The 57671-nt window shown below is 55.1% G+C and carries 59 protein-coding genes (2 of these 59 running past the window's edge); 3 read left to right on the forward strand and 56 right to left on the reverse strand.

Going from position 1 to position 57671, the window contains the following annotated elements:
* The 3 genes in view from FYJ78_RS01120 to FYJ78_RS01130 are tightly spaced (at most 49 nt apart) and all read right to left on the reverse strand, a layout consistent with a single transcriptional unit that may run on beyond the window.
* Positions 1 to 601, reverse strand: partial view of a LysR family transcriptional regulator gene (locus FYJ78_RS01120; protein WP_154619549.1) — the 5' portion only. Its footprint begins 305 nt before the window's first position; the window shows 601 of its 906 coding nt (coding positions 1–601); its start codon is at positions 599 to 601; its stop codon lies beyond the left edge, outside the window.
* Positions 602 to 628: 27 nt separating this feature from the next.
* A complete protein-coding gene (locus FYJ78_RS01125) occupies positions 629 to 1189 on the reverse strand; it encodes an HD domain-containing protein (protein ID WP_154619550.1) in 561 nt (186 codons plus the stop codon).
* A gap of 49 nt (positions 1190 to 1238) precedes the next feature.
* Positions 1239 to 1670 carry a PaaI family thioesterase gene (locus tag FYJ78_RS01130; RefSeq protein ID WP_154619644.1) on the reverse strand — a complete coding sequence of 144 codons (432 nt, stop codon included), beginning with the start codon at positions 1668 to 1670 and terminating at the stop codon, positions 1239 to 1241.
* 170 nt (positions 1671 to 1840) lie between these two features.
* Here FYJ78_RS01130 and FYJ78_RS01135 point away from each other — a divergent pair, with 170 nt between their 5' ends.
* Positions 1841 to 2302, forward strand: coding sequence for a nitrous oxide-stimulated promoter family protein (locus FYJ78_RS01135; protein WP_154619551.1), 462 nt, complete (start codon positions 1841 to 1843; stop codon positions 2300 to 2302).
* A gap of 61 nt (positions 2303 to 2363) precedes the next feature.
* Here the strand turns inward: FYJ78_RS01135 and FYJ78_RS01140 are convergent, their stop codons facing one another.
* From FYJ78_RS01140 to FYJ78_RS01150, 3 genes are read right to left on the reverse strand one after another with little or no spacing between them, the layout of a single operon-like run.
* Entirely contained in the window at positions 2364 to 3539 is a 1176-nt protein-coding gene (locus FYJ78_RS01140; protein WP_154619552.1) for an FtsW/RodA/SpoVE family cell cycle protein, read from the reverse strand.
* A 12-nt stretch (positions 3540 to 3551) separates the two neighbouring features.
* Positions 3552 to 4202 carry a tRNA (guanosine(46)-N7)-methyltransferase TrmB gene (gene trmB / locus FYJ78_RS01145; protein ID WP_328597599.1) on the reverse strand — a complete coding sequence of 217 codons (651 nt, stop codon included), beginning with the start codon at positions 4200 to 4202 and terminating at the stop codon, positions 3552 to 3554.
* A gap of 12 nt (positions 4203 to 4214) precedes the next feature.
* Positions 4215 to 6128, reverse strand: a complete 1914-nt coding sequence (locus tag FYJ78_RS01150) for a sigma 54-interacting transcriptional regulator (protein WP_154619553.1) — start codon at positions 6126 to 6128, stop codon at positions 4215 to 4217.
* A gap of 285 nt (positions 6129 to 6413) precedes the next feature.
* Between FYJ78_RS01150 and FYJ78_RS01155 the strand changes: the two genes are divergently transcribed.
* Positions 6414 to 6746 carry a hypothetical protein gene (locus FYJ78_RS01155; protein ID WP_154619554.1) on the forward strand — a complete coding sequence of 111 codons (333 nt, stop codon included), beginning with the start codon at positions 6414 to 6416 and terminating at the stop codon, positions 6744 to 6746.
* Between the two features lie 125 nt (positions 6747 to 6871).
* Here FYJ78_RS01155 and FYJ78_RS01160 read toward each other — a convergent pair whose 3' ends face one another.
* From FYJ78_RS01160 to FYJ78_RS01390, 47 genes are all read right to left on the reverse strand, one after another.
* Positions 6872 to 7156 (reverse strand): glutaredoxin family protein, encoded by a 285-nt coding sequence (locus tag FYJ78_RS01160; RefSeq protein WP_154619555.1) that lies wholly within the window; start codon positions 7154 to 7156, stop codon positions 6872 to 6874.
* Between the two features lie 10 nt (positions 7157 to 7166).
* Positions 7167 to 7370 carry a DUF2905 domain-containing protein gene (locus FYJ78_RS01165; RefSeq protein WP_154619556.1) on the reverse strand — a complete coding sequence of 68 codons (204 nt, stop codon included), beginning with the start codon at positions 7368 to 7370 and terminating at the stop codon, positions 7167 to 7169.
* A 151-nt stretch (positions 7371 to 7521) separates the two neighbouring features.
* Positions 7522 to 7956, reverse strand: a complete 435-nt coding sequence (atpC, locus tag FYJ78_RS01170) for an ATP synthase F1 subunit epsilon (RefSeq protein ID WP_154619557.1) — start codon at positions 7954 to 7956, stop codon at positions 7522 to 7524.
* Between the two features lie 3 nt (positions 7957 to 7959).
* On the reverse strand, positions 7960 to 9372 hold the full coding sequence (gene atpD, locus FYJ78_RS01175) for a F0F1 ATP synthase subunit beta (RefSeq protein ID WP_154619558.1): 1413 nt from the start codon (positions 9370 to 9372) through the stop codon (positions 7960 to 7962).
* Between the two features lie 23 nt (positions 9373 to 9395).
* Positions 9396 to 10250 (reverse strand): ATP synthase F1 subunit gamma, encoded by an 855-nt coding sequence (gene atpG / locus FYJ78_RS01180; protein ID WP_154619559.1) that lies wholly within the window; start codon positions 10248 to 10250, stop codon positions 9396 to 9398.
* Between the two features lie 19 nt (positions 10251 to 10269).
* Positions 10270 to 11787 carry a F0F1 ATP synthase subunit alpha gene (gene atpA / locus FYJ78_RS01185; RefSeq protein WP_154619560.1) on the reverse strand — a complete coding sequence of 506 codons (1518 nt, stop codon included), beginning with the start codon at positions 11785 to 11787 and terminating at the stop codon, positions 10270 to 10272.
* A gap of 24 nt (positions 11788 to 11811) precedes the next feature.
* A complete protein-coding gene (gene atpH / locus FYJ78_RS01190) occupies positions 11812 to 12354 on the reverse strand; it encodes an ATP synthase F1 subunit delta (RefSeq protein WP_154619561.1) in 543 nt (180 codons plus the stop codon).
* A complete protein-coding gene (gene atpF / locus FYJ78_RS01195) occupies positions 12348 to 12851 on the reverse strand; it encodes a F0F1 ATP synthase subunit B (protein WP_154619562.1) in 504 nt (167 codons plus the stop codon). Before atpF ends, atpH begins: the two co-directional genes overlap by 7 nt.
* A gap of 41 nt (positions 12852 to 12892) precedes the next feature.
* Entirely contained in the window at positions 12893 to 13144 is a 252-nt protein-coding gene (atpE, locus tag FYJ78_RS01200) for a F0F1 ATP synthase subunit C (RefSeq protein ID WP_154619563.1), read from the reverse strand.
* Positions 13145 to 13201: 57 nt separating this feature from the next.
* A complete protein-coding gene (gene atpB, locus FYJ78_RS01205; protein WP_154619564.1) occupies positions 13202 to 13879 on the reverse strand; it encodes a F0F1 ATP synthase subunit A in 678 nt (225 codons plus the stop codon).
* A 45-nt stretch (positions 13880 to 13924) separates the two neighbouring features.
* Positions 13925 to 14305 carry a hypothetical protein gene (locus tag FYJ78_RS01210; protein WP_154619565.1) on the reverse strand — a complete coding sequence of 127 codons (381 nt, stop codon included), beginning with the start codon at positions 14303 to 14305 and terminating at the stop codon, positions 13925 to 13927.
* A gap of 350 nt (positions 14306 to 14655) precedes the next feature.
* Positions 14656 to 14898 (reverse strand): AtpZ/AtpI family protein, encoded by a 243-nt coding sequence (locus FYJ78_RS01215; protein WP_154619566.1) that lies wholly within the window; start codon positions 14896 to 14898, stop codon positions 14656 to 14658.
* A 122-nt stretch (positions 14899 to 15020) separates the two neighbouring features.
* On the reverse strand, positions 15021 to 16184 hold the full coding sequence (gene wecB / locus FYJ78_RS01220; protein ID WP_154619567.1) for a non-hydrolyzing UDP-N-acetylglucosamine 2-epimerase: 1164 nt from the start codon (positions 16182 to 16184) through the stop codon (positions 15021 to 15023).
* Between the two features lie 80 nt (positions 16185 to 16264).
* Positions 16265 to 17317: an MraY family glycosyltransferase gene (locus tag FYJ78_RS01225; protein WP_154619568.1), complete on the reverse strand. Its 1053-nt coding sequence runs from the start codon at positions 17315 to 17317 to the stop codon at positions 16265 to 16267.
* Between the two features lie 108 nt (positions 17318 to 17425).
* Complete coding sequence (locus FYJ78_RS01230; RefSeq protein ID WP_154619569.1) at positions 17426 to 17890, reverse strand: deoxycytidylate deaminase; 465 nt, start codon at positions 17888 to 17890, stop codon at positions 17426 to 17428.
* Positions 17880 to 18296: a RuvC family protein gene (locus tag FYJ78_RS01235; RefSeq protein WP_154619570.1), complete on the reverse strand. Its 417-nt coding sequence runs from the start codon at positions 18294 to 18296 to the stop codon at positions 17880 to 17882. Before FYJ78_RS01235 ends, FYJ78_RS01230 begins: the two co-directional genes overlap by 11 nt.
* 77 nt (positions 18297 to 18373) lie before the next feature.
* Positions 18374 to 19618, reverse strand: coding sequence for a DUF3084 domain-containing protein (locus FYJ78_RS01240; RefSeq protein ID WP_154619571.1), 1245 nt, complete (start codon positions 19616 to 19618; stop codon positions 18374 to 18376).
* A 41-nt stretch (positions 19619 to 19659) separates the two neighbouring features.
* The gene (gene lptG, locus FYJ78_RS01245; protein WP_154619572.1) at positions 19660 to 20760 is read right to left on the reverse strand and encodes an LPS export ABC transporter permease LptG; all 1101 of its coding nucleotides are present in this window, start codon (positions 20758 to 20760) and stop codon (positions 19660 to 19662) included.
* Between the two features lie 13 nt (positions 20761 to 20773).
* The gene (lptB, locus tag FYJ78_RS01250) at positions 20774 to 21493 is read right to left on the reverse strand and encodes an LPS export ABC transporter ATP-binding protein (protein ID WP_154619573.1); all 720 of its coding nucleotides are present in this window, start codon (positions 21491 to 21493) and stop codon (positions 20774 to 20776) included.
* A gap of 39 nt (positions 21494 to 21532) precedes the next feature.
* On the reverse strand, positions 21533 to 22219 hold the full coding sequence (locus FYJ78_RS01255) for an LptA/OstA family protein (protein ID WP_154619574.1): 687 nt from the start codon (positions 22217 to 22219) through the stop codon (positions 21533 to 21535).
* Positions 22216 to 22767, reverse strand: a complete 552-nt coding sequence (gene lptC, locus FYJ78_RS01260) for an LPS export ABC transporter periplasmic protein LptC (protein ID WP_154619575.1) — start codon at positions 22765 to 22767, stop codon at positions 22216 to 22218. The genes FYJ78_RS01255 and lptC overlap by 4 nt, the downstream gene beginning before the upstream one ends.
* Positions 22767 to 23678, reverse strand: coding sequence for a lysophospholipid acyltransferase family protein (locus FYJ78_RS01265; protein WP_154619576.1), 912 nt, complete (start codon positions 23676 to 23678; stop codon positions 22767 to 22769). The genes lptC and FYJ78_RS01265 overlap by 1 nt, the downstream gene beginning before the upstream one ends.
* Before the next feature lie 89 nt (positions 23679 to 23767).
* Positions 23768 to 24328: a KdsC family phosphatase gene (locus tag FYJ78_RS01270; protein WP_154619577.1), complete on the reverse strand. Its 561-nt coding sequence runs from the start codon at positions 24326 to 24328 to the stop codon at positions 23768 to 23770.
* 1 nt (position 24329) lies between these two features.
* On the reverse strand, positions 24330 to 25304 hold the full coding sequence (locus tag FYJ78_RS01275) for a KpsF/GutQ family sugar-phosphate isomerase (RefSeq protein WP_328597600.1): 975 nt from the start codon (positions 25302 to 25304) through the stop codon (positions 24330 to 24332).
* A 42-nt stretch (positions 25305 to 25346) separates the two neighbouring features.
* Positions 25347 to 26174, reverse strand: a complete 828-nt coding sequence (kdsA, locus tag FYJ78_RS01280; RefSeq protein WP_154619579.1) for a 3-deoxy-8-phosphooctulonate synthase — start codon at positions 26172 to 26174, stop codon at positions 25347 to 25349.
* Positions 26175 to 26214: 40 nt separating this feature from the next.
* A complete protein-coding gene (gene kdsB / locus FYJ78_RS01285; protein ID WP_154619580.1) occupies positions 26215 to 26940 on the reverse strand; it encodes a 3-deoxy-manno-octulosonate cytidylyltransferase in 726 nt (241 codons plus the stop codon).
* 35 nt (positions 26941 to 26975) lie between these two features.
* Positions 26976 to 29483 (reverse strand): tetraacyldisaccharide 4'-kinase, encoded by a 2508-nt coding sequence (gene lpxK, locus FYJ78_RS01290; RefSeq protein WP_154619581.1) that lies wholly within the window; start codon positions 29481 to 29483, stop codon positions 26976 to 26978.
* A gap of 18 nt (positions 29484 to 29501) precedes the next feature.
* Positions 29502 to 31238: a lipid A export permease/ATP-binding protein MsbA gene (gene msbA, locus FYJ78_RS01295; RefSeq protein ID WP_154619582.1), complete on the reverse strand. Its 1737-nt coding sequence runs from the start codon at positions 31236 to 31238 to the stop codon at positions 29502 to 29504.
* 13 nt (positions 31239 to 31251) lie between these two features.
* On the reverse strand, positions 31252 to 32400 hold the full coding sequence (lpxB, locus tag FYJ78_RS01300; RefSeq protein ID WP_154619583.1) for a lipid-A-disaccharide synthase: 1149 nt from the start codon (positions 32398 to 32400) through the stop codon (positions 31252 to 31254).
* Positions 32401 to 32527: 127 nt separating this feature from the next.
* Entirely contained in the window at positions 32528 to 33331 is an 804-nt protein-coding gene (locus FYJ78_RS01305; RefSeq protein WP_154619584.1) for an LpxI family protein, read from the reverse strand.
* A gap of 17 nt (positions 33332 to 33348) precedes the next feature.
* Entirely contained in the window at positions 33349 to 34161 is an 813-nt protein-coding gene (gene lpxA, locus FYJ78_RS01310) for an acyl-ACP--UDP-N-acetylglucosamine O-acyltransferase (RefSeq protein WP_154619585.1), read from the reverse strand.
* Between the two features lie 201 nt (positions 34162 to 34362).
* The gene (gene fabZ / locus FYJ78_RS01315) at positions 34363 to 34803 is read right to left on the reverse strand and encodes a 3-hydroxyacyl-ACP dehydratase FabZ (protein WP_154619586.1); all 441 of its coding nucleotides are present in this window, start codon (positions 34801 to 34803) and stop codon (positions 34363 to 34365) included.
* Between the two features lie 48 nt (positions 34804 to 34851).
* The gene (gene lpxC, locus FYJ78_RS01320; protein WP_154619587.1) at positions 34852 to 35682 is read right to left on the reverse strand and encodes a UDP-3-O-acyl-N-acetylglucosamine deacetylase; all 831 of its coding nucleotides are present in this window, start codon (positions 35680 to 35682) and stop codon (positions 34852 to 34854) included.
* Positions 35683 to 35764: 82 nt separating this feature from the next.
* Positions 35765 to 36631, reverse strand: coding sequence for a lysophospholipid acyltransferase family protein (locus FYJ78_RS01325; RefSeq protein WP_154619588.1), 867 nt, complete (start codon positions 36629 to 36631; stop codon positions 35765 to 35767).
* A gap of 88 nt (positions 36632 to 36719) precedes the next feature.
* Entirely contained in the window at positions 36720 to 37745 is a 1026-nt protein-coding gene (lpxD, locus tag FYJ78_RS01330; protein ID WP_154619589.1) for a UDP-3-O-(3-hydroxymyristoyl)glucosamine N-acyltransferase, read from the reverse strand.
* 17 nt (positions 37746 to 37762) lie between these two features.
* Complete coding sequence (locus FYJ78_RS01335; protein WP_154619590.1) at positions 37763 to 38212, reverse strand: OmpH family outer membrane protein; 450 nt, start codon at positions 38210 to 38212, stop codon at positions 37763 to 37765.
* A 30-nt stretch (positions 38213 to 38242) separates the two neighbouring features.
* Positions 38243 to 39385 (reverse strand): hypothetical protein, encoded by a 1143-nt coding sequence (locus FYJ78_RS01340; RefSeq protein ID WP_154619591.1) that lies wholly within the window; start codon positions 39383 to 39385, stop codon positions 38243 to 38245.
* A 196-nt stretch (positions 39386 to 39581) separates the two neighbouring features.
* Entirely contained in the window at positions 39582 to 40046 is a 465-nt protein-coding gene (locus FYJ78_RS01345; RefSeq protein WP_154619592.1) for an OmpH/Skp family outer membrane protein, read from the reverse strand.
* A gap of 150 nt (positions 40047 to 40196) precedes the next feature.
* Positions 40197 to 41486, reverse strand: coding sequence for an acylphosphatase (locus FYJ78_RS01350; RefSeq protein ID WP_195847820.1), 1290 nt, complete (start codon positions 41484 to 41486; stop codon positions 40197 to 40199).
* A 25-nt stretch (positions 41487 to 41511) separates the two neighbouring features.
* On the reverse strand, positions 41512 to 43464 hold the full coding sequence (locus FYJ78_RS01355) for a BamA/OMP85 family outer membrane protein (RefSeq protein ID WP_408014404.1): 1953 nt from the start codon (positions 43462 to 43464) through the stop codon (positions 41512 to 41514).
* Between the two features lie 35 nt (positions 43465 to 43499).
* Entirely contained in the window at positions 43500 to 44057 is a 558-nt protein-coding gene (locus FYJ78_RS01360; RefSeq protein WP_154619593.1) for a preprotein translocase subunit SecG, read from the reverse strand.
* A 178-nt stretch (positions 44058 to 44235) separates the two neighbouring features.
* The gene (locus FYJ78_RS01365; protein WP_154619647.1) at positions 44236 to 44868 is read right to left on the reverse strand and encodes a sigma-70 family RNA polymerase sigma factor; all 633 of its coding nucleotides are present in this window, start codon (positions 44866 to 44868) and stop codon (positions 44236 to 44238) included.
* Positions 44869 to 44896: 28 nt separating this feature from the next.
* Positions 44897 to 49237 (reverse strand): translocation/assembly module TamB domain-containing protein, encoded by a 4341-nt coding sequence (locus tag FYJ78_RS01370; RefSeq protein ID WP_154619594.1) that lies wholly within the window; start codon positions 49235 to 49237, stop codon positions 44897 to 44899.
* 131 nt (positions 49238 to 49368) lie between these two features.
* Positions 49369 to 51021, reverse strand: a complete 1653-nt coding sequence (locus tag FYJ78_RS01375; RefSeq protein ID WP_154619595.1) for a TolC family protein — start codon at positions 51019 to 51021, stop codon at positions 49369 to 49371.
* Positions 51022 to 51112: 91 nt separating this feature from the next.
* A complete protein-coding gene (locus tag FYJ78_RS01380) occupies positions 51113 to 52399 on the reverse strand; it encodes an MlaD family protein (protein WP_154619596.1) in 1287 nt (428 codons plus the stop codon).
* On the reverse strand, positions 52396 to 53145 hold the full coding sequence (locus FYJ78_RS01385) for an ABC transporter ATP-binding protein (protein ID WP_154619597.1): 750 nt from the start codon (positions 53143 to 53145) through the stop codon (positions 52396 to 52398). The genes FYJ78_RS01380 and FYJ78_RS01385 overlap by 4 nt, the downstream gene beginning before the upstream one ends.
* Before the next feature lie 49 nt (positions 53146 to 53194).
* Positions 53195 to 53965, reverse strand: a complete 771-nt coding sequence (locus tag FYJ78_RS01390) for an MlaE family ABC transporter permease (RefSeq protein ID WP_408014405.1) — start codon at positions 53963 to 53965, stop codon at positions 53195 to 53197.
* Between the two features lie 167 nt (positions 53966 to 54132).
* Between FYJ78_RS01390 and rnhA the strand changes: the two genes are divergently transcribed.
* Positions 54133 to 54831, forward strand: coding sequence for a ribonuclease HI (rnhA, locus tag FYJ78_RS01395; RefSeq protein ID WP_154619598.1), 699 nt, complete (start codon positions 54133 to 54135; stop codon positions 54829 to 54831).
* Between the two features lie 21 nt (positions 54832 to 54852).
* Here rnhA and FYJ78_RS01400 read toward each other — a convergent pair whose 3' ends face one another.
* The 3 genes from FYJ78_RS01400 to FYJ78_RS01410 form a co-directional block, all read right to left on the reverse strand.
* A complete protein-coding gene (locus tag FYJ78_RS01400) occupies positions 54853 to 55404 on the reverse strand; it encodes a UbiX family flavin prenyltransferase (protein ID WP_154619599.1) in 552 nt (183 codons plus the stop codon).
* Between the two features lie 60 nt (positions 55405 to 55464).
* Entirely contained in the window at positions 55465 to 56745 is a 1281-nt protein-coding gene (gene serS, locus FYJ78_RS01405; protein WP_328597601.1) for a serine--tRNA ligase, read from the reverse strand.
* Positions 56746 to 56874: 129 nt separating this feature from the next.
* On the reverse strand, positions 56875 to 57671 hold the 3' portion of the coding sequence (locus FYJ78_RS01410; protein WP_154619601.1) for a hypothetical protein. The gene runs 4 nt beyond the window's last position; the window shows 797 of its 801 coding nt (coding positions 5–801); its start codon lies off the right edge, out of view; the stop codon is at positions 56875 to 56877.

Below are 57671 nucleotides of genomic sequence, written 5' to 3' on the forward strand. Positions count from 1 at the left end.
ACGGCTGACCATGCATCCGGGCAAAGGAGAGCCGCGGGAACGGCCGGGTCAGGCGAGGCCGGAGGTCCCGGACAAAGGGATGCTCCTGCGGCAAAGCAAGCATCACCCGCTCCGACAAAAGCGGAATACGGGCAAAGCCCTGATCGGGCAGCGGGTCATACAGCAGCGCAAAATCAACCCGCCCGCTGAGCACATCTTCCTGAAGCTCGCTGACACTGTGCTCCCGGACCTGCAGGCTGATGCCGGGATAACGGTTATGAAATTTGATCAGCGGCTGAGCCAGATAGCAAGAAGAACGCGTTCTCGAACTGCCGATACAAAGGCTTCCTGTGCGCAACTCGGTCAGATCCGCGGTTTCCCGGACCAAATCCCGCTTCATGCGTTGAATCTCCCGCGCCTTGGTCACATAGATCTCTCCGGCCGGGGTAAGCTGCAGCGGAATCTGGCTCCGGTCAAACAGAAGCGCCCCCAGTTCTCCCTCGATTTTCTTAATGCACTGCGACAGGGACGGCTGGGAAACGAACAAATGCTTAGCTGCTGCGGAAAAGGTTCCGTCTTCCGCAACCTGCAATACGCTTCTCCATTCATGCTCATCGATCATCGCTCTGTCCCTGTCCTTTCCGTCCGGTTAAAAACCCAATTCTTCCTTATGCGCCGTCATACCGTCAATACAGCACTGCATGACCTCGCCCGGTTCCATTCCCAGCATAGCAAAGCCACGTTGGATGATATCCCGGCTGCATTTTGCCGCAAACCGTTTGTCCTTGAACTTCTTTTTCAGGGATTTCAGCGCCATGCCGTCCATCTTTTCCGGCCGCATGAGCGCATATGCCTGTACGATTCCCGTCAGCTCATCCACGGTAAACAGGCTCTTTTCCATATCCGTCTCCGGTTCGGCTTCATCGGTCGTAATCCCCCAGCCATGCGAGAGGATCGCCCGGATGTCTTCCTCGTCGATTCCTTCCGGCTCCAAAAGCTCCCGCACATGATGACAATGTTCATCCGGATATTTTTCATAATCCACATCGTGAAGATAACCGACAGCTTCCCAGTGCTCCTTATCCGCTCCGAAATGATCGGCCATCGCTCCCATCGCCGCACTGACGGCTGCCGCATGAAGAAACAGATGCGGCTCCGTGGTATGCTTCGCCAGAATTTCTTTCGCCCGCTTCAATGTCAATGTACTCATCACAAGTCCTCCTTGTACCAATAATGTAAACCTGTAACGTTTCTATTCATTATACGCAGGAATCCGGATCATCGTCAACCAAAGGACCCAATACATAGAACGTTCCATGTGCCTTGGCAAAGATCTTGCCCGCATCGTCTTTCAGCTCGCTTTCGAGTGCCATGGTATGACGCCCGTCGTGCAGGACGCGCCCCGTCGCAAGAATCCGGGTCGTAAGCGGCACCGAATGCATGAAATCCATGGACAGACTGAGCGTGACCACCCGTTTATTGCGCGCCAGAGCCGCCGCGCCCATGGCCGTATCAGCCAATGTCATGAGCACGCCGCCATGGACAATCCCGTACAAATTCGTATGCTCCTCCTCTGCCGTCAGCTCCAGACGCACCTGCCCGTCTCCATCCGGTATGACCTGGGCATGAAGATATTCCAAAAACGGATTTTTGTGATAAAATTCCACGATATGACGCTGCCATTCCGTCATTTCCTTCACGATAAGCCGCCTCCCCACTGCTCACTGCCGCGCCCGCCTGTGAAAATCCCCTTTCGTGCGCAGCCCGCGGCAGAGAGCCGGGTATTGCTTTTATCCCGAAATACCTTTACAATAAAGACTGACACGATGTTTAAATAAACCAAAACAAAGGGTGATTGAATATGAGTATGTTTTCCCGTTTCTTGCCGAAGAGAAAACCGGTAGAAATAAAAAACAACATCCCGAAGGAAAAAGCCAATATCCGCAAAACCTTCGGCCTGTACTGCCACAGCCATCACAACACGTCAGGCGACAAGCTCTGCCCGAAATGCACAGCTCTTCTGGCCACGGTCATGACGCGGATGAACCGCTGTCCGTACGGCATCACAAAACCGATCTGCGACCGCTGCGACCGTACAGTTCAATGCTTCGGCCCGCATCAGGCCAGAGACTTCCTGCACATCATGAGCTCCGCGCAAAAGCGCATGTTCCTGCGCCACCCCATGATGGCCTTTAAACACAAACTCGCCAGCATGGGCGTCGATTATGCCAAGTATCAGCAGGCAAAGAAAATCGACGACAAGGTAAAGGCCAGAGAGGAAACCGCAAAAAAGCGCGCAAAGGACCGAAAAGCAAAAAAATGAGTGTCCGCCATTTGGCGAACAGCAAAACAGCCTTTCCAAAGAAGGGCTGTTTTTTTCTTGTTCACTTCACCAGCCGAAGCGCCGGTCGCTGCGCCGAAGGGCCATGCGGCTTCTCCGCGGCATCCTCCGGCGTCCTCTGCGCACGGCCATGATCGCAGATATTGATCAGCATGCCCATAGCCATCATGCTGACAATCAGCGAGGATCCGCCATAGCTGATAAAAGGAAGCGGTACGCCGACCACCGCAAACAGGCCGCCGACCATGGCCATATTCACCAGCGCCTGCCCCATGATGAGGAGCATGATGCCCAGCGCCAGCATCTGCCCGAACTCATCCTCCGCCCGGTTCGCCACGCGCACGCAGAAAAGAATCAGCAGTCCGATCAGCAAAAAGACCATCAGCGCGCCGATATACCCATGCTCCTGACAAAAAATCGCAAAGGCAAAATCCGTATGGGCCTCCGGCAAATAGGAATATTTGCTGACGCCATCACCGAGTCCCATGCCCCAAAAGCCGCCGGAGCCGATGGTGGAAAGGGACTGCACCGTCTGATAGCCGAACTTCTGGGCATCCGACCAAGGATCAAACATCGTCCGGATCCGCTGCAGCCGGTACGGCTGGAACAAGATCATCCCAACCAGCAATACCGGAGCGCCGGCCAGTAGCATCTTCCACTGCCAGCTTTTCAGACCGGCTACCATTGCCATGGCCACCGGCACGCCAATGATGATACAGGCCGTCCCCATATCCGGCTCCAGTTCAGTCAGGACCGCCATGATGAAGATACAGAAAAACTGCGCGTTGAAAATCGTAGCCGGCTGACCGTGCTTGACGCGCACAGACAGCACAGCTGCCGCCAGCATCAGGCTGAGCAGCTTGGCAAATTCCGCCGGCTGAAAACCGAAGCCGCCGATGGAAAGCCAGCGCCGGGCCCCGTTGATGGACGTCCCGATGACCAGAACAAGGGCCAGCGCGGCGAACATGCCAAGCAGGAGCCAGGGCATGACGATGCGCCAGCGCCGGTAATTGATATGGCGGCAGCCCACAAAAGCCGCCACCCCGACCACCAGCCAGATCAGATGGCGCGTCAGAAAGTAATAGGGATTTTCATAATCGATCGTCGCCAGCACATAGCTGGAACTGAATACATTGATGGTCCCCAATACGACCAGAATCGCCATGATGACCATGATCGGCTCTGCATCATTATTCCACAGGGTTTTCCGAATCCGCATGGTGTCGCCCCCTTATGGAAAGATTACCTCACAGCGGTTGATCTTTTCGCCAAAGCCGCTGAACTTCCGCTCGTATTCCGTCATGATGTTTTCCGGCCGGTTTTCCGCATGCAGATCAAAGGACACATCCTGTACCGTCAGGCCGGCTTCCCGAAACTGCTCCAGCGAAAAGTCGAAAAGCGGCCGGTTGTCTGTCTTAAAATGCAGTTCTCCGGGCTTTTTCAAAAGCACACGATATTTTTCCAAAAAACCCGTATGGGTCAGCCTGCGCTTGGCATGGCGTTTTTTCGGCCAGGGATCGCAAAAATTGATATAGAACCGGTCAACCTCTTCCGGGGCGAAAATCGTTTCAATATGATGAATGTCAAAGACGAGAAGCCGGACATTCTGCAGTTCCCGCGCGGCGACCTTCTGCGCCGCTGCATAGAGCACATCCTGCTGCGCCTCAATGCCAATGAAGTTGATCTCCGGATGACGCTGCGCCAGCTCGCTGATAAAATCGCCCTTCCCCGTGCCGAGCTCCACATGAAGCGGGGCCTGCCGGCCAAACTGATCCGCCCATTTTCCCCGCTGCTCCTCGCCGGCCGCCCGGTCACGGCTGAATACGAACGCATCGAATTCATGAATCGCTTCATCCACCCAGGGTTTTCTTCTTAAACGCACAATGAATCTCCTTTATTTTTTCTCCAGACCATATTTTTTCAGATAGCGGTACAAGGTCACGCGGCTGACATTCAGAAGATTGGCCAGACGACTGACATTTCCGCCCGCTGCCTGCCATGCCTTAACAAATACATCCTTGTCCTCTTTCCATTTGTTATCCGGCTTCACATCTCCCATCAGACTGATGTCCTTGGGGCCGATGTCCTTGCCCGGCGTATTGAAGAACGCGTATTCCAGCACGCTCTGAAGCTGTTTGATATTCCCCGGCCAGTCATATTCCCTGAGCACCTTTTCCGTCTCAGGAAGAATGCGCTTCGGCTCCATCTGATGCTGCTCGGCCAATTCTCTGATGATGTGATCGGCCAGCTTCGGAATATCCTCCCGGCGGCTGCGCAATGCCGGGACACGCACGACGCTTTTGCTGACAATCTCATACAGCTCGCGCGCGAACAGTCCCCGCTCCGTCAGACGCTTGAGGTCGCTGTCGCAGGCCGCAATGATGCGCACATTGATCGGACGCTCGACCGTCTCACCGATGCGATGGGACTTGCCCTCCTTCAGCGCCTGAGCCAGCTCCACGGCGATATTTTTCGGCATCTTTTCAATTTCATCCAGAAACAAGGTGCCGCCGGAGGCCAGCTCCAGACGCCCCTGATGGCTCACCTCCGGATTCAGCATAACGCCGAAAAGCTCCTGTTCCAAAAGCTCCGGCGTAGCGTCCCCGCACCGCAGGGTAATCAGCGGGCCTGCAGCACGCGGGCTGGCCTGATGGATCCCATGTGCCATGCGCTGCTTCCCGGTCCCCGCTTCGCCCTGAATCAGAATATGATGCTGATTCTTGGCCACACGAGCCGCCTTATTGCGGACGCTCAAAAACGTCGTCCCCTCACCGACCATCGAATTCAGGCTGTACTTGGCTGTATAACCGGCCGCATGAGCCACCAGAGTGCGCAGATCTTCAATAGGCATGGAAACGACGACTACGCTTTGTACGGCCTGATCTTCGTCGCGTTCCAATGGCACCACCGTCGTAATGTCCTCGTACGTCTTGGCCGGAGTAATCCATGTCACTTCCTTATTGTACGAGGGAATCCCCCGGAACCCCTTATAGATCGGCGTATGCTGATAATTCATGATAACGTCGTTGAGATTCGAGGTCGGCCGTCCTTCTTTTTTCCCGGCGCCGATTCCTTCCAGCCGCGTATGCCCGAGCTGATTGGCATAGGCCACCTCGCCGCCCGGCATGACATGATAAACGGCAAAAGGCGTCGCATCGAGAATGGCTTCCTCCGCCTTGATGCGCACGGACTCCGTGAGATGCTGCTCCAGAGCAGTCTTCATTGTCAGCAGCAGGGAAATCACCGCATCCTGCGGCATGGCCACCTGCTCCATGGACACCAGCGTAATGATGTAGTGGAATTCACCGTTCACCCTGACCGGTGCGGAGCAGGCATCGCCAAGCTGGCATTCGCGGACCCACATCTCCGGTCCGAACATCCAGAACGGCGTCTGATGCTCACAGGCGACGCTGATGCTCGAAGTCCCCACCTGTTCGATACCCACGCGGGCTCCCTCGATCTCGCCCGGCGTCATCTGATAAAACGGCAGGGAATAACTCTTTAACACCACACAATCCGCATCGATAAGCAGCAGGCTCAGATTGTATTCCTGAAAGAATTCCTTGATTCCCTCGCTGAGCTGACTCAGATACTGAATGGCATCCATATGCTTGGACTGCAGCGCCTGAAATTCATCCTTCGGCAGTTTATGACGAATATCCATAGTTTCCCGGCCAATTCCCAGCTCCTGACTTTTCTGCCAGGATTCCGCTACCCATGGATGAACATTCGGATCCAATATCCCTTCTTCTGTAAATTTTTGATAATATGCTTCGAGTTTGCTTCTGCTGCGATGCTCTCTGATCATCCTTTATCCTCCTGTCCCTGCGATTCATAACTCCATGCCGGATCAGCATATCCGGCCGATCGCCCGATATATTCTCATACTTTCCATTTTAACAATCCTTTTCTCTTCCTGCAATTACTTTTGTCCTATTTTGTTTACAAAATCGACAAATTCCGCCAAAATCGAGCAAAAAAAGTTTCATTTCTGTTGTCTTAGCGACCATATTCTGCTTTTTTTGGACTTTCGGCAGATAGGCATGATATAATATGATCGAGATATGATGAAGAGAAAGGAAGATGGACCTTCATGGCAAAGCAGTATAAAAAATTACAGAAAAAAATCTACCCAGAAAAAAAAGATCCGCATGATAAAGAAAAGGAAAAGATTGGCAAGGATTACCTGCTCATCGCAGTCTGCTGCTTTACCTTTGTCGTCACGATCTTTGGCTGGCCGCATTTTGACGATCTCAACCGGGCCATGTATATTCTGCTGACGCTTTCTCTCGGTCTGACTTATGCTTACCGCCACGCCAGACTTTCCGATAATGCCCGCATCTATGTAAACCGGGCCAGTCTCTGCAGCATGGGGCTGGCGATCGGGCTGTTCTGTCTTTCCCTGTTCAAAACCTTCGCCGGCTGAACGAAGCCGGCCCCGCCCATACCCTTTCATCTGCAAAGGCGGTCCGCTGACCAAAAAGTCAACGGACCGCCTTTGTTCATCAAAAGAATGTTTTCCTGCCAACAGGCCGTTTGGTTGTGCTTCCTTTATTCCAATGCCGACGAAAAGACTTTATCGACGGCGTTTTTAATGGTTTCGTAATCCTGTCCGGGCTGTGCCTCATAGCATTTCTTTCCATCCACAAACAGACTCGGCACATAATAATAATCCGCCGCGTAGCGCCCGGCAAGCTCCGGCTGTTCGTTTTCATCAATCACTTCGAGTTCCAAATGATGATAAGCAGGCTTCTCTTCCTTCAGCGCGTCAATCGCCCGAAATGCGTTCCGGCAATATGGACAGCCCTCCATCTTGATCAATGTAACTTTCTTCATTGTTTTCCTCCTAACGATGAAAAACATTCAGCAGAGCGCTTAGTACGATGCTGACCACAACGCAGGTCACCACCGGAAAGTAGAAACTTCCGCGCTCACCTGTGATGTGAATATCTCCCGGCAGATGGCCGAGCGGCAGAAATTTCCCGCCCAACTCTGTCAGCAGTCCGGCAATGACGAGCAGGATTCCTGCGCCAATCAAAAACTTTCCCATCGCACGCCTCCCAGGGCAACAGCCCGCGCACAATCCAAGGACCAATCCATCGAACAAGGCTACCCCAAAAGGCGGTCCGCTTACTCGAACAGTCAGCGAACCGCCTTTGCAGGAAGGAGCAGTTTTTTCACTGCTCCGCTTTTCCAGAGTATTAATCCTGTATATCCGTCTGCGTGGCACGCAGACGCGCCATAGCGCGCTGCATGGCGAGCTGCGCCCGCTCCACGTCGATGTCCCTGGATTCCGGCACACCCTGATGGAACGCCGCCAGACGTTCCTTCGCACGCGCCATGGCCCGCTTAGCCCGATTGATGTCAATATCAATCGGCTGCTCAGCAGCCGTAGCCAAAACCGTGATCTTTTCCGGCGTGACTTCCATAAATCCGCCAGCCACGGCAATAAGCTGTTCATCGCGATCCGCACCGAGGCGCACGCGCATGGCATGCGGGATCAGGCCGGTCACCAGCGGCGCATGATGCGGCAGAATACCGAGCTCACCGCCCGTCGAGCGGACAATGAGCATGCTGATATCTGCAGAATAGACCAACCGGTCCGGAGAGACAATCTCTAGCTTAATCGTCGCCATCGATTATTCCTCCTCTTTAAGTTTCTTTGCCTTCTCCACAGCTTCGTCAATTGTTCCGACCATATAGAACGCATTTTCCGGCAGATCGTCGTATTTGCCTTCAAGGATTTCCTTGAAGCCGCGAACCGTTTCTTTCAGCGGTACATATTTGCCCGGCGATCCCGTAAACACCTCAGCCACAAAGAACGGCTGGGAAAGGAAACGCTGAATCTTGCGGGCGCGCGATACGGTGAGCTTATCTTCATCGGAAAGTTCTTCCATACCGAGAATGGCGATGATATCCTGCAGGTCTTTGTACTTCTGCAGAACAGCCTGTACGCCACGGGCTACTTTATAATGCTCCTCGCCCAGTACCTCTGGGTTCAGGATACGGCTCGTGGAATCCAGCGGGTCAACGGCCGGATAAATACCAAGCTCTGCGATCTGACGGGAAAGAACCGTCGTCGCATCCAGATGGGTAAACGTCCCGGCCGGAGCAGGGTCTGTAAGGTCGTCGGCCGGCACATAGACGGCCTGAACCGACGTAATGGAACCGTTCTTCGTAGACGTGATGCGCTCCTGCAGAGCACCGATATCCGTGGAGAGCGTCGGCTGATAACCAACGGCCGACGGCATACGTCCCAGCAGAGCCGAAACCTCGGAACCCGCCTGAATGAAACGGAAAATATTATCGATGAACAGCAGCACGTCCTGATGCTGAACATCACGGAAATATTCCGCCATCGTCAGACCGGTCAGCGCAACGCGCATACGTGCTCCCGGCGGCTCGTTCATCTGGCCGTAGACGAGGGCCGTCTTATCGATGACGCCGGATTCCTTCATTTCGCCCCAAAGGTCGTTTCCTTCACGCGTGCGTTCACCGACGCCGGCGAATACGGAATAACCGCCGTGCTCGGTCGCGATGTTATGAATCAGCTCCATGATCAGGACCGTTTTGCCGACACCGGCGCCGCCGAACAAACCGGTCTTGCCGCCCTTGGAATACGGCGCGATCAGATCGACGACCTTGATGCCCGTCTCAAGAATCTGAGCTGACGTCTCCTGCTCCTCAAATTTCGGCGCCGGGCGATGAATCGGCCAGGCCTCCTTGTTGCCGACCGGAGTCGGATCGTGGTCAACCGTCTGTCCGAGAACATTGAAAATACGTCCCAGAACTTCGTTGCCGACCGGTACGGTAATCGGCGCACCAGTATCAACCGCCTCCATACCGCGGGTCAGTCCATCCGTAGAGCTCATGGCGATGCAGCGGGTCACGCTGTCCCCAAGATGCTGCATGACTTCGACGACCAGATCGATGTCGATGTCGCCGGCTTTGCCCTTGATGGTAACTGCATTGAGAATTTCCGGCAGTTCCCCGGCTGGAAATTCAATATCTACGACAGGTCCGATAACCTGTACGACTTTACCTTTTACCAATGGTAAACCTCCTTACGATGCTCTTATTTCAGAGCCTCGGCGCCACCAACGATCTCCGTGATCTCGTTGGTAATGCCGGCCTGACGTACCTTGTTGTAGTAGAGGTCCAGCTTGCCCATGAGTTCCTCCGCATTATCCGTCGCGTTGCTCATCGCGTTCATGCGGGAGCTCAGTTCGCTTGCCGCAGACTGAAGCAGCGCGGCATACACCGTCGTGTACAGATACTGCGGGAGCAGCGCGCTGAGTACTGATGCCGCATCCGGCTCATAGATGTACTCGGCGTGAACCTCTCCGGAAGCTGCCGCATCCGCCTGAAATGGCAGCAGCTGTACAACCTGAGGCTCGCAGCTGATAGCGGAGATGAACTTCGTATAAACCATCTGCACTTCCCGAATCTCACCGGTCTTGAAACGCGTGATCAGATCGCGCGCAATCTGCCGGGCATGTTCAAACACGGGACGCTCACTGATGCCGATATAGCTCTGCTCAATGGCATAGCCGCGATTTTTGAAGTGAACCACGCCTTTGCGACCAACGATGAGCATGCGGACATCCTCCTTCGTTCCGGCCAGCGCCTCAGCAGCCTTGCAGGCATTACTGGAATAGGCTCCGGCCAGTCCCTTGTCCGCCGTGACCAGCAGGATGAGCTTCTTTCCGTCCGGGTGCTTCTCAAGCAGCGGATGGGAAAAATCCGACCCTGCACTGGCAGCGATCTCCTGAACGACCTGCATGACCTTATCGGCATAAGGGCGGTTGGCAATCGCGGCCTCCTTCGCATGGCGCAGCCGTGACGTCGCAACCATATTCATGGCGCTCGTGATCTGCTTGGTACTCTTTACGCTCCTAATGCGATGGCGGATATCCTGTAAACTAGCCAAAAAGAATCACCTCGCTGCCTTACGCCATTTTATAGGTTACGGTTTCCTTAAACTCCTCAATCGCCTGACGAAGCTCTGCTTCCAGCGCATCATCCAGTTTCTTCTGGTCGATGATCTTCCGGCCGATCTCCGGATGCTGCGTATGCATGAACTTCAGGAAGTCCGTCTGGAATTCGACGACACGCTCGACCGGAATATCCGTCAGGAATCCTTTGACCGCCGTATAAATGACCATGACCTGATCCTGAACCAGAAGCGGACTGTACTGCGCCTGTTTCAGCGTCTCGACCATACGCGCGCCGCGGTCCAGCTGGGCCTTTGTCGCCTTATCGAGATCCGACGCAAACTGGGAGAATGCCGCCAGTTCGCGATACTGAGCCAGATCCAGACGCATGGTGCCTGCTACCTGCTTCATCGCCTTAATCTGAGCGGAGCCGCCGACACGGGACACGGAAAGGCCCACGTTGATTGCCGGGCGGATACCGGAGTTGAACGCATCCGTTTCCAGCATGATCTGACCGTCCGTGATGGAAATGACGTTCGTCGGAATATAAGCGGAAAGGTCGCCGGCCTGCGTCTCGATGATCGGCAGCGCCGTGATGGAACCACCGCCAAGATCGTTGCTGAGCTTGGCCGCACGCTCTAAGAGACGGGAATGCAGATAGAATACATCGCCCGGATATGCCTCACGTCCTGGCGGTCTTCTGAGCAGAAGGGACATGGCGCGATAAGCTGCCGCATGCTTCGTGAGGTCATCATACACACAAAGGCATGCCTTGCCCTGATACATAAAGTGTTCGGCCATTGCTACACCGGCATACGGCGCCAGATACTGCAGCGGCGCGCTGTCCGCGGCAGTTGCTGCCACGACGATCGTATACTTCATCGCCCCGGCCTTTTCCAGCGTCTTGACCACACGGGCTACCGTTGAAGCCTTCTGACCGATCGCGACATAGACGCAGATGCAGTCCTGATCGTGCTGATTGAGGATCGTATCGATGGCAATCGCGGTCTTGCCGATGCCGCGGTCGCCGATGATGAGCTCACGCTGTCCGCGGCCAATCGGAACCAATGCGTCAATGGCCTTGATGCCTGTCTGCAGCGGTTCTTTAACCGGCTGGCGGTCAGCAATGCCCGGCGCATGGAACTCGACAGGGCGCGTCTTCTCAGCGCGAATCTCACCCTTGCCGTCGATAGGACGCCCGATCGCATCGACAACACGGCCGATCATCGCTTCACCGACCGGAACCTGCATGATTTTGCCCGTGCGCTTTACCTGCGATCCCTCTTTGATTTCCGTCTCACCGCCGAGCAGAACGGCGCCGACGTTGTCCTGCTCAAGGTTCAGGACCAGACCATAAATATCGTTGCCGAAATCGAGCAGCTCGCCCGCCATCGCCTTTTCAAGGCCATGGATATGAGCGATGCCGTCGCCGATCTCGATAACTGTTCCAACATCATCCACATTAAGGTCTATGTTATAGTTCTTAATCTGGTCTTTGATGATGGCTGTTATTTCTTCCGGATTCATTTTCATAACTTCGCTGTCACCCCAGTTTCATCACTTATTCGCCAGTAATTCTTTTTTCAGTGTCTCAAGGCGGCCGGCAACACTGCCGTCAATCCGGCGGTCGCCAATTTTCACGACCACGCCGCCAATGAGATCTTCATCCTCATGAAGCCTGAGCTGCACCTGTTTGCCCGTAAGCTGGGCAAGCTTGGCACGGATTGCCTCCTGCTGCCCGTCATCAGCCGGTGCTGCTGTCGTCACATCGGCGATCAGGATCCCTCTGGCCTCATTGGACAGCCTGCCATATTCTGCCTCAATGGCAGGAAGCAGGCCAAACCGCCGCTTGTCCACCAGCAGAAGCAGGAAGTGATACACATGCGGGGAAAGTTCTCCTTCAAACAGCTTCCCGATGAGCTCTTTTCTGGCTTTTGTCTCGACCTGCGGATTGGACAGAAAAGCAGAAGCAGCCGGCACCGATTCAATACCCGTGCAGACCTCCGCCAGCTCTCTTCCATACTCCACAAGCTTATCCTCTTCCCGGGCAATTTCAAAAATCGCCTGGGCATACTTGCGTGCAAGCTGTACATTTAGCATGGCAGATCACCAATCTTGTCTTTGTCCAGCTTATCGACGAATTCGCCGACCAGCTGCTCGTTCTCAGCCTTGTCCATATTCTTGGCGATGATTTTGCCCGCGGCCGCCATGGACAGCGCCACGACTTCCGCGCGAAGCTGCTCTGCCGCACGTTCGCGGTCGCGCTGAATCTCCGCAGCAGCAGCCTTTTTCATCTGCTCAATCTCGCGTTTTGCCTCGGCCCGTTTTTCCTCACGCTCCTCGCTGGCGCGCTTTTCCGCATTGCGGACGATCGTCTCCGCCTTGGCATTGGCAGCGGCCAGCTTGGCCTTATATTCAGCCAGCATCTTATCGGCTTCCACGGCATCGGCATCAGCCTTGTCGAGACTCTCCTGAATCCTGTCCTCGCGGGCCTTGAGCATGCGGACAACCGGCTTATAAGCCACAGCGCGCAAAATGACAACCAGAATAAGGAAGTTGAGGATCTGCGCGAAGAATGTCGCGTTTAACTCTATCAATTACTATGCCCCCTTTACTCGTGATGCATCAAACAAAAAGATTATTTGATGAGCGGGTTGGCATAGAGCATGATCAGGGCAACGACCGTCGCAATGATGGCCATGGACTCGATGAGGCCGACAGAAATCAGCGTATTCGTAAACAGCTTGCTCTGAGCTTCCGGCTGACGCGTAATTCCCTCGATAAAGCGGCTTGTTACCAGACCATCGCCCAGTCCTGCACCGATTGCGGCAAAACCCATGCAGAGACCTGCACCGATCAGAGCTGCTGCTACCATAATTGCGTTTTCCATGAAAAAATCCTCCTTAAAAATACATAAACATCAAGAACAGCTTCGTCCTTCCGGACCTTATGATTCTTCACTATCTTCCTTGACTGCACCGGCAAAATACGCCATGGACAGCATCGTGAAGATAAATGCCTGCACCCCGCCGATAAAAATACTGAACGCCAGCCAGATGACAGACGGTATCGGCATCCAGATCGGCATGAGCTTCAACAGGATGATGATCAAAATCTCTCCTGCAAGAATATTGCCGAACAGACGGAATGACAAGGTGATTGGCTTGGCAATCTCCTCAATGGCATTAATGATGACAAACACCGGAGTCGGCTTGAAGAAGTGCGCCAGATAATGCGCCCCCTTCATGTACAGGCCCAGCGAATGAACCATCACAATGACCAGCAGGGCTAAGCCCAGTGTGGTGTTCAAGTCGTTCGTCGGCGACGACAACGTCGGGATCAGTCCCAGCCAGTTCGATACCAGCAGGAACAGGAACAAGGAGATAATAAACGGTGCGAGAAAGCTCCCGCGTTTTCCCATTGTTCCAGCGATCTGCGCGTTCAGCCCGGTAACAATCATTTCCAGCACATTCTGCCAGCCGGACGGCACCATTTTCAAGTTGCGCGTTGCCAGGAATGCGATAAGAATAACGATTGCCATGGTGAGCCATGTCATGCACAGCGTCTCCCAGTTGAAGGTCAAGCCGGCAAACTGCACTACTTCGCGAACACCGATTTCATGCATAACCTCTACCTCCCTACCAGGGTTCGGGGATTCCCCCGCCCATGATTATTTTTTATCAGATCGTATGTTGGCCGCTATAAGGTGAACCAGTGCCAATCCATACCCCAGAAGAAGCCCCAGCGCAGTCACGGCAAAGACACGCACCGAAATCCGGGCTGCCGCGCCAAGGACTACGAAGATCGTCGTCAGACGCAGCATCAGCCCCCAGAGCATCTGCTTTTTGGCGCTGGCCGCATCCAGACCGGCGCTTCTCCAGGTACGGTAAGCAATCGTCCATATACATACCCCGGCCGCAAGATAGCCGGCCAGCAGCGCACCGATGAGCCGACCCTCGCCCTGCATCAACAGAACGCCTCCGATCACCGCTGTGCAAACCGCCAGACTTGCCGACAGCCGCTTGACATACCCTGATAAAACTTCCTTCATATTCCTCCTCCGACGGCAGGCAGATTCCTGTCCATCGTCTTCGTTGAATACCGGCAGCGGCGAAACAGAAACGCTCCCCCTGTATCAGGAGCCGTCGCTTCCATCTGCGCCTGAATTTTTATTTCGACATAAAACCGCAAATCCCTTTCAGGAAACTGCTGCCCTATGTAAAAATACCATTTATTTCCTGTATTTTACGATATAAATAAAAGTTATTTATATTATCATAAATATACAGAATTGATTTATCATAATTGGTCGCAAAGATTATTATATGCGATTGATTGACAGATAGCAAGGTTTTTCCAACAAAATTTAAGATACCGACAATTCAATCTTTCTTTCCGTTCTCAAAGCAAATTTCCCTGCTTCAGCTGCCGGTACATCGTATATATAGCTCCGGGAAATCCTACGATAATTCCGAGTAATTTCCCCGTGTATCCCAGCGCGAAGCAGGTATCGGCCAAATTGCCGAGAAATACGCAGATCCCGACAAAAACAACCAGGTAGATTCCCATTCCCCCGAGCAGGGAAAATGCCTTGAGCGCCATGCGCAGTCCTTCGTATCTGGAATCGTCATTCCGGTCAGACATATCCTTTTCTCCCTTCCGGTCATGCAGCAGAATAAAGTAAAACTTATCCAGACCCTTAGCATCGGATAAAGATCAAGCCTCCCCCGCAGGGAAGGCTTTTTGCATGATCTCTTATATCCTTTTCACTTGCCCATAAATACGTCTGGACGGTCTCCGGCCAGACCATAATGATAGAGAATGGCCTGAATGATCCGTCGGGAAGCCTGTCCATCTCCATATGGATTGACAGACTCCGCCATGCGGCCGTATTCTTCTTTATCCGTCAGAAGGCGGCGCGCTTCCTTGTAGACGCGCTCGCGGTCCGTGCCGATCAGCTTGACCGTGCCGGCCTCGACGGCCTCCGGACGCTCCGTCGTATCGCGCAGCACCAGTACAGGCTTGCCAAGTGCCGGAGCCTCCTCCTGCACTCCGCCCGAATCTGTCAGGATAAGGCAGGCACGATGCATGAGATTGGCAAACGGCTCATAATCCAGCGGATCAATCAAATGGACTTTGCTCAGGCCGCCGAGTTCTTCATTGACGACCTCACGCACCTTCGGATTCTTATGAACGGGAAATACGATCTCTACATCGTCGAATTCCTCAGTCAGCTGACGCAGCGCCTTGTAGACATGGCGCATCGGCTCGCCGAGGTTCTCGCGGCGGTGCGTCGTGACCAGAACAATGCGCTTATGCGCGAAATCGATCTGCCGAAGCATCTCATCGTCAAAGCGAAAATCATCGCGAACCGTATGATGCAGCGCGTCGATCACCGTGTTGCCCGTGACAAAGATGCGTTCTGCCGGAACGGATTCCGCCAGCAGATTACGCTCCGAGGTCTCTGTCGGCGCAAAATCGAGATCGGCAATGCAGCCGGTAAGCTTGCGGTTCATTTCTTCCGGGAACGGCGAATATTTATTGTGCGTACGAAGCCCTGCTTCCACATGACCGACCGGTATCTGGTGATAATAAGCAGCCAGCGCGCCGGCAAAGGTCGTCGTCGTATCGCCATGGACAAGAACCAGATCCGGCTTTTCTTCCGTCAGCACCTTATCCAGTCCCATCATCGCCTTGGAGGTAATATCAAACAAGGTCTGCCCCTGCGCCATAATATCCAGATCATGATCCGGTTTGATGGCAAAAAGATTCAGCACCTGATCCAGCATTTCGCGGTGCTGGGCAGTCACGGCTACGACCGGCGTAATCGTATCCGGATGCTTTTGAAGCTCCAGCACGATCGGAGCCATCTTAATTGCCTCCGGTCTGGTTCCAAAGACGGTCATCACCTTGATTTTCTTCTTGTCCATTCGAAATCCCCTTTCTATAAGCAAAGGCAGGCCTGCGCCTGCCTCCACGGTCTGATTGGTTCTCTTTCCGTCAGCCAGAGTCAGTGCTGATGAGCGGAATGATTCATATGAAAAATACCGATCTTTTTCGCACCGAACAGAACAGCCGCCACCACCACACAGACGATGAGAATGGCAAACTGGCTGCTGACCTCCGTAAGCGCAACGGCGCTCAGGCCAAGCAGCGCACTGATCACATACATGAGCAGAACCGCCTGACGCTGACTAAAGCCCAAATCCAAAAGGCGATGATGCAGATGTCCCTTATCCGGCTTGAAAATCGGCACGCCGCCGCGATAACGGCGCACAATGGCGAACGTCGTGTCCAGAATCGGAAGTCCCAGCGCCAGAATGGGGACAATGAGCGCAATCGTGGCCGCGCTCTTCACCGCGCCGATCACCGAAATGCCGGCCAGCATATACCCGAGGAACATGCTGCCGGAATCCCCCATAAAGATCCGGGCCGGATTGAAGTTATAGTACAAAAAGCCAAACGCCGCCCCGGCCAGCGCTGCAGTCAGCACGGCCACCAGCAGAATGCCCTGCTGCAGCGCGACCAGAAAGATCGTGATGGAAGCAATCGTTGAAACCCCTGCGGCCAGACCATCCAGCCCGTCAATCAGATTGACGGTATTGGTCAGACCGACAATCCAGAAGATCGTGACAGGGATCGCCAGCCATTCCGTATAAATGTAATCGCCAAACGGATCCGTAATGAAATCGATGCGCACATCAAAGGCAATGACCAGAACGGCCGCAGCAAGGATCTGCCCGACCAGCTTTACCTTGGCTGGCAGGTTCTTGTAATCGTCGATTACGCCGACCAGCACAATCAAGGAACCGCCGACCATCAGGCCGATCAATTCTGTCCTGACCTCCGCAGTTACCTCGACAAAGGACAGAACGCTGAATATCGCAGCCATGAAAGCCGCATAGATTCCAATCCCGCCGATACGGGGAATCGGCTTTTTATGAACTTTTCTCGCATCGGGGGCATCCATCGCTCCCGTCCTGGCCGCCAGGAAAATCACGCCTGGCGTAATGAGCAGCGCTACTCCTGCAGCAATGACAAACGCCAACATATAATCCGGCATACAAGTCGCACCTCTTTTTCCAATCGCTTGTTGTATTCATGTTTCCATAGCAAGCCTATTTTACCGCACCGCCCAACCGGTGTCAATGAAAATCACGGGACGAAGCGCTTAGTCGTGAATTTCGTCCGGACGACAGGAAACAATCTGTCCATCTGTATCGTAATAGACGACACGGTCCAGCTTGGCATTCCGCAGCATCCGGCGGCAGAGCAGGCATGGCTTGCCCGAAGCGAGTGTCCCGTCGGCGTTCACGCCGACAATATAGATGGTCGCCCCCTCCATTGCCGCCGGATCCGCATTGATGATGGCATTCTGTTCAGCATGAACGGCCACACAGAGCTCGTAATTTTGTCCTTTCGGCACATGAAGCCGCTCTCTCTCACAAACGCCCGTATCGATGCAGTTCGCCTCTCCGCGCGGCGCTCCGTTGTACCCGGTGCTGATGATAATCCGATCTTTGACGATGATCGCTCCATAGCGGCGGCGCAGACAGGTCGCTCTCCGGCCGACCGACCGGGCAATATCCAGAAAATACTCCGTCCAGTCCGGACGATTCTGCTTTTCACCGTTCATTCTTTTCATCCTCCCTGTCTTGCAAATAACGACGCCCCAGTATCACGGCAACCAGATCATCCACCGGCTCCGGCGGAACTTGCAGGGACAGCGGCAGCAAGCGCCGCCATCCCTTCGGCGGATTCGCCTTCCAGTATTCCCCGCGGGCCATCTCCGTCGTCCGGTATTCATCCACCACGCGGATGTCGAGAGACGGCAGCGCCTGCTTCAGGCGCTGCCGGGCCTGGCCGCTTGTCGTGCCGTTTCCTTCGACCAGACAGGAAAATCCGTATGCCTTATACCATCCGGCGACCTCCTGTTCCAGCCGCGCAGTTTCAATAACCTGCCGGATCAAGACCTTTCCGGTTTCATCCAGCACGGCCAGTCCGCATTTATCCCTGCCGGGATCCAGCGCTGCTATATTCATAAAGACCTCCCGTTATCCGAATCGAGCCGGGCAGATGCCCGGCTCGATTCGTTTCCCTCCAGCTGCTCTCATTCCCGTCAATGTACGGCATTATCCGTCTGCCGCTCCATTTTCAGGATCAGACGAAGCGGTCCCATCGCATCCGTATCTCCATTCGCATAAGCAGACAGAACCACCGGCCCGCGGATACCGCGCAGCGAGTTGACCAGTTCATAAAACTGCGCTCCGGCTATAACGCCGACAGAACCGCGGAGCGGATCCGGAAGGATGCCCTTTGTCGTCGCGGACAGATTGACATCCTTAAGGAAGTTCATGACCGTCTGCTCCGCTTCGCCGTCCGTGCCATCCGTCAGCGTATACGGCCGGGCAATGATGAATTCCTTATTCTTATAGATGATGCTGTTTTTGTAAAGTTCCAGAGACGTGCGTACCGCCTCGCCGCGGATCAGATTGCCTGCCGCCACGATGCGCACCACCATATCCTGCGGACTTTCCGCGATGGTCTTGACAGCCGCTTCATATTCCGGCTGATAGATCCAAATATCCTGATCGGACGTATCCCGTCCCAGGCGTGTGGAAACATTGCGGTTGGCCAGCTGAGCCAGAGACTGAAGATCCTGCGCCACCGCCGCCTGCGGCCGGTTGCCGCGGACCACGCCGCTGGCGATAACCTCTCCGGCCTGAAATACGATATCTCCCTCGCGCATGCTGATCAGTCCGTCGCGCAGATCCTGTGCACGTTTTTCCAGACTCTTATTGTCCCGGGTCAGCCTTGCATTATGACCGGACAATTCCTCGTTGGCACTGGCCAGAACCTGATTCCGGCCGCCGAGGCTGACATTCTCTGCAGAAAGCAGGTCATTGCGCGCCAGAAGGTCCTGTTTGGCGGCCTCCAGCTGGCGATTTCCCTCCTGCAGCCGGGACGATTCCGCTTCCAGCTCCGCCCGCTGGTCTTTCAGCTTTTCCACGTCCGTTTTGGAAGCGCTGAGCGCCTCATTGGTGCGCTCCTGCTCGTCCTGTGCCGCTTCCAGATCCGACTGGGCCTGAAGCAGGCTGGACTGCGTCGCCTGCATGGTGCGATTCAGCCGTTCCATGCCAAACAGCGCCGTGCGCACGTTCTCCGAAGCCGCCGCCATAACGCCGAACGTCAATGTCGTAATACAGACTCCTGTAAATATGGTAATGACAATGGAGGTATGACGCGGCCTCAGGCCGAAAATCGACAGCCTCTTTTTACCGATCTTCGTGCCCAGACGATCGCCGATAAACGCAATGGCGCCGCCGGTGATAATCAGTACGACAATCAAAAGGACTCCGTACATGTTTCATCATTCCACCTTTCTGTCCATCGGATAAGCCGGCATCAGCGCGATGCGCGGCGGATAAGGAAAAAACCGGCAATGAGGCCGACGATGTTCGGAAGCCAGACAGCAAGCATCGGCGTCAGGATCCCGCCGCGGGCCAAAGCATTTCCCATCGTCATCAGCGCGTAATAGAAAAAGATAATGATGACACTCATGGCAAATCCGGCCGACGAACTATTGCGCGTCGGCTGCAGCCCAAGAGGCACGCCGATCAAGGCAAAGATCAGGCTGGCCATCGGCACGGTAATGCGCTGATAATATTCTGCTTCCAGCTTGTTTGTATTGGCGTACTGCGTTTTCATAATGGCAATCTGCGCCTTGAGTTCCTTCATCGTCAGTTCCTCCGGATCCTTTTGCTCCCGGACGATCTGCTTCGGATTGGCCCGGATCGGAAGAACCTGCGTACTGAAACGCATGGTATGCTCGCTCTTTCCCTCCTCGCTAGCAATATCATAGAGCATCCCATTATGCATCGTCCACTCGTTGCCGCTCCATTCCGCATACTCCGCATTTTCCACATGGCGGACCTGACCGTCGTCATCAAAATCCTGCAGCGTGATTCCTTGCAGCGTCTGCGTATCAGCATCGTACAGCCGCGCATAGACCAGTCGCTGAATCTGTCCTTTTTCAATATCCTTCAAGATGATATGTTCCTGCGACTTCATGCCATTGTTCCCCTGTATCTCATAGTACAGGACATTACGGTAAGCCGTATTGGCCCACGGCACAACATACTCGTTAAACGCGATCGCACAGAGACTCACGATCAGTCCCATGATAATGGCCGGTGCCGCGATCCGTCCGAAGCTGATGCCGCAGGACTTCATGGCTGTGATCTCGCTTGAGCTGGAAAGGCGGCCGAAGGTCAGCAGACTGGCCAGCAGCATGGACATCGGGAACGTCCACATGATAACACTCGGCAGCCCGAAAATAAATATTTTAACCACCGCCTGCAGCGATGCACCGTAATCCGTAATATACTTCGCAATCTTGAACAGCGTACCGGAGCCGATGAATACCGCGGAAAACGCGCAGATGCCGAAAAGAAAGGTCAGCAGGACCTCCCGGAAGATATACTTGTCTAAAATTCTCAAATGCATGACTACGCTCCAATCACAGGGTAAAGTTTTCGCCCAGATAGAACTTACGGGCCACCGGACTGTTGGCAATGGTCTGGCTGTCGCCTTCCAACAGGATCCGCCCCTCGCTCAGAATGTACGCCCGGTCAACAATCTGCAGGGTTTCCCGTACATTGTGATCGGTGATCAGGATGCCCATGCCCCGCTGGCGAAGATACTGGATGATTTCCTGTATGTCTGCCACGGCCAGAGGGTCCACGCCGGCAAACGGCTCGTCCAGCAGGATAAACTGAGGTTCAAGCGCCAGACAGCGCGCAATCTCCACCCGGCGGCGTTCGCCGCCGGAAAGCTCCGTTCCCTTCCGGTCACGGACATGTCCGATGTGGAACTCTTCGATCAGCTCTTCATACTTATCCTTCTGTTCCGCCTTGGAGAGACTGGTCGTCTCAAGGATGGCCATGATATTTTCACGCACGGTAAGCTTGCGGAAAATGGAAGCCTCCTGCGTCAGATAGCTGATGCCCAGCGCCGCACGGCGGTACATGGGCTGGCCGGTGATATTGATATCCGATAAAAACACCTCGCCGGATGTAGGCTGCTCCAGCCCGACGATCATATAGAACGTCGTCGTTTTCCCCGCGCCGTTCGGGCCGAGAAGCCCGACAATCTCTCCCTTGCTGACCCTCAGGGACACGCGGTCTACGGCCGACCTCTCCTTGAATTTTTTTACCAGATTCTTCGCTTCGATATGCAAAGCTTATACCCTCCAACTTTCGGATTCACACTTATTCGTTTATTTTACTCCGGCCTGCCCATCCTTCGCAAGATAAATCGTCAAACGGTTGCTTTTCATCGTATTGTTGTCCTGAAGCGCCCAGGCGCTGCCCGTGACCACGACCTGACCCTGATCCCGGCCATAATAGTCCATCCGGTCTCCGCCCGCTTCCAGATTGCGCGGCGGACTGATCACATGCGCATTGCCTGTGCCGACATAATGCGCATCATCAAGCCATCCCTCCAGACGATTTGCCGTAAAGGTGCCGTCCGCACTCGTCAGCGTTCCTCCGGCCGGCATGACCAGATACTTCCCCTGATTCGGATAATAGTCGGCCTGCTCCCCGGAAAAATGATGTTCTCCCTGCGATCCCTGAACATTGCCCGATGCCGACAGGTGTTCCTCGCCGTCGAGGACAATGCGGTCACAGGTCAGACGCGCATCATCGCGTACAGCAATGACATTTCCCTCCACAATGCCCTGTTTCGTCTTCGCATTGTAGGATGCCTTCACACCGGAAACCCTGGAAGCTCCCTGTTTCATCAAAACATCGCCGGAAGCCGACACCAGACCTGTACTCATATCATACTCCACGGTATCCGCATCCAGCTCCGCCGGTTCGCCCGCGGCATTCAGACTGCTCATCGGCAGCACGACGCTTACCGCCAGAGCCAGCAGCATCTGTTTCATTCTGCCTGTATTCATTTGCTTTCTCCTCCTTTGACCAGATGGGCCCGGCCGATAATCCGGATCTTATTAAATCCGTCCGTGCTTTCAATGCGTTCGCCGGAGGCCTTCATATCCTCCTTGCTGACAGACGCGTCACCCACTGCCGCCAGCATCTCATCCGCCGAAACCCATTGCAGTTCCCGGCTGCTCAGTATGGCGCCGTCGCTCGTGCTGATCGCCACATTCCCCGAAAGGGAGATGTCCTTTGTCTCGTTTTCATAACGGCCATGATCCGCATGAACTTCCACCACACGGCCATCCTGCATATAAAAATGCCCGGTCAGATTCTCCAGCCGGACATCCTTCGTATGGACATCCATCTCGATATGTTCAGCCGTAAGATCCCAGATCTTTCGCCCGTCTTTTTCCTCACTGATCGTATTGCCCTCATACGTCATAAGATTCGAATCAGCAGTCTGCTCCGGCAGCTGCGGTTTTTGCGGCACCGTCATAACAGCCCAGACGACCAGCGCGGCAAACGCGGCCAATGCCAGTCCGGTCAGAAGCTTTTTCTTTCTGTCCATCATTCAACCTCCTGCGCGCGGACGGTATGGTGTTTTCCGGCTTTCTGCATATCCGGTGTCGTATTCCAGCGCTTCTGAAACCAAAGCCACTGCGTCGGATTTTCCCTGACAATCGTTTCCACGACCTTCGTCATTCGCGCGGTAAAGTCGAACAGATCGCGGTCTGTATCACCGGTATCCTCATAGCGCATCACCTCGCCGATTACGACCTTATGCCGTCCATTCGGCTGACGCAGGATAAACGCTGGAACCACCGGAGAATTAAACTTATGCGCGAAAACCGCGGGGCCCATCGGCGTCGAGGCGATCCGTCCCAAAAACGGCAAAAAAGCACCGCCCGGTCCTGCGTCCTGATCGGCTAAAAACCCTAAAATCTTGCCCTTTTTCAAAGCGCGGGCCGCAGCCAGCAGTTCGCTCGTCCCGCGGGAAAAAATCTCTACATGAATCGTCTTGCGCAGATCGTTGAGTGCATTCGTATACTGCATATTCGGCTGCGGCTTGGCAATAGCCGTAACAGGAAGGCCATTCAGGGTGAACGCTGCGGAAAGCCACTCCCAGGTACCGATATGACCGGTCAGAATGACGACACCATGCCGTTCATCCAGCGCTTTTTTCAGGCGGTCCAGATGATCAATCTCGATATACTGCCGGAAGTTCTGCTCATTGAGATGCGGCATATAGAGGATCTCCAACACATTTCGTGCCAGGTTGATAAACGATTTTCGCACCGTCCTGCGTGCTTCCCGCTCCGGAATCTGAAGGGCGGGCATCATCTGTTCCACCGCTCTTTCCCGTTCTTTCCGGATGAGCAGATAATAGAGATTGCCCAGCACCCAGCCGACAGCCATAAGCAGACGGTACGGCATATGACAAACCACCCGGCTCATGAACATAACGAATTTATAATGCATGGATATTCCTCCAAATGGATATTCCCTCAAATCTTACACAGCGATCCTGTCCGGCAGATATGCCCCCGCTGACCTGCCGGGAAAGCCGGTTACTGCGCCAGCCCATCGAAACGGGCGGGACGATAAAAATCATCGAGCAGCGCCTGCCATTTCCCCTGCGCCTTCAGGATAAATTCCAACAGCTCGCGGACAGCGCCGCGCCCGCCCGGCTGACCGGAAATGAGCAGCGCCTCCTGCTTCACTTCCAAGGCGGCATCAGCAACCGCCATCGGGAGCCCGGTCTGCATCATGATCGGCAGATCGATAAGATCATCCCCGACATAACCGATTTGCTCATCGGACAAGCCGAGTTTGTCCTTAATCGCTTCATAGGCCTTCCGCTTATCCGGATTGCCCTGAAATACTTCCGAGATATGCAGCTCTTTCGCGCGGATAGCGACCTGTTCCGACGATCGTCCCGTGATGACCGCTGTTTTGAGTCCCGCCTTATGCGCGAGAGTAATGCCCTGCCCGTCCCGGCAGAAAAAGGGCTTAAACAGCTCGCCGGACGGCCCGATGCAAATGGAGCCGTCCGTGAGGACTCCGTCCACATCAAAGATCACCAGCTGTATTTTTTTCGCACATGCAAGTGCCTTTGCTTTCTGTTCCATCTCAGACCACTCCCTGTCTCAGCAGATCCGTCAGGTGGACAATGCCTACCGGATTGCGATCCGCATCGATAACCGGCAGAACGGTGACCGGACGAGGCTTGTGTTTTTCCATAACGGAAAGCGCAGCCGCCGCCAGCTCGTCCTTTCCAATCGTCAGAGGCTTATCAAACATGATGTTCCTGACCGCCTCATCGAGGAATTTATAATCCTTGGCCAGCGCGCGGCGAATGATGCCATCGGTGATCAGACCGACAAACCGGCCGTTTTCATCGACCACCGAGGCTGCGCCGAGGCCCTTGTCGGTCATGATGAACAGCGCGTCCTTGGCGGTCTTGTCCTGCCGCACAATCGGGTTATCCTCTCCGGTATGCATGACATTGGACACTTTCAGCAGGAGACGGCGGCCCAGCGCGCCGCCCGGATGGAACAGCGCAAAATCCTGACTGGTGAAATTGCGGACCGACATCAGGGCCACGGCCATCGCATCCCCCATAGCCAGCGTGGCCGTCGTGCTGGCCGTCGGCGCCAGCCCCAGCGGACAAGCCTCTTTTTCCACCCCGATATCGATGAAGTAATCGCTGTTTTTCCCGAGCTGCGATTCACGGCGGCCGCTCATCGCGATAATCTTTGCGCCGATGCGGCGGATAATCGGCAAAATGTTTACGATTTCCGAGGATTCTCCGCTGTTCGAAATGGCAATGACCACATCATTTTCCGTCACCATGCCGAGATCTCCGTGAAACGCCTCGGCCGGGTGCATAAAGAAGGAAGGCGTGCCTGTGCTTGCCAGCGTTGCCGCAATCTTGCGCCCGATATGGCCGGATTTGCCCATTCCCGTCACGACGACGCGTGCCGTGCAGTCCAGGATGCACTGCACAGCAGCCTCAAATTCGTCATCGATACGGCTCTTCAGTTTTTGTACTGCCTCCGCTTCGATTTCCAGTGTCTCGATCGCGGATTCTTTGATTTTGTCCACGTTTCTTTCCCCTTGTTTCATCTATAAGCTTCTTTACGAAATTCACGCATTTTTCTTCCGGACGATCTCATGAATGGCGACCGCATCCCGCAGCAAATCCTCCAGCTTATCCAAGTAGACCATGTTCGCCCCGTCGGAAAGAGCCTCCTCCGGATTGTCATGGACTTCCAGAAACAGCGCATCCACACCGGCACCGACTGCGGCACGCACCAGATATTCCACATATTCACGGTTTCCGGCCGAGGTCGCCCCATTGCCGCCGGGCAGCTGTACGCTGTGCGTACCGTCCATGACGACCGGATAGCCAAAGGAACGCATAATCGGCAAAGAACGCATATCCACCACTAGATTATGATAGCCGAACGACGCGCCCCGCTCTGTAAGCATCATCTGCTCGCAGCCGCTCTCGTGCAATTTGTCCACCACATTGCGCATATCCTCCGGAGCGAGGAACTGTCCCTTTTTGACATTGACCACGCGGCCCGTGCGGGCTGCCGCATGCAGGAGATCCGTCTGCCGGCACAAAAAGGCGGGAATCTGCAGAATATCCGCCACTTTGGCCGCCGGTTCCGCCTGATACGTTTCATGAATATCCGTCACAACCGGCACCTGCAGTTCTTCCTTGATCTTCCGCAGCATTTCCAACCCCTTTTCCAGCCCCGGCCCGCGGAAGCTGTGAAAGGAGGAACGATTGGCCTTATCAAACGATGCCTTGAACACGTAGTTCACGTCCAGACGGCGGCAGATTTCCTTGACCGTACGCCCGATCAGCAGGCAGCGGTCCAAACTTTCCAGCACGCATGGCCCGGCCAAGAGGGTCAGCTTTTCTCCGCCGCCGATCTCGAAGTTTCCGACTTTTACCTTATTCATTCTCGTCTCTCCTTTGCCTGAATCTTACACGAACCCATTCTCACAGCTGACGGTAGATCGCATTTACCTTTTCCAGATCTTCAGCCGTATCTACTCCGACAAACTGCGCCTCAGTCTCCACTACCTTGATCCGGTACCCGTTTTCCAAAGCCCGCAGCTGCTCCAGCGATTCCGCGTTTTCCAGCGGCGTCGGCGCCATCGCCGCATAACGGAGCAGAAAATCGCGCCGATACGCATAAATGCCGATGTGTTTGTATACCGGACAGCCTGCATGACGCGGATAAGGCAGCAGAGAGCGGGAAAAATACAGAGCATATCCGTCTTTATTCGTCACTACCTTGACATTGTTCGGATTGCGCTGCTCTTCCTCATCCGTGATCTTCGTCATGACCGTCGCCATGGGAAGATCCGGCTCCTCCTCAAACACATCCACCAAGCGGTCGATCAGAGACGGCTCGATCAGCGGCTCATCTCCCTGCACATTAACGATGAGATCTGCCTCCGGATGGGCGGACGCCACCTCGGCCAGACGGTCTGTACCGGTCGGATGATCCTTCCGGGTCATCATCGCCCGGCCGCCATGCTCCTGCACAGCATTCAGAATACGCACATCGTCCGTGGCGACCAGCGTATCGGATACTTTTCCGGCCTGAGCGGCCCGATCATAGACCCGGCAGACCATTGGCTTGCCGGCGATATCCTTGAGCGGCTTTCCCGGAAGCCTTGTCGATGCATACCGTGCCGGAATGACACATAATACGTTCATGGAACCATTCATCCTTTCCTTAAGTCCAAAGGGAACTATTCCTTCTGCCGACAGCTGCGCGGGCCGAGACGCTCCGCCAGCCGCTGCTGCAGCAATGTGCGGAATTCCCGCTCGCCCTGTTGGAAATTCACCTCGACGCAGATGACATAGACCGGTATATCGTAGCCGGCATGGATGACCTCGGCAGGAATCTTGACCGCGTCTTTTTCCGTGATCACGATGGCTTCCGCCCCCATGGCCTCCGCCTGATGCAGAATATCGACCATTTCCTGCATATTGTAATCATGGTGATCCGGATAGCGCAGGCTCTCAAGAATAACAGCACCGAGATCAGAAAGAGTCTGTTCAAACGAGGCCGGATTTCCGATAGCCGAAACAGCCATGATCTTCCGTCCCTTCATCCGGCCGATATCGATGCCATCTCCGGCTATATCCGCATACCAATCCGCCAGCGGGATGAAGCAGCGCGGCTGATGAATGCTTTCCACGATCTGTGCCTGTGCATTGTATTTATGAACGGTTTCGCGTATGTACTCACAGGACCCTTCCGCCGCCTGATCCACCTTGGTCATCAGGCATACATCGGCGCGGCTGATATGGGAAATCGGCTCCCGCAGCGTACCGCGAGGCAGGATGTAGCCGTTGCCGAATACATTAACCGCATCCACGAGCAGAATATCCATATCGCGTTCCAGCTGCCAGTGCTGATAACCATCGTCAAGGATAGCCACCTCGGCGCCAAAATGATCGATCGCATACTGTCCGGTCACAGCCCGCTCTGCACCGATGAGCACCGGAACCTCCGGCAGATGCTTGGCCAGCATAAACGCCTCGTCGCCGGCCTGGGCAGAACTCATGTGAAGCCGATGTCCATCCGAAACAATGCCGATCTTCCCGTGCCATTTGGCGCGGTAACCGCGGTTCAATATGACGACCCGATAGCCCATATCGCGGATATCACTCGCAAGGCGCTGGGCCGTCGGCGTCTTTCCCGTTCCGCCTACCGTCACATTGCCGAGACTGATCACATAACAGGACAGCTTCCGATGCTTGAAAAGACCGATCCGGTAACCGGCCAGCTTGAGGTTGACCAGCTGTGCATAGATCTTCGAAAACACATAGAGAATCGCCATGATGATATGCAGACAGATTCCATCCACCTGTTTACTGTGAACGAGTTCGATGAAATAGGTCTGGAAATTATCGATCTTCTGCGTCGCACGAGCCCGCTGGCGGTTTTCCGGACAGCTTTCGTACGCATCCAGCATCTCGCGGAGAATGACCGCCGATTTGCGCGACGCTCCTTTGTTTTCCGCCACGATAGCCAGCGTCTCAGCCTCCATGCGATGACGATGCTCCGGATCGTCGAACAGGCGGACCACTTCCCGGACCAGCTCCTTCTCATTCCGAACCGTGATGCAGGCGTCGCGGTTGCGGAACAGCGCATGTGTATCCTTGAAGTTAAACATATAATGACCGACCAGAATCGCCTTGCCATGGGCGGCCGGCTCCAGAATATTATGCCCGCCGTGCGGAATCAGGCTGCCGCCGACATAGACGACGTCGCCGACGCTGTAAACCCGCCCCAGTTCGCCGATGGTATCGAGAATGACAATATCTTCGCCCTGAGACGCATGGCTCTGCAGCGCCGTGCGCGTCGTGACGGTGAATCCGGCCCGCCGGCAAAGATGCAGCACCTCCTGCGTGCGCAGCAGTTCACGCGGCGCAATGACCAGTCTGGCATGCGGGTGCTTCTCCCGCACAGCCCGAAAGGCATGGAGCACAAACTCTTCCTCTCCGCGGTGCGTGGAACCGGCCAGAAAAATGCCGTCATTTTCCTGCAGCCCCATCTCCTCGATGATCTTCTGCTTCTCGTCCGGGCTCACATCCGTATACGTCTGGTCAAATTTCGTATTTCCCGTCACCGTGACCAGTTCCGGCGGAGCGCCGAGGCGCATGATATAATCCGCATCGATCTGCGACTGCATGGCAAATCGCGTCACCGTTCCAATCATATCGCGAAGCAGGCTGTGCAGATGGCGATACTGCTTGACACTCCTATCGCTGATTCGTCCGTTGACCATCATGACCGGAATATGAAGCTGGCGCGCCGTCTTCAGGAAATTCGGCCAAAGCTCCGTTTCAACGGGCAGAAAAACCCTCGGATGAATGCGCCGCAGCACATGACCGGCCAGAAACGGAAGGTCCAACGGAAAATAGATAATGGAATCCGCATCTTTTATAATGCGGTTTGCCATCTCATAGCCGCTGGTCGTCACAACAGAGACCAGAATCGGCGTCTTGGGAAACTCCTTGCGGAACTCCCGGATCAGCGGACTTGTCGCCACAATCTCCCCGACCGATGCCGCATGAACCCAGATGCAGTGTTTTTTTTCGACGCGGTCCAGTGTATGAGCCGGGAAAAAACCCAAACTTTGCCGGATCCGTTCCACAAAGCCCTTTTCACGGACCGAGCGGACCATGAATACCGGTATGATCAGGACGACGACCAGTATTGCCGCTATATTGTAAAGGATTTGCATTGCTCTGTCCTTTCCCTCTTACTCGTTGACGTTCTTCTTGTTGAACTGGATATTATACAAATAGCTGTACAGGCCGTCCTGTCCGAGCAGTTCTTCATGAGTGCCGTGTTCTTTCACCTGCCCGTTGTCAATGACATAAATCTGATCCGCCTGAAAGATCGTAGAAAGCCGATGCGCAATCACAAACGAGGTGCGGCCGACCATCAGACGGTCCAATGCCGCCTGAACGATTTTTTCGCTCTCCGTATCCAGAGCTGATGTCGCTTCATCAAGAATGAGCACGCGCGGATTCTTCAGGATAGCCCGGGCGATAGCCATGCGCTGCCGCTGGCCGCCGGACAAATTCATGCCCCTCTCGCCGATCGCGGTATCGTATCCCTGAGGAAGCTCGCGGATAAAGCTGTCCGCGTTGGCCGCTTTGGCCGCTTCCTCCACTTCCTCATCGGTAGCATCCAGACGCCCATAACGGATATTCTCCCGCACGGTCGTCGAAAACAGCATGGTTTCCTGCGGGACAATGCCGATCTGCTCGCGCAGAGAATCTACCGTAACATCGCGGATATCGTGTCCGTCTATCGAGATCGATCCCGAAGTAACCTCATAAAACCGCGGGATCAGATTGGCAATGGTCGATTTTCCGGCGCCGCTCGGCCCGACAAAGGCGATCATCTGCCCGGGACGGGCTTCCAGCGTGACATCGCTGAGCGCCGGTACGCCTTTCTTATACTCAAAGGAAACATGATCCAGCCTGACACGGCCGGTGATTTCCGGCAAGCGGACCGCATCCGGCTTGTCATGAATCGGCTCCTCCAGATCAATGACGGCAAAGACCCGGTCAACTGCGGCCATAGCCCGCTGGAGATTGCCATAGACGCGCGACAGACGCTTGACCGGATTGGCCAGATTCACCGCATAGGTCAGAAATGCCACCAGCGCGCCTGCCGTCATCTGGTCATTGAGCACTTCATACCCGCCGAACCAGACGATAAACGTAACGGAAATGGCCGCCAGAAGCTCCACCGTCGGAGTGAGCAGGCTGGTCAGCTGGACATTCTTCATCGCCGCCTGAAAGTTCAGTTCGTTCTGCCGCACAAAACGCTGAATTTCATAATTTTCACGTACAAAAGATTTAACGACACGGATGGCTGAAATGCTTTCCTGAAGCAGTGACGTTATATCTGCCATGCGCTCCTGAATGACCGTGCCATTCCGCTTGATCTTGCTCCCGAAGATCTTCATGGCCTGTCCGACCACAGGGATGACCACCAAAGTAAGCAGCGAAAGTTTCCAGTCCAGATACACCATAAGGACCAGCGAGCCAATCAGAATCGACCCCTCTGTGACCATCTCGATCAGCTGGTCAACCAGCGCCGACTGGATAGCCGCCACATCATTGGTAATATAGCTCATCGTCTCGCCGGTCTGATGCTTGTCAAAGTACGCCATCGGCATGCGCTGAAATTTGCGAAACATGACCTCTCTGACATCAATGATGACTTTCTGTCCGATATACGAGACCAGATACGACTGCCCGTAGAAGAAGATCCCGCGGATTAAGAAAACCACGACGATGCCGATACAGATCATATTGAGCATCATCATATCTTTGTCCGCCAGAACCTTGTCGATCATGTCCTTGATGATCCATGGCAGATACAGGTTGCATCCAGCCGCTACGACGATGCAGACAATGGCCAGAAACAGCTGCCTAAGATAAGGCCGCATATACTGGAGCAGCCGTTTATAATTCTTCATACTTTTCCCCCGATCATTGATTCCCTGCGGAAAGGCGGCGCGCAGCGGCAAGGATCTTTTCTGCCACGCGGCCGGAGGCCCCCGGCGGGCCAAGGCGCTCGCAGGCCTGCCTGAGCTTCGCCGTCACCTCCGCGCGGTGCGGATTGCCCGGATAAAGGCGCCATAGTTCTTCTGCAATGCGATCCGGTGTGACCTCATCCTGCAGCAGCTCCGTCTCAAACGATTCATCCAGCAGAATGTTCGGCAGACTGAAATGCTTCACATGAACCAACAGGCGGCCGACAAAATACGAAACCGGCGACAGGCGGTAGAGTACGACACACGGAAGTCCCAGAAGCGCGGCCTCCATGACTACAGTTCCCGAAGTCGCCACAGCCGCATCAGCCGCCGCCATCAGCGCATACCGCTTATCCCGTACCAAGGTCACCGGAACCGAAGCGGCGTCGATCATAGACTGAATCCGCCCTTCGCGGATACCGTCTGCCAGAGGCAGATACAGCACGGTTTCCGGATGCGCCTGCAAAAGCTTCCGGGCCCCCTGCAGCATAGCGGGAAGCAGGAGTTCGATCTCCTGTCTGCGGCTGCCCGGAAGCAGCAGCACAGCAGTTTTCCCCTTCGGCATATGAAAAAAGTCCCGGGCTTCCTGCCGCGTCATTTCCGGCTTTACCTTATCCACCAAAGGATTCCCCACAAACGAAATGCGGGCGCCGGCTTTTTCATAAACAGGCAGTTCATGCGGGAAAATCGCCACAAATTCATCCGCCAGCTTCGCACACTTTGCGGCCCGCCCTTTCCGCCAGGCCCAGGCCGACGGCGGAATATAGGAAAAGACCGGAATGCCGAGGGCTCTGGCCCGCTTCGCCAGACGCCAGTTGAAATCCGGATAATCAATGATCACAAGAAGATCCGGTTTTTCCTCGCGCATAAACGCAGTCAGCCCATCCAGCAGAGCGAAAAGCCGCCGAATGTTTTTCAGCACTTCCCAAATTCCCATGACATTGTAATCCGCAAAATTTTTATAGAGCCGCACGCCCGCCGCTTCCATCCGCGTCCCGCCGAAGCCGACAAGCTCCGCCGACGGGTCCATGCGGCGAATGGCCAGTGCCAGCTGTTCCCCATGAATATCGCCGGAAACCTCTCCGGCTGAAAACATGATTTTCATGCGAATCACCTCCATGTATCCGCTCAAGGATAGTCCACTCTTTATTATACACGAAATCCCCTGACTGCACACGAAAAAAGACGCCAACGGACACAAATTTTTCCGCATCCGCTGCGTCTCAGAAGAATCACATCGCTACGATCGTTATATCATTGGCATCAGCCAATGCAAGGACCTCTTCTTTTTCTGCCAGCAAAGTCCGGTCCGCCTCAATGACCAAGGCTTTTGCACCGACCTCCGCCATCGTTTTCAGCGTAGTCAGCCCTACGGCCGGCACATCAAAACGCGCATCCTGCTGCGGTTTGGCCACCTTGGCCACTACAGCGCCGCCGCGGGCCAGCGTTCCGCCGCGGCGGATGCAGGCATCGGTTCCTTCTATGGCTTCCAGCGCCATAACCGCAAGATGTTTAACCACCACGGTCTGTCCTACATCCATCCTGCCGATCTCTTTTGCCATGCGGAAGCCGAACTCCATATCCTGTTTCTCTTCCGTTGTCGGTTTTCGCCTCGTCAGGACTCCGGCCGACGGCATCAGCGGACGGATCAGGGCGGTCTGATCTACGACTTTTGCCCCGGTGCTCTCCACGGCGGCTACCAGAGCCTCCATGACCGTATCATCCCTGCGGTCCGGCAGCTTCATCAGGATCTGCATCGTCTTAAAGTCCGGCATCGCCTTATGCGCATACAGGAGCTCCTTCGTCACCTTCCCGATCATCGTCACCTGAGTCACCTTATTCTTTTTCAGGTAACTGAGGATACGCCCGACCTTAAACACGCTGATCTGCTGATAATCATCCGCATAATCTCTAAGGGCCGGCTCCGTCTCCGGCAGGAGAGCCACAGCATAAACCTCATGCCCCTGAGCCTTGGCCGCCTTGGCACACTCCACTGGCAGCTGGCCGATCCCGGCCAGCACTCCGACTCGTTCCATTCGCTTCTCCGTTCCAGTCAGTCATTATCACGGCGCTCACGGCAGATACCGCGTTCCGCATTGCGCAGGAAGCGCAGCAGGTGATCGACTTCTTCACAGGAAGCCACTTCCTGCTCAATCACGGCAATCGCCTGCTGCAAAGACAGCCCCGAGCGGTACAGGATCTTATAAGCCTGCTTGATACTGCGGCGGGCTTCCGGCTGAATACCGGCACGTGAAATGCCGACGCTGTTGAGTCCGACCACTTTTGCGGGGCGGCCGTCCACGATCGTAAAGGGAACCACATCCTGAGTAAGCTTCGACATCCCGCCGACCATCGCATTGCGGCCGATTTTGACGAATTGATGAACGCCTGCCATCCCGCCGATGACCGCCCGGTCCTCTACCACGGCATGACCGGCCAGACTGGCCAGATTCGACATAATGACACGGTTGCCGATCACACAGTTATGGGCGACATGAGTGAGCGCCATGAGCAGGCAGTCATTGCCAATGCGCGTCTCCTCGCCTTCACCGGTTGCGCGGTGCACTGTCGCGCCCTCACGGATCGTCGTGCGGTCCCCGATGAACGTATAGCTTTTCTCACCCTTGAATTTCAGGTCCTGCGGCTCCTCACCAATGGAAGCTCCCTGAAAGATCCGGCACTCCCGGCCGATCTCCGTCCAGCCGTGAATGACGACATGCGGACCGATCTTCGTCCCCGCACCGATCTCCACATTTCCGCCGATGACCGAATAGGGACCGATTTCCACATCCTCAGCAATTCTGGCGTCGGGATCTATAACGGCTGTTTCATGTATTTTACTGTTTCTGCTGTGATCTATATTCATCTGGTCCAACTCCTTCAACTTTAAAAACTGCCAGCCGTATGATATTTCCCCTTCGTATGGCCGACAGACCTCTTTGCTCTGTCTTTCTCTTTATATTCCCCAATAAACTCCAAATTTTCGTATCTTAAATGACAGCAAATCCAGTCGTTTTTCGAGTGGAACAAAGAATATCTCCCATTTTCTTATAAAATCGAGTAAAAATCAATCCTTTTCGTCCTTTTTCAGCGCAAACTTAAAATCAGCTGATGCGACCAGCTTGTCGTCCACATAACCGTCGCAGTGCAGCAGGCCGAAGTCCCCCCGCACGCGGACAATCTCGGCTTTAGTCACCAGCTGATCGCCGGGAACCACCGGGCGCTTGAACTTAACATGCTCCATCCCTCCGAACAGAGCAATCTTGCCGCGATGCTCCTCAGGATAAAGCATCGCTACGCCGCCTACCTGTGCCATCGCTTCAAGAATAAGGACGCCGGGCATGATCGGATGTCCCGGGAAATGACCGCGGAACTGCGGCTCCATCATCGTGATATTCTTGATGCCGGTCGCAGACTTAAACGGCTCAATCTCAATGATGCGGTCAACCAGCAGCATCGGCGGACGGTGCGGCAGGATCTTCTGAATTTCGTTGATATCTAAAACCATGATGTTTCCCTCTTCCTTTTTATTGTACAACACCTGCTGTATGTCTTCTCAGCCGAGTTCAGCAGCGATCTTTCTGGCCAGCTTCGTATTGAGTGCATGACCGGAAGCCGTCGCGATGACATGACCGCGGATGCAGCCGGCCAGTCTCAGATCGCCGATCACATCCAGAATCTTGTGACGTACCAGCTCATCCTCAAAATGCAGCGGGTTCAGCCAGCCTTCATCGTTATAGACAATAACGCTCTCCAGTGTGCCGCCGAGTCCAAGTCCCATATCGCGAAGCGCTGCAATTTCCTTTTCATACGCAATCGTACGGGCCGGCGCAATCTCCCGCTCATATGTTTCGGGATCTACTTCGAAATTCTCATACTGCACCCCGATGAGCTTATGCGGATTCAGCGACGTGAAGCTGACCCGGAACCCATCATAGGGCACAACCATGACAAAACGCTTATGCTCATCATCATCGATGCGGTATACCTTGTCGATGATGATCTCATGGGACGGCTTTTCCTGTTCTCTCAGTCCGGTCTGCTGCATGAGGCGGAAAAAAGCCAGCGAAGAGCCATCCGCCACCGGCGGCTCCTCCGCGTCCATCTCAACATAACAGTTATCGATCCGCAGTGCGTGAAAGGCACTCATCAGATGTTCGATGGTAAATACCTTATGTCCCTGTTCCTCTACCGTCGTAGCCCGCAGCGTCGAGGTAACATTCGTTGCTGCAGCGCGGACTTCCGGCCTTCCCGGTATATCCGTACGGACAAAGACAATGCCCGTATCCACCGGCGCCGGCCGGAGCACCATATGCACCTCACGTCCCGAGTGCAGCCCGATACCGGTATAGGATGCCTCGGCCGCCAATGTAATCTGGTTCTGCAAAATGACTCCTCCTGACAGATTATTACCTTCCTCTATTTTACCCAACAATCAAGGGTTTCGCAAGTATTCCCGTCAGCAGGGTTCATTCCTCCCGCATGGACTTCCAGCGGTCATGCAGCCAAAACCATTCCTCCGGATACCTCCGCACATGGTCTTCTATGGCCTTGGTCAGCTGCTGTGTCGTCCGGCGAATATCCGCTTTCTTGTCCCGGGTTTTCTCCACGTAAATCGGGCCGTCAACCAGCAGCGTATGCATCCCGCTCTCATCGCGATGCATAAATGCCGTATAAATCGGGACATTCTGAAAGCGGGCCATGGAAGCGGCTCCCGGCGTACAATTCGTCGGCCGGCCGAAAAAATCAAGGACAATGCCGTCATGCCGGTTGGTATCCTGATCCATAATCAGTCCGATAACCCAGCCTTTCTTCAGCATATCAAACATTTCCCTTACCCCTGTCTTATAGGTGATATGCATGCCGATCATGGACCGGTACTCATTGATGAACCGGTCCGCCCCCGAAGATTTCTGCTTCATCGCAACGCCAACCAGCGGAATCCCCGCCATAGCAAAAGCGCCACCCATCAGCTCCCAATTCCCGCTGTGAGCCGCAGCGATAATGGCGCCTCTGCCCGCAGATATGCCCTGACGAAGCTTTTCCAAGCCTTCGATGCGCACGTAATCTTTCATCTTGCCGCGGATAATGGGAAAGCGCAAAACCTCAAACAGCATCGGACCGAAGCGGACCGCACTTGCCCGGGCAATCCGCTCCGCCTCCTGTTCCGTTGCCGCGAGGCAGTCCATAATCTGCCGTCTGGCCAGCCGTTTTCTTCTGGCTGGAATAAGCAGCCAGACCAGCGCGCCGATCATCCGGCCCAGACGGTCGCAGAAGCGGCGGGGAAGCAGGCAGGCCGCCCGGCTCACTGCTTTAAATATCCAATACGATCCCATTTTATCCTCCATAAGTCTTTCATCACGGTCTGTAAAGAAAAATCAAGCCTTCCCGGAGAGGAAGGCTTGCATGGGCCGGCCGCAGCCGTCACCCGCTTTCTTTTTCATATCGTGCCAGCCGCTTCTCCATCTGCTTGAGTTTTTTCTGCAACTCAGGCAAATGCTTCATTGCAGCCTGCATGCGCAGCCATTCCGTATGCGGCTGTACGGGGAATCCCGCACAGAACACGCCTTCCGGCATATTGCCGATGATTCCGGAACGGGCGGCATACACCGAATTGGCGCCGATATGGATATGTCCGACTGTACCGACCTGACCGCCAAAGGTAACATTATGCCCCACAATCGTCGACCCGGAAATTCCCGTCTGAGCAACGATCAGGCAGTTCGGACCGATTTTACAGTTGTGACCGATATGGACAAGGTTATCGATTTTCGTACCGTGGCCGATCACAGTCGATCCCATTGCCGCCCGGTCGATTCCGTCATGCGCCCCGATCTCCACATCGTCCTCAAGAACCACATTTCCCACCTGCGGCACCTTGGTATGGACGCCATCTTTCGTCGTAAAGCCGAATCCGTCCGAACCGATGACAGCAGAACAATGAATCACGCAGCGCCTGCCGACATGACAGTGCTCGCGAACCGTCGCCCCGGAATAAACCACGCTGTCTTCCCCTACCTCGGCATACTGGCCGATATACGTATGCGGATAAAGCGTAACACGGTCGCCGATAACCGCATGGTCATCCACAACGGCAAACGGCATGATGACAACGCCCTCTCCCAGCGTCACATCCTCGCCGATATGCGCCTTATCGCTGACACCAGCCGAAAAGTCCAGCTTCGGCGTAAAAAGCTCCAGCAGGCGGGCAAAAGCGGCCCGCGGCTCCTCAACGTACAGCGCCGGTTTAGGAAAGTCTCCGGTACCCTCCGGGAGCATGACCGCTGCAGCCTTACAGCTGCGGGCCTCATCGATATGCGGTTCGACGGCAAAAGTCAAATCGCGAGGACCGGCGCCCTCGATATTGTCCAACCCCTGTATCAGCACAGAAGGATCGCCGGCGACACGGCCGCCGACGAACTCCGCCAGTTCCTGCAAAGTTTTTTTCATCGTCCCACTCCAATCCCTTACTGCAGCTGTGCAATGACGTCGTCCGTCACATCAACAGCTCCGGAAATCGCAATCGGCTGCTCCTGAGAATTATTGACCACGGCATCCAGCTTCTGCTTTTTCGCGACCGCGCCGAGAGCCACATCCAATTTCTGCCGAAGCTGCAGCGCGTATGACTGGTTCAATGCCTGCAATTTACGCTGCGATTCCTGCTGAAGCTTCTGTGCATCCTCCTGACTCATATCCGGATTTTCCTTCAGCTTTTGCTGCAGATCCTGTTCTGCCTGCTGCTGGGCTTCCTGAATTTTCTGGTTCCCCTCATCAACCAAAGAAGAAATCTGCGGCGCTTCTTTCGTCACCCGATCCCCATCGATGTAGCCAATCTTTGCCTGACCGCATCCGCTCATAAGCATCATGGAAGCAAAAGCTGCCGCAATCAGCACTGTTGTTCTTTTACGTAATTTCATCTTATTGTTCGCTTCTTTCTCTTGGAATTATTAAGATCTCGACGGATCCGCCCGTTCCGCATCGCTTTCTGAGGACAGTGCGCTGACTTCCTGAACCAGCTCATCGGTCACATCCACCGTACTGATGCCAACGGCGATGCTGTACGACGGCTTCAGAGGATCCTGCAGCTCCGGTTCCGGATACAAAGCGGAAAGCATTCGCGGATGATGGACCAGAATCATCGTAAAATGATGCAGAATGGCTATCTTGGCGGCCTTCCCCGCTATATCATTGAAGATATGCGCTTCAAGGGACTGCATAGCCGCCCGTTTTTCCTCCAGCTGCTGACGCTTTTCCAAGCGCTGCTGAACTTTTTCCGCCGTTTCCATCTGTTTCTGCATAGTATCTGCATTGCGCTTTTCTGCTTCCGACTGCCGGGCCGCCGCTTCAGATTGCTGCTGCGCCCGGCGCTGCGGAAGTTCCTGCCGCCATTTCTGCATCTCCGGCCCCAGCACGGTCTGCACATAGGCAGAAACTTCCCGCTGATAGGCCAGCTCCAGCTGACGCTGGCGTTCGCCGCGCTCCTGCTGAAGCTGGCTGCGCTGCTGCTCCCAGTCCGCACGCTCCGCATCCATATCCTGCCGGCTGTCCAGCGGGTTGTGCATGGATGCCTGATTATCCAGCTTGAGGTTGAGATTCAGGATAGCATTCAGATATTCCTCATCGATGGCTTTCCGTCTGTACTGGTACTCCGCCTCTGTCTGCTTCCGATACTCCTCGGCGATGCGCTTGGCTTTGCGTTCCAGCTCTGCACGCCGTCCGACCACATCCAGCGCATTTTTGGCCCAGACCGAATCATCAAACGGCTTGGAATCCGTCGCAGGCGGGCTGACCGTAAACAGGTCTTCCACGTCCTGCGTTTCCCGTTCCAATGTCCGGCATTCCTCGCGCAGGGTCTGGAGCTTATCATAATCCGGATGCGCCTCGATGGCCTTCTGCCAGTCGATCAGGCCGGTATCTGCATCATGTTCCGACCGGACCGCATCGCTGCCCGGCGTCATGACAAAAGAACGAAAAACCCCTGCTCCCGCACCAGCCAGAACAACGGCGGCAAGCAGACCGGCAGCCAGTTTTCTTCGATGCGGCAATTTCTCCTTACGCGGGCGATCCGTCCCCGCCTTTTCCTCACCCAACCTCATCACATCCCTTTAAAAGTAGTACCGAGCGCAGCAAGTGGCTCGGTACTTCAAGGCCTATTTGACGATCCCTGTGCCTGAAAGGCGGGGATTCCTGGTTCGAGACCGCCGCACCGCTCCTGAAGCAAACGTCAGGCACGACATGCCTCAGTGCGGATATCCATGTTTTCTGCGGTATTTTCCCTATACAGGATTATTTGCTTACCTGCTTGATGACATCCTGCGTGATATCCGTGCCGCCGTAAACGACTGCACCCTTTTCCAGAACCACAGACAGTCCTTTCTGCTCAGCAACCTTCTTGACCGACTCTTCGACGCTCTTCGTGATCGGTTCCATCAGTTCCTGATTTTTCTGCTGAAGGCGCTGCTGCGTCTGCTGATAATAATCGCGCTTTTCCTGATCGCTCATATTGGCAGATTTCGTCTCAAACTCTTTCTGCGCATCCTGTACAGCAGTCTGCATTTCCGAGCTTGCCGACTGAACTTTCGGATGCTGGCTCATGACCTGATTGTAATCCACTACACCGACGTTCGAGCTGGCGGCGCTGGCCAGACCGGAACCGGACTGTGTCAATGCCAGCGCTACCACAGAGCCGACAAAGACGAGCGCAATGAGTACGCTGATGATCTTGACCTGTTTTTTCTGTAATTTGACCATGTTAATGTCTCCTTTTCCCTCGCGGGTTTCTTTAAGCGTTATGATTCCGCAATGGTCAGCGCACCGCACTGCCATACACGATTTTCATTATAACAAACTCTTTTTTCTTATTCAAGCAGAATCCCTGAAAATCCGTGGCCGGCTGGTTCGCTAAAAATTGCCGATCAGCCGCAGCCAGTTCTGATTCCGGTCCAAAATATATTCCATGCTCAGGAAATCGTGCATCTTGTACCGCAGTCCGGCTTCGCCGATATGATCTGCCAGACGGTACTCATACCGCAGCAGCCAGCGCGGAGCCAGCTGTCTGGACGCCGCCAGAACAAACCGGTGCCGACGCATATCGTAGCGAATCTGTCCATGCGTCCCCGCATTCAGCAGGCGGTCATAGCCTGCCGACCATGCCCAGTCCATCTGCTGCGGCATAAGATCAAACAGCAGGAACAGCTCATCCTTCCCGGACAACATAGACCCGGCATGAAGGCGAAAGAGCAGATTATCCTCCTCGCTATGCCCGTTCCCGGCATCACGGCCGATGTCCAGCCAGCCGGTCAGCCGGAGCCGGTACCGGCTGGTATCCGAACGGCTCATCAGATGAAGCCGTTCGGCAGAATCCATATCCACCTGTGTATTCATATGATAGGAACGAAAATCCGGCAAAGCATCCAGCTCTCCGGCAAACTGCCGCGCCAGCTCCGCCTCATGGCGGCGGACAAACGCAACCGGGACGCCGACCAGTTCATCTGCCTTGCCCTGCATGAAATCCCGATGGGTAAGCAGGGTGAAATTCGGAACCGTATCCGAACGCATGGACAAATCGACGGTTCGCACAACGGGAAGTTTTGGGTAAACAACCAGCCTGACCTTCGTAAAAGGCTCAGGATCCATCTCAAAGTCCGCCCGGAACTCCGGCAAATGCTCCGCCAGATACGCATTCAGCGAATGCTTCAATACGCCGTTCGTCCAATCCGAAGCCGCCGTCGGCAAGCCGGTCAGCGCATCACGGAACACCGTATCCACGCCGGAAAGATCCCGGCGGACCATCGATTCAATCCGTGGCGGCATCCCTTCAACCGTCACATCGACCTCCACCTGACGGATGACCTCCGCCCATGGGAGCAGGCGAACCTCGACTTCTGTTGTTTCTCCGGGGAAAATCCGGACATCGCGGACCGTATACCCCACAAGCACCTTATCGAATACTTCGCGGATCAGCTGCTCCTTCCCGATGCGGGAATTTTCCAGCTCGTCCAGACTCTGCCCTTCCAGAAGCTGGCCGGCAATGACGGACACACTCTGCGTCATGCGTTCTCGGACCAGCGGCGGCAGACTGCTTTGCGCCGTCACCTCCGCCGTGATCCGCTCCACCCTGCCGGCTGCCTGAGCCGGAATACCGGTAAGCAGCAAAACAAACAGAAAGAGCAGCACCGCAGCACGTTTCATGCGCAGACACTCCCTTTCCCGGCAATCAGAACGATCCGCCGACCGTAAAGTGAACACGTCCGCCATCCCGTCCGCGGCCATAATCCAGACGCAGCGGTCCGAGCGGGGTATTCAGCGCCAGTCCGACGCCGACGCTTCCCTTGATATCCTTCGGTGTCACGCCGTCATTCCATGCGCCGCCCCAATCTGTGAAAAGCGCACCCTGCACCTTGCTGACAATCGGGAAGCGGTACTCCAGCGTCGCCAGCGCCATGCGGTTGCCGCGGAACTGATCCTCGCGATAGCCGCGCAGACTGCTCTGCCCGCCGACCTTGTACTGGTTGAACTCGGAAATATGTCCATGACCAATGCCATACTGCGCGCGCAGGGCAAGCACCTGAGCATGGCCGACCTTGTGATAGCGCTGATCCTCGATCGTCATTTTCTGAAAATCAAAGTCTCCGCCGAGCCCGGCCACCTCGCCGGACAGGCTGATGCGTCCGCCTGTCGTCGGATTGTAAATATTATCCCGCGTATCCGTGACATGCTCCAGCGTCACGCTGCGCGTCGTGCCGAAATTGTCGCGCTCCCACGCCGTCCCTTTGCGGGAGGCATACCATCCGTCATCGACATGTCTGACATACTGGTCCTTGCGGTTGCGCAGCGTCACATAATTCGTGGAGTACTCGCTGACCGGCCGTCCGAGCGTAAGCTCCCCCCCGGAATACTTGCGCATGTACGTTTCCTTCAGGTCACCGTCCGTATCATAATCATCGTATTCATACGTGCGGTTATAAATGCGGACTGTGCCGACGGTTTCCTTCTGGTCAATCCATGGATGACGATACGAAATGGAATAGCCATGCGCATCTTCATCATCACCGCTCGTCTCATACGTCACGCTGATTGCATCGCCTGTACCGCGGAAATTTGTATCGCCGAGGCTGACCATGCCAATGACACCGTCTTCACTGCTGTAGCCGGCGCCAATGCCGAACGAACCCGTCCGCTTTTCCTTGACATCCAATTCAACGACTACCGCATTCGGATCTACGCCCGGATTCAGCTTGATGTTGACGTCTTCGAAAAAGCCCAGATTATAAACACGCTGCATGCTGCGGCGCGCCAGCTTGGAGTTAAACGGCTGTCCGGGCTTTTGCCGCATCTCGCGCAGAATGACGCGCTCCTTCGTCTTAGTATTTCCCTTGACCTTATAGCCTTCAAGAATACCTTCATTCACCCGCAGGACCAGATTCCCCTGACGGTCAATATTCATATCCGTAATTTTCGCCAGAATATATCCGTCCTTGCGGTACTGATCCTGAATCGCCTGGACATTCTGCTGCAGGGTCCGGCTGTTCAGGATCTCGCCCTTTTTCACCGTAACCAGCCCATACAGCACCTCGTCTTTTTCCACCGTATTGCCGTCGATCCTGATGCTGGTCAGCACCGGATTCTCGAGTACATGATAGGTGATGACGACACCTTCCGGCACCTTCTCAAAGCTCGGATACAGATCATAAAAATAACCGGTATTATAAATGGCATCGCGGTCCTTATTCAGCCCTTTAGCCGTGAACATATCGCCGGTGCGCATAGAAAGAGCCGCCTTTGCCGTTGTCTCCGTCAGCTTGGTCGTCCCCTCAAAAACCGTGTCGACGATCGTCAGCCCTTCATACTGCTTCATCATATCCTCAATGGCCTTGTCTTGCGGACGGGTTTTATTCCATTCCTTCGCCCGCTCATCAGCCTGAGCATTTTCACCTGACGTTTTCGCACTGGTTTGTGCTGCCTCGCCGGCCTGTTGTGCCTTCGGTTCTTCCGCTTTCGCCTCCGCAGCGGACGGAACATTCTGCGCTGCCGCATCAGCCTGCATCACCGGCGCAGCGGCGGCAGAAGGTTCAGCAGCCGCAGCCGCATGGGAAACACCCGGCACAGTGGAAAAGCTGGCGGCCAAAGCCACAGCATAGGCAAGAAACTGTTTATTCGTTTTGTTCAAGGGGCAAACCTCCTAAATATAGATCTCTGCTATCATCACTGTCGCAGGACTTTTCCTGCAGACTGCATGAGCTTCTGCGTTTCGGCGCTGGGAACCGTCCCCGCGCGTCCCGCAGGCGCAGTCCGTCCTTCATCTGCCGGAACAGGCCGCGGGTGAACAGCAGCCGCTCCTGCACCTTCAGACGAACGTTGCGGAAAAACAGGAGCCGGCTCTGCCTCTTTCTCCTGCACAGACGGAAGAGAAACGGAATCCGGCGCCGGCTGCTGTATGGGTTCCGGCGCCGCAGAAGGCTTCGCCGGAAGCGGCGCAGTGGACACCGTCGCTTCCGGCCGCACCGGTTCCGGCATATGCCAGACCGTCCAGACTCCGGCAGCCAGCAGCACAGCCGCTGCAGCCGGAAAGATCCGGCTGCCCCAATATTTGAGACGCCTGCCGCGCGGACTGTCCTGAACATGCGACAGCTCCGCCCGGGCGAGCATGACCTTCAGATCCCCCTGAACATCATTCTCACGCTCAAGCGAATGCTCCGCCTGACCAAGCCAGTCACGGGCAGCCCGGATATGCTGTTGTTGCGTCCTGCGCCGATCTGACATGTCCGAACCTCCTGTGCCGAACCGTTCCTCTTTGCTCCGTCTTTATATTCCATTTCACGTCGTTTCGTTCCGCTACTGATTTTACGCGATTTCGGCAAATTTGGCGCAAATATATCGCGTTTTCCCGTAAAATTGCGTCAATCATACTGTTTTTCTCTTGATTTCTTCAACAGGCGTCTTACCAATTCTGCATGAAACGCGACAGCATCCCTCGCACGCGGCGGATTCCGCTTTTCTGCAGACGATAGATATGCGACGTACTGACCTGCAGCCCCTCGGCTACATTACCGACGGATTCGCTGTTCATATACACGCTTTCCAACACCGCGCGCTCCTTGACCGGCAGCTTTTCCATCGCCTGATACAGACGGGCAGTCAGTTCATGACGCTCGGCCTGTTCCGCCACAGAAGGCGCGGTATCGATAAGATTGTCCTTCAAAGTCTGCCCGCCGTCTTCCGGCACGGCTTCCATACAAGCAATGTCGATCTGCCCTTCCTTTTTCAGGAAATTCAACATCCTTCCGCGAATGCGGTGAACAGCAAAAAGACTGAAGGCCACGCCGCGCTGCGGCTCATACCGCTCCACCGCCTCGATCAGGCCGATGGTTCCCTCCTGTACCACATCCATCACATTTTCAAGATTCCGATACGGCAGAGCCTGCTTGAATACCAACGGCTGATACGACTCGATGAGCATGCGCCGGGCGCCCTCTTCGCCTTCCTCTTTAAAGGACTGCCAAAGATGCTTTTCCTGCTCCGGCTCCAAAATTTTCACCTGTCTAAGCTCCGCTATATATTGCTCGAACTGCATCTTCACAGCTCCTTCCTTCTGCCCCGCTTCAAAACGACGTTCTGGCTTCCAGCCCGACAATGTAGCTTCCGCCTTCGCGCTCCAACGTCAGTCCCAGCCTGTCATTGACATCATACTGAACTCCATAACGGTTCACGTTGGCCGCTCCCAGACTGCGGGTATATTTTATCATCACTTTATCCGAAATATATTTTCCCATCCGGACATTAAAATCATATTGGTTCGTGTCATTTTCTTCCGTATGACGATCGAATGCCGAGCCGCTGCCACGGGAAATCGTAAACTGATCGAGGAACAGGACATTGCGCATGACGTCCTCCACCTCGGACAGAAAACTCATCTGCAAGCCGACGGCCAGCAGATCCCCGGCATTCATGGTGTTTTTGCCGGCCTTATAGGCATTGCGCAAGGTCAGCATCTGAATGATCTGGGTCTGGCTCATCTCCGGACTCGAAGTCAGCCGAAGCTCCATATTCCCCAGCGGCCCTCTGGCCGACAAGAAAATCTTGGCCTGTGTCAGGCGCGTATCTGCAGAGAAATCAATGCTCGGCAGGAACGAACCCACCTGATCAAAGTTCGCCGTCCCTTCACGAATTTTAAATTCCGTTTTAAGATAATTGATCGTACCGCCACGCTTGACGTGCAGGCTGCCCGACATTTTGGGGTGGCTGACCAGTCCGCCTGCATGAAAGTTCCCGGTCAGATAAAGGTCATACAGATAAGCACTGTAAAAGTGAACCTTGTCGCCGACATTGACCTGCACATCCATCATAGCTTCCGGAAGGCTGCTCTCTCCATCCGGAATCGACGGCACAGAAACCAGGCAGTCCCGGAAATCGATCTGCCCGGAAAGCTTCGGCATGTGGTGCCCGAAGAAATCCGTGTCGGAGACATGGAGCTCCGCGGTCAGCGGGCCGCGGAAAAAGCTGCTCTGCACATCCAGACGATCCGCCGAAAAATCAAACGCATAATGTCCCGGCGCGATTCCATCCATCTGGAGCGATCCCGTCAGCGAATAAGTGCCATTGCCCATTTTACCAGAAAAATTCTGAACTGTCATCTTATCCCCGGCGAAGAGCATCCTGAGATTCATGTTCGTAACCGGCTTTTCCAGTTCCTTGATTTTGACGGCTCCATCCGTGATCCCGAGCGTCCCGTCGATCAGGGGATGGGCCAGCGTCCCGCGAATCTTCAAGGTACCGGTTGTCGGCCCCACCGCCCAGTCAACATGATCGGAAAGAGCCGGCAGAAGCGACAGATCGGCCTGATCCAGCGCCACCGTCATGCGGATCTGCTCGATATCATCGAGCTGCTCATCCGCACTGGCCCCGAGCGCCCGATAAGGCATAACCCCTTTCGCGCTCGCGTGATATTCCCTGCCGCCCACCGTTTTGCGGACATCCACAGAATCCACGGTCACCATACCGTTTTTCAGGTGCAGGCTGCCGTCCAGCCGATCGAAGGTCGACCCGCGGACGCCTCCATCTCTTCCGGCAATCACAACATCAGCGGACGGATTCGATACCGTGCCGCCAAATACTGCCTGTACATCGGCGGTGCCGACAACCTCCGCATTCATTCCTGCCGTCCGGGCAAACATGCCCAACGCCAGATCCGTTGCCTGAAGGCGCGCATCGACCGGGCCGCCATTCAGCCCCGCCGTTCCGGATGCCTCAAACAGGCCGCGTTCTCCCTGAGCCCCCGACATTTTATTGATGAACAAAATGTGATTCATCAAGCGGAGATCCAATTGTACATCGTGAACATCATATCCGCCGACGGTTCCCTTTTTGAGTTCTCCCTGCATGCCGATCGTTGGATTGTCCCATGTGCCGCTGATTTCCGCGCCGCTGTCCAGCCGCCCCTGCACCAGCTCGCTTTTCTGATTCAGCAGCGCCGCCAGGGCATTTACATCGGCGTTTTGCACCACCACATTGCCTGACAGAGCCTTGGTCTCCGTGTTGACCGAGGCGATGACGTCAAAGCTGCCGCCGTTCTGCTCAAAGCCAAAACGGTCCAGCACAGCTACACCGTTTTGATACTCCACCTGCCCGTGCAGATTCGTAATATCCTGTCCGTTCATGGTCAGCGAAGGAGCATCGAGCACGCCGTGAAATTCCGGCGCACCGATATTTCCGCTGATCACGCCGTGGAATGTGCCATGACCGCTCACCTCATAGGGCAGCTTATGCTCAATGCGCTTGAGGTCAATATCCCGGACCGCAACCTCCAGATTGAGGCGCTTCTCCCGGTCAATCGTTCCATTGAGCACCATATCCGTCATCGGTGAATAGGTATGAAAATCCTGAAGGCGCACTACGCCGTTTTCCAGAAAATAATCTCCGTCCATACCGGAAAGCAATACCCCGCGATAACTGCCGCGGTAAAAATGAATATAGCCGACACCTTTGGGGTTGTCCAGCGTCCCCGTAAATTTGATGATATTATCCACATTGCCTGTGATCGGCTGATCCGGGGCAATCAGAGCCGCAATATCCTCCATGCGGGCTCCCATCGTATCGATCTGCAGATTGACACGGCGATCCCCTGTAAAGCCGACCGTTCCAGCGACCCGCCAGACTTCCCTGCCGCCGCACTCCATCAGGAAATCATCGATGCCGACGCCGTCAAGGCTGCCGCTGGCCGCCAGTTTCAGACTGTCAAAAGGCTGCTTAAACAAGGTTCCCTTCAAACCGGAAAATTTGATATCCACCTGCGGATTGGAGGCCTCGCCATGAACCGTGCCTTTAAAGTCGCCGATCCCCGTGACATCAGCGTCCGGAATCCACTGCGACAAAAGAGACAGATCAAAATGCGCGCCATAGTAAGCAAGATCCAGAACCGGATGCGTCATCACAGAGGAAATCGTCCCCTCGATTCCGAGACGGCTTCTGCCCGGCAGGTTCATGCTCAAAAAGTCCAAAACAAGGTTATCGTCCGCCAGATAAAAGGACGTACTGAGGCTTTCCACCGGCACAGAGCGATATGCTCCGTCCGAAAGGGAAAGGCTGCCGTATACCTGCAGCTCATCCCGTCCGGTTCCGACGCCGCTCAGTCCGATATCCGCCGCCGCCCTGCCGCTAAGATTGGAAAGCTCCGGCACGTAATCCGCCGCCTGAGACAGGTCGATGCCCGATGCCTTGATATGAGCCGTATAGGCAAGAGACGAAGCGGCCACGGCTGCCTCGCCGTCTACCGTCCCGCCGCATATACCGGCATGCAGCTTCTGCACAAATACATTGCCGTCCTGATAGCGCACCTGCGCCGAAGCGGAACGGACCGGCACACCGCAGAAAGCGCCGTCTCCGACGCGGACCGTCCCTGTCACCGCCGGGTCGCTGCACGGTCCCGTCAGCTTCGCATCAAAAGCAGCCGCTCCCTGCCAAGGAATATTCTTCAAAATCATCCCCGGATCAAACGAATCAGAAGAGACCTCAAGATCCAAATACGGCTCTCCTGTATCCAGATAAAGCCGGCCATGCGCTCCGGCCCGCTGTCCGGCACATTCCGCCGTAAGAGACAGCAGCGCCTCCTGATCGGTAAATGAGATATGACCGTCTATCGATGAGACCTCCATATCGCGCACCCGGATTCTGCCGTCATGAAAATCCGTTTCACCGCTAAATGACAAACGGCTTCCATCGCGCAGAAAATGCACCGATACATCAGAAAGGCTGCCGCCTTCCGGAACGATCTGCTCCGGCAGGACTCCATCGGGAAGAAGCGGCAGATACGTTTGAATATCCAGCGCGTCAGCCTGCACGCTGAGAATCTGGCGGCTGCTGTCCAGGGTTCCGGAAACCGTCAGATTCGTCCCCTGAGTCCCTGCCGAAGCCTGCAGCTTCATCACCGGATAGTCCGAAAAGTCCAATGACCCGTTCACATCGTCAAGCTGCAAGTTTTTTCCCTGCGCAGACGCTGCGACACTGCCATTTTCCACACGAACCAGACCATGAAACTCCTGCCCGCCGTTCTGGTCCGTCATCAGATCCTGCACATTCCAGCTGCCGTCCGGGCGCTGAACAACCGATGCGGCCACATCAGACAGCACCACTTCCTTTACCGCATCAGACGGCTGAGAAAACACAGAAAACAGGCGGAAGCTCACCCGGGCTTTTTCCGCCCGGGCAATACACTCCGCCTGCCTGTCATATACAGCCAAATGATGAATTTCAATGTCGTGAAGCGATTGTACCTGAATATCGCCGATATCTACCGGGACGCCGAGAGCTTCACTCGCCACAGAAGCCGCCGTACGGCCTGCCGTTTCCATAAAGGAACGGGTCTGCACATAGTACCAGCACCCTGCCGCACCAAGCACCACCGCACTCAGGACAACTGCCAGTAGAACTGAAATTTTCCGCCTCATCGCAAACTCCTCAGAATCCTCCGTCCCTGGCACAAATCCTTTTCTGCTTTTATCCGATGCTAAAAGGCGCCAAGACTTCCGCCTCTGCAGGCGGGAGATAAACGCCCCTAAAGTCCTCGATAAATCTTACTTTATTTTGCCATCTCCGCTGCCACAGAGCCGGATTCCGCCGGTTTTTCCACAGCGGTCCTCTCTTCCGTATTCTGCGTGCTCTCCTGCTTCACTGCAGTTCCTTTTTCCTCTGTCGCAGCCTTCTTGCCAGTCTTTACAGCCTTCGCAGCCCGGCGCGCTTCGCGATCTGCCTGCTTATCTGCCGCCGCTTCTTTTTTGGACGCATCCTTTGCTTCCTTCGGCAGCTCCAGCAGCGCATCATCATGAAGCCGGGCATCCTTACGGACCTTGTTCAGCTCGTTGCCCGCCTGACGCGATTCCTTGTATTTGACCACATCGATATCTACCGGAAGGCCCATTGCCTGATCCAGCGACGCCTTGCTCGTATTGTAATTATACAGGGACGTATAATAATTCGTACGCGCCGCCGTCAGCTTTTCCTCCGCATCCATGACATCAAGGTTCGTACCGACGCCGGCCTGATAGCGCACCTGCGCAATTTTGTAATCTTCTTCCGCCTGCGCCACTGCTGTATTGGTGGTCCGGATATTCTTCTCCGCCGCCTGCAGATTTAAAAACGCCGTACGGACGTCAAGCTGTATGGACTCGTCCTTCTGACGCGATGCTTCCTGTGCCCGAAACAGAGCGGACTCCGCGGCATGAACATTTGCCACCGTCACACCGTTGTCGAAAATATTCCAGGTCGCCGTTACACCGGCCGAAGTAGAATCGCTGCTGGTATGATTCCGCTCAAACGGCTCTTCTCCCGCAAAGGCACGGGATACAGCGGCATTGACCGTCGGATACCGGCCTGCCTTGGCGGCATTGACGCCGGCTTCTGCCTCCTTCACAGCGTAATAAGCCGCCGCGCCGTCGGCGCGATTGGCCAGAGCATACTTCGTGCAGTCATCGAGCGTGAGATCATAATGCGTGTATTTCAGCTGGTCACGAATATCGAGCACCGCATCCGTCGGCAGGCCGATGATATTGTTCAACGTGGAAATCGCAACATCATAGCTGTTCTGAGCGGATACCAGCGACTGCTGGGCATTGGCCAGCTGGACCTGTGAAGCCAAAACATCCGATCTGGCCACCGTGCCGACCCTGTACTGGGCGTTGACGTTGTCCAGATGCTCCTGAAGCGCATCAACGGCCTTTTGCTGGACATCGATAAGATTGCGGCACTGAAGGATCTGATAATAACCGGCCGTTGCCTGATAGCGAACCGCCTGCTTCGTATTTTCCAGCGTCACATCCGCAGAGTTGATCCCATATCCGGCCTGATCGATAGCCGCCCGCAGCGAACCGTTGTAAAGCGGCATCCCCACGGAAAACGTATTCGAAAACGCCGAATCATACGCGGGCGTACCGTACAGACGATGCGCCGCCTGGGCTTCTTCCAGCGACTTTCCGTTGATGGCCATCCCCGATGCGCTCCAGGAAAGCGACGGTCCCATCTGGCGGCGATAAGCCGAGAGATTCCATTTTGCAGAATCCACGCCAGCCAGCGCGGACTTGATGTTCCGGTTGTTCTCCAGCGCCATCTGAACGCTGTCCTTCAGATCGATATGAACCACATCGGCAGCAAACGCTGTCCCCGAAACCATCATAGCGGTCAGGCCGCTTGCAACCAAAGCCGTCAGTTTTTTATAAAAGCGCGTATTCGTTTTCAAGATTTTATCCTCCCTCGCATCTTATCCTGCAATCTGCAGCCGGCCCGGCTTTTCGCCGCCGACAAGCGCCAGATCGATTCACTCCAGTCCGTCAGAAGGACTGCCTGATTCCCACATAGGCCGCGCGGCGGCCGCTGTCATTGACATGATTCCACTGCCCCATCAGCCATGTGTCTCCGGCGCCCAGACGGTACTGCGTCCGCAGGCGCAGATCCGGGTCATCCAGATCATACGTATCAGCAGACACCCGGAACCGGCTGCCGGCCAATACATCCAGCCCGATTCCCGGCTCTCCGTAAATCAATCCGGCCCTGGCGCCAAAACGGCCAAACGATGAGCCGATCTGAGCATTTCCTTTGTCCTCACCGCCGATATCATCCACACCGAACTGCATAAACTTCTCATTGCCCAGATCAAAATTCAAATTAAAGTTTGTACTCCAATCATGATTCATGCCGCTGTACAACACATCCGTATCGGCAGATACCTTGATTCTGCCGAGCTTTTGTTTCAGATCATCCGCGCGATCCGTCAGTTTCCGGGCATTTTGGATAACCGCTTTGGTATCTTCAATGGTCCTCTCGTCACCGGCCACTTTCGCAACGCCCTCGCTGATAACCCGGATCTTCCGACTGGCTTCCGTAATATTATCCAGCGTGATCTTCAGATTTTCTGCCGTCTGCGGGTCGGCGCCCACCGAAGCCAGATTCGTCATCATCGCTTCGACAGCGCCAGCCGTGCGATTCAGGCTTGCCGTCATCATATTGAGATTCGTCATCATCTGACTGACATTGCCTTTGTTTTCCTGCGCCATCGCCTCAAAAGCCGCCATCATGCCATTGGTATGCGCCGTCGCATCCCGCAGATTCACAGCCAGCTGAACCACCGAAGTCTGGAATTTCGGATTGCCAAAAATCTGATTCATGCCCGCCATGAGCTCCTGGGCCTGTCCGACCACAGTATTCAGCCCGGCAAAAAGCGAATCCATACCGGCCTCGTCCTGCCCGATAAGATAATCTCCATTCTCAGCCCAGCCTTGGGAACTGTCTGCCGGCAGTATGTTCACGAACTTTTCGCCCATGACGCCGGACGATCCGATCGTCACCTGAGAGCCCTTGGGGATCTTTGCGCCGCTTTGAATCGAGAGCGTCACGGTAACGCCCCGGCCGTCATTTTTGATTTCTTTCACCTTGCCGACCGGCACGCCCGACAGCCGCACCGTCGACTGCGGTTCTACCCCGATGACCTGACTGAAACCGGCATAAAGCGTATATCCCTTATCCCCGCCCAGCTTAAATCCGCTGAGCATAATGACGACTCCGGCCAGCAGCGCCAGCCCTGCCAATGTGAATGCGCCCACCTTTGCTTCTGTTGTCATGCCGGCTCTTCCCCCTTTACCGTACGCAGCGTATGGAAAAATGCCTGTATTCTGGCATCCTTGCTTTCACGAAAATGTTCTGCGGTATCCACCGCGATGAGCTCTCCGTCATAAATCATGGCGATGCGGTCCGCAATCCGGCAGGCACTGGCCATGTCGTGCGTAACGACGACGGATGTTACCTTCAACGTCTCCTGCATCTGAATGATCAGTTCATCGATCTTCTCCGTCATGATGGGATCCAGCCCGGAACTCGGCTCATCATAAAAGATGATCTCCGGCTCAAAGGCAATGGCCCGGGCCAGACTCACCCGCTTCTTCATTCCGCCGGAAAGCTCGTTTGGCATCCGGTCGGTCACCTTCTCCAGCCCTACCAGACGCAGCTTATCTTCGACAATCTGCCGGATATCTGCTTCGTCCAGACTGGTATGCTCCCTGAGTCCAAAGGCAACATTATCCCCGACCGTCATAGAGTCGAACAGGGCCGAATATTGAAAAACCATCCCCATATGCAGGCGAACCTGATCCAGTTCTTTCTCACTGAGACGCGATATCTCCGTGTCACCGATCCATATCTCGCCTGATGTCGGACGGATCAGCCCGACCAGCAGCCGCAGCAGGGTGCTTTTGCCCGACCCGGAGCCGCCGATAATCGCCAGCGTCTCTCCGTCTTTAATTGTCAAATTGATATGGCGCAGCGCTTCTTTCCTGTCAAAGCACTTGCATACATCGATCAGCCGGATCATATTGCCTCACAACATACAGGATACAGATGAACCATCCATTAAATATCCATTAATACAGGATAAAAGTCAGGACCGCATTCAGGATAAAGATGACAATAATGGAAGAAACCACCGTTCGCGTCGTGGCCTTTCCCACACCCTCTGCTCCATCCGGACTGTGCAGCCCGTAATAACAGCCCAGCACCGCGATCACATTGCCAAAAAAAACGGCCTTGATCACACCGCCGGTCAGATCAAACACATCGACAAACGTATGAATCGAATTCATATAAAGATAGGAACTGATCCCCGAATAATAAACTGCCACGACCCAGCCGCCGAGTACGCCGATAACATCGCCGAATACGGTGAGGATCGGCACGACGATCATGCAGGCCAGCATGCGCGGAACGATCAGATAGTTAACCGGATTCACTGCCATAACACGCAGCGCGTCAATCTGCTCCGTAACCTTCATCGTGGAAATCTCCGCCGTAATGGCCGACCCGACGCGTCCGGCGCAGACCACCGCGACAAGAACCGGCCCAAGCTCGCGCCCGATAGCCACGGATATGATGCCGCCGATTGTCCCCTGCGCACCAAAGCGGATCAGAATATCCGCCGTCTGCAGCGTAAAAACCACACCGGTAAACAACAGCGTCAGGCTCACGATGAGCAGGGAATCCACACCCAAATGCGACATCTGAGTCAGAATGTGATGCACGCGCGGCTTATGTCCCAGCTCACGCATCGTCTCGCGGTAAAGAAGAACAATCGTGCCGAACTCCTCAAAGCGCCGCAGTACAAACGCACCTATCTTTTCCAACGCGCGAATCAGCATGACATTCCCCCTCTCCCATGCACAGACTCTACCACTCGATTGTAACAGTTCCTGAGCAATTAGTAAATATAAGTTTACTATTTTGAACGAGAAATTTCAACTTTTTTTCTGCCGGATTTCCCGATATAATAAAGGCAAACGCAATCATAAATCCGGAGGTATTTTCCATGAACGACAAAATCTATGCCGTGCGGATCGGCCGGTCCTGCGGCATCTTCACCACATGGGAAGAATGCAAAAAGCAGGTGGACGGCGTCCCGGCCGCCAGCTACAAGAGTTTTCGCGATATACGGGAGGCCCTGAGCTGGCTGAACGGGGGAAGCCGGACGATGTCATCGCCATCCGGCGGAAAAACGCCCAGACGCCCCATCCGCCGGAAGCAGTCTGCCCCGCCGGAAGCCCCGGCGCCACATCCGGATTTCGTCATGTACACGGACGGTTCCTGCCTCCGCAACCCCGACGGGCCCGGCGGCTGGGCAGCCGTCATCACGGACCAGCATACCGGCGAGGTCACGGAACTCCACGGTGGCCATCCGAGCACGACGAACAACCGCATGGAACTTTCCGCCGCCATCGCGGCCCTCTCCTTCCCCGGCCATCCGGCAAATATCGCGCTTTATACCGACAGCCAGTACCTGAAAAACAGCTTCACGCGCCATTGGATCACAAGCTGGAAAAAGCGCGGCTGGAAAAAAGCAGACGGAACCCCTGTACTCAATCAGGATCTCTGGCTGCAGCTCGACGCGCTCTACGGCAAGCATCAGGTCACATTCCACTGGGTCAGGGGCCATGTCGGAATCGATCTCAACGAGCGCTGCGACCAGCTGGCAAAAAGCGAAGCCATGCGCTTTATGCGGAAAAGCTGAGACCGCGGCACGACCCGGACTTCAATGCCACCGCTCGAACAGGCTGTGGCGTACACCGAGCTGATCGCATATCTTTCCGACCATCATATCCACCAGATCATCCAGCGTTTGCGGGCGATGATAAAACCCCGGACTTGCCGGAATAATCCTTGCGCCGGCCTGTGCCAGCTTCAGCAGATTTTCCAGATGAATGGCATGCATCGGCGTTTCCCGCGGCACTAGAAGAAGCGGATGATTTTCCTTGAGCGTTACGTCCGCCGCCCTCGTGAGCAGATTATCCGATATGCCGTGCGCAATACATCCTGCCGTTTTCATCGAACAGGGGACAATCACCATGGCATCCGTCAGAAAAGAACCGCTTGCAATCGCCGCGCCAGTATCATCGTTATTGTAAAGAACATCCACACGGCGCTGCATCTCCTGCCGGTCCACGCCGCATTCATGCGATAAAACCTGCCAGCCGCTGTCTGTGACCACCGCATGAATTTCATGCCCCGCCTTCCGCAGGACCTCAATAAGGCGCAGCGCATAAATGCTTCCGCTCGCCCCCGTGATCCCCGTGACAATTTTCATAAAGACACCGCCTCCCTTTCGCGAAAAAGAGCCTCCCGGACGGGAGGCTCTTTTGTTTTCTCATTCCGGTTTCCGGATGATCTCGACGCCGCCCATATACGGCACGAGAACCTTCGGGACGACCACACTGCCGTCCTCCTGCTGATAATTTTCCAGAATCGCGGCGACCGTACGGCCGACGGCAAGTCCGGATCCATTGAGCGTATGAACAAACTCCGGCTTGCTCCCCGCGTCGCGGCGGAACTTGATATTTGCGCGACGCGCCTGATAATCCGTGCAGTTCGAACAGGACGAAATCTCACGATACTTATTCTGCGCAGGGAACCAGACCTCGATGTCATACGTCGTAGCCGACGTAAAACTCATATCTCCGGTGCAAAGCTTGACCACATGATACGGTATCTCCAGCAGCCGCAGGACATCTTCCGCATTATCCACCATCTTATCCAGTTCTTCCCAGCTTGTCTCCGGCGTGCAGAATTTAATCATCTCAACCTTATTGAACTGATGCTGGCGGATCAGCCCGCGCGTATCGCGTCCGGCGCTGCCCGCCTCCGCACGGAAGCAGGCCGTATAGCAGCTGAAATACTGCGGCAGTTTGCTGCCATCGAGGATCTCATCCCGGTAATAATTCGTCGTCGGCACCTCCGCCGTCGGCACCAGATAATAGTCCATGCCTTCCAGCTTGAACATATCCTCTGCAAATTTCGGCAGCTGTCCCGTGCCGGTCATGCTGTCCTTATTGGCAATGTACGGAGCCAGCATCTCCGTATAGCCATGCTTATTGGCATGCAGATCCATCATAAAGTTAATGCAGGCGCGTTCCAGACGGGCGCCGAGTCCCTTATAGAACGTAAAGCGCGCGCCGGTCACCTTGGCGGCACGATCCGCGTCGAGGATATCCAGATCCGAACCGATATCCCAATGCGCCTTTGGTTCGAACGAAAAAGCGCGCGGCGTCCCCCATTTACGGACTTCCGGATTCTCCGTATCGTCCTTGCCGATCGGAACATCCTCACGCGGCATATTCGGAATATGGAGCAGTATATCGCGCAGCTTCGCTTCCGTGTCCCGGAGCTCCTTGTCGAGAGCGGATATCTTCTGTCCGACTTCGCGCATTTCCCGAATGCGCTCCTCCGCATTTTCCTTATTCTTCTTCATGACGCTGATTTCCTTGGAAACCGCGTTGCGCTGGCTCTTAAGCGTTTCCGTTTCCTGCAGAAGGCTGCGGCGCTTCTGTTCCAGCTCCGTGAAATCATCCAGATTCAGTGGATTACAGCGGTTTTTAAGCATCTGACGAACCTCATCGAGATGCTCGCGGACAAATTTGATGTCTAACACAATTCTCACTCTCCATATCTCAGCACAATCTCTCGGGATCATGCAGTCTGTCATCCTGATAACTTTACATCTTTATATTATATCTGTGCGGGAAAACCCTGTCAAACGGAAAGGACGGCATCGAACCGTTCAGATACGAACTTCAAAGTGATCCTCATCCTCCCGCTTCAAAGGCCGTTTCACCTGTGGTTTCGGCTTTTCCTCCGGCGGCATGGCCACCAGCTGATTCCGATACTGCCGTGCGGCATGGCGCGGTACAGCAGCTGCCGGCGCCGTTTCCCGCTGCGGATAGCCCGCCGCTTTCCAACGAGCCCTTGCCTCTTTTCGTTCCTGTCTTATCCTTTTTCGATCCTGCTCATCCAGCCGGCTCAGTACCTCATCCGGCGTAAGCCCCCGCAGATCAGGAAGATCCTCCTCTTCCGCAGCCGGCTGCAGAGCCTCCCGCAAGTCGGCGGCTGTCAGACGGATGCCCCGCCCGTTCTTTCTGCGCAACAAAAACATCCGGAACAATACAAAAGCTGCCGCAAAAACAACCGCCAGCGCGGCGCCCCAGTAAACGGCTCCATGAACCGGCGATGTCCCGGCCGGTATCGTCTCAGCAGCGGTCTGCTGCTCCTGAGAAAAAGCGTCCCCGCCGGCTCCCGGCGCCGGCTGCTGTCCTGCCCTGCTGTCAGCCTTTGCACCCGCCTCTGCGGCTGGTTTGCTGTCACCGCTGGCCGCCTGCTGCGGCGTCTCATTCTCTTCCTTCGTCAGCGGACCATCCCCGCGCGCCACAGCCTGACGCGCCTGCATCTCCTGCCGCTGCGCATCGGAATGATACCCGCTCTGCGGCACGGTCGATTCCGTCGCACTTCCCGCACCGCCAAGCGTTACTTTCGGCACCGTCGGCGGCACGGGCGCTGCCGGTGCTGAAGGCGCTGCAACCG

Source organism: Wylensekiella montiformis (genome assembly GCF_009697385.1).
In the GTDB taxonomy this organism is placed as follows: domain Bacteria; phylum Bacillota; class Negativicutes; order Selenomonadales; family Selenomonadaceae; genus Selenomonas_A; species Selenomonas_A montiformis.

Bases quoted from the DNA above. Each gene is read 5' to 3' on its own strand.
- FYJ78_RS01125 (WP_154619550.1), bottom strand. From the start codon at position 1,189: ATGAGTACATTGACATTGAAGCGGGCGAAAGAAATTCTGGCGAAGCAT.
- FYJ78_RS01130 (WP_154619644.1), bottom strand. From the start codon at position 1,670: ATGACGGAATGGCAGCGTCATATCGTGGAATTTTATCACAAAAATCCG.
- FYJ78_RS01135 (WP_154619551.1), top strand. From the start codon at position 1,841: ATGAGTATGTTTTCCCGTTTCTTGCCGAAGAGAAAACCGGTAGAAATA.
- FYJ78_RS01140 (WP_154619552.1), bottom strand. From the start codon at position 3,539: ATGCGGATTCGGAAAACCCTGTGGAATAATGATGCAGAGCCGATCATG.
- FYJ78_RS01150 (WP_154619553.1), bottom strand. From the start codon at position 6,128: ATGATCAGAGAGCATCGCAGCAGAAGCAAACTCGAAGCATATTATCAA.
- FYJ78_RS01155 (WP_154619554.1), top strand. From the start codon at position 6,414: ATGGCAAAGCAGTATAAAAAATTACAGAAAAAAATCTACCCAGAAAAA.
- FYJ78_RS01160 (WP_154619555.1), bottom strand. From the start codon at position 7,156: ATGAAGAAAGTTACATTGATCAAGATGGAGGGCTGTCCATATTGCCGG.
- FYJ78_RS01165 (WP_154619556.1), bottom strand. From the start codon at position 7,370: ATGGGAAAGTTTTTGATTGGCGCAGGAATCCTGCTCGTCATTGCCGGA.
- atpC (WP_154619557.1), bottom strand. From the start codon at position 7,956: ATGGCGACGATTAAGCTAGAGATTGTCTCTCCGGACCGGTTGGTCTAT.
- atpA (WP_154619560.1), bottom strand. From the start codon at position 11,787: ATGAAAATGAATCCGGAAGAAATAACAGCCATCATCAAAGACCAGATT.
- atpH (WP_154619561.1), bottom strand. From the start codon at position 12,354: ATGCTAAATGTACAGCTTGCACGCAAGTATGCCCAGGCGATTTTTGAA.
- atpE (WP_154619563.1), bottom strand. From the start codon at position 13,144: ATGGAAAACGCAATTATGGTAGCAGCAGCTCTGATCGGTGCAGGTCTC.
- atpB (WP_154619564.1), bottom strand. From the start codon at position 13,879: ATGCATGAAATCGGTGTTCGCGAAGTAGTGCAGTTTGCCGGCTTGACC.
- FYJ78_RS01210 (WP_154619565.1), bottom strand. From the start codon at position 14,305: ATGAAGGAAGTTTTATCAGGGTATGTCAAGCGGCTGTCGGCAAGTCTG.
- FYJ78_RS01215 (WP_154619566.1), bottom strand. From the start codon at position 14,898: ATGTCTGACCGGAATGACGATTCCAGATACGAAGGACTGCGCATGGCG.
- wecB (WP_154619567.1), bottom strand. From the start codon at position 16,184: ATGGACAAGAAGAAAATCAAGGTGATGACCGTCTTTGGAACCAGACCG.
- FYJ78_RS01225 (WP_154619568.1), bottom strand. From the start codon at position 17,317: ATGCCGGATTATATGTTGGCGTTTGTCATTGCTGCAGGAGTAGCGCTG.
- FYJ78_RS01230 (WP_154619569.1), bottom strand. From the start codon at position 17,890: ATGAACGGTGAAAAGCAGAATCGTCCGGACTGGACGGAGTATTTTCTG.
- FYJ78_RS01235 (WP_154619570.1), bottom strand. From the start codon at position 18,296: ATGAATATAGCAGCGCTGGATCCCGGCAGGGATAAATGCGGACTGGCC.
- FYJ78_RS01240 (WP_154619571.1), bottom strand. From the start codon at position 19,618: ATGTACGGAGTCCTTTTGATTGTCGTACTGATTATCACCGGCGGCGCC.
- lptG (WP_154619572.1), bottom strand. From the start codon at position 20,760: ATGCATTTGAGAATTTTAGACAAGTATATCTTCCGGGAGGTCCTGCTG.
- FYJ78_RS01255 (WP_154619574.1), bottom strand. From the start codon at position 22,219: ATGAATACAGGCAGAATGAAACAGATGCTGCTGGCTCTGGCGGTAAGC.
- lptC (WP_154619575.1), bottom strand. From the start codon at position 22,767: ATGGACAGAAAGAAAAAGCTTCTGACCGGACTGGCATTGGCCGCGTTT.
- FYJ78_RS01265 (WP_154619576.1), bottom strand. From the start codon at position 23,678: ATGCATTATAAATTCGTTATGTTCATGAGCCGGGTGGTTTGTCATATG.
- FYJ78_RS01270 (WP_154619577.1), bottom strand. From the start codon at position 24,328: ATGGAACAGAAAGCAAAGGCACTTGCATGTGCGAAAAAAATACAGCTG.
- kdsA (WP_154619579.1), bottom strand. From the start codon at position 26,174: ATGAATAAGGTAAAAGTCGGAAACTTCGAGATCGGCGGCGGAGAAAAG.
- kdsB (WP_154619580.1), bottom strand. From the start codon at position 26,940: ATGAACGTATTATGTGTCATTCCGGCACGGTATGCATCGACAAGGCTT.
- lpxK (WP_154619581.1), bottom strand. From the start codon at position 29,483: ATGCAAATCCTTTACAATATAGCGGCAATACTGGTCGTCGTCCTGATC.
- msbA (WP_154619582.1), bottom strand. From the start codon at position 31,238: ATGAAGAATTATAAACGGCTGCTCCAGTATATGCGGCCTTATCTTAGG.
- lpxB (WP_154619583.1), bottom strand. From the start codon at position 32,400: ATGAAAATCATGTTTTCAGCCGGAGAGGTTTCCGGCGATATTCATGGG.
- FYJ78_RS01305 (WP_154619584.1), bottom strand. From the start codon at position 33,331: ATGGAACGAGTCGGAGTGCTGGCCGGGATCGGCCAGCTGCCAGTGGAG.
- lpxA (WP_154619585.1), bottom strand. From the start codon at position 34,161: ATGAATATAGATCACAGCAGAAACAGTAAAATACATGAAACAGCCGTT.
- fabZ (WP_154619586.1), bottom strand. From the start codon at position 34,803: ATGGTTTTAGATATCAACGAAATTCAGAAGATCCTGCCGCACCGTCCG.
- FYJ78_RS01325 (WP_154619588.1), bottom strand. From the start codon at position 36,631: ATGGGATCGTATTGGATATTTAAAGCAGTGAGCCGGGCGGCCTGCCTG.
- lpxD (WP_154619589.1), bottom strand. From the start codon at position 37,745: ATGAAAAAAACTTTGCAGGAACTGGCGGAGTTCGTCGGCGGCCGTGTC.
- FYJ78_RS01335 (WP_154619590.1), bottom strand. From the start codon at position 38,212: ATGAAATTACGTAAAAGAACAACAGTGCTGATTGCGGCAGCTTTTGCT.
- FYJ78_RS01345 (WP_154619592.1), bottom strand. From the start codon at position 40,046: ATGGTCAAATTACAGAAAAAACAGGTCAAGATCATCAGCGTACTCATT.
- FYJ78_RS01350 (WP_195847820.1), bottom strand. From the start codon at position 41,486: ATGAAACGTGCTGCGGTGCTGCTCTTTCTGTTTGTTTTGCTGCTTACC.
- FYJ78_RS01360 (WP_154619593.1), bottom strand. From the start codon at position 44,057: ATGTCAGATCGGCGCAGGACGCAACAACAGCATATCCGGGCTGCCCGT.
- FYJ78_RS01365 (WP_154619647.1), bottom strand. From the start codon at position 44,868: ATGCAGTTCGAGCAATATATAGCGGAGCTTAGACAGGTGAAAATTTTG.
- FYJ78_RS01370 (WP_154619594.1), bottom strand. From the start codon at position 49,237: ATGAGGCGGAAAATTTCAGTTCTACTGGCAGTTGTCCTGAGTGCGGTG.
- FYJ78_RS01380 (WP_154619596.1), bottom strand. From the start codon at position 52,399: ATGACAACAGAAGCAAAGGTGGGCGCATTCACATTGGCAGGGCTGGCG.
- FYJ78_RS01385 (WP_154619597.1), bottom strand. From the start codon at position 53,145: ATGATCCGGCTGATCGATGTATGCAAGTGCTTTGACAGGAAAGAAGCG.
- FYJ78_RS01390 (WP_408014405.1), bottom strand. From the start codon at position 53,965: ATGCTGATTCGCGCGTTGGAAAAGATAGGTGCGTTTGTACTGCGGCGC.
- rnhA (WP_154619598.1), top strand. From the start codon at position 54,133: ATGAACGACAAAATCTATGCCGTGCGGATCGGCCGGTCCTGCGGCATC.
- FYJ78_RS01400 (WP_154619599.1), bottom strand. From the start codon at position 55,404: ATGAAAATTGTCACGGGGATCACGGGGGCGAGCGGAAGCATTTATGCG.